The following is a 56,190-nucleotide window of genomic DNA, read 5'->3' on the forward strand; positions in this document are numbered from 1 at the left end:
GGGCATCCTCATCGCGATGATCGTCTTCCTGCCGGAGACGATCACCACGATCCGCGCCGCGTACACCGGCGAGATCCAGCGGGTGAGCAACCTGTGCCACGGCGCGCTGGTCTCCACCGTGGGCCTGACCATCCCGGCCGTCCTCACCATCGGCCTGTTCACCGGCCAGACCGTCCACCTCGCCGAGACACCCGCGAACCTCGTCCTGCTCGGCGTCACCCTGCTCCTGACGGTGACATCCTTCTTCGGCAAGAAGGTCACCGCGGTCCACGGCGGCGCCCACCTGATGGCGTTCCTGCTGTACGCGCTCGTCGTGTTCTCCTGAGCGGGGCGTCGGGCATCGCCATACACCGGCCCGTACACACGCCCCGCGCCAGAGGGCTACGCTGCGATCACTTTGCTGAACCACGGTGCAGTCTGGGGGACTTGAGACGTGGCGGATCGCATACTGGCCGACCGGTACCGGCTCGTCAGGCCGCTGGGGCAGGGCGGGATGGGGGAAGTGTGGGAGGCCCGGGACGAGGTCCTGGGGCGGCCGGTCGCCGTCAAGGTGATCTCGATGCTCGCGGGCGGCGGCAGCGGCGCCGACGACGCACGTGCCCGCTTTCTGCGCGAGGCGCGGATCACCGCCGCGCTGCAGCATCCGCACATCGTGACCGTGCACGATGTCGGCACGGCCGTCACCCCCGAGGGCAGCACACCCTTCCTGGTCATGGAGCTGCTGCGCGGCGAGGGCCTGGAGGCCGCCGTCCGGCGAGGCCCGGTCGGCGGGGCGCAGGCGGCCCGGTGGGGCGGGCAGATCTGCGAGGCGCTCGCGGAGGCGCACGCCGCAGGTGTGCTGCACCGTGACATCAAGCCCGCCAACCTGTTCGTGACGCCGTCGGACCGGATCAAGGTCCTGGACTTCGGGATCGCGCGGGCCGCCGACGCCTCGGCCACCGACGGGCGGCTGACCCGCACCGGCCTGGTCATCGGGACGGCCGCGTACATGGCACCCGAACAGGCCCGCGGCTACCCGGAGCAGAGCAGCGACCTGTACGCGATGGGCTGCGTCCTGTTCGAACTGCGCACCGGCAGACTGCCGTTCACCGCACCCGACACCCTCGGTTTCCTGACAGCACACCTCAACGATGTACCACCGGCGCCCAGCAGCATCGCACCGGACCTCTCGCCCGCCTGGGACGCGTTGATCCTGCGCCTGCTGGCGAAGGACCCTCAGGAGCGGTACGGCTCGGCCACCGAACTCGGTGACGCCCTGCGCGAGTTGGAGGGAGGGGCCGCCCCCGCGACACCGGTGCCGGTACCGCGCTCCGGACACCCTCCCACCGTGGTCGATCCTCAGCCCGCGCCCGCCGTCCCCGTACCCCTCGATGCCGCCGCCACCATCACGGCCGCGCAGCACGGCACCCCGGAGACCGGTGGCCGCCGCGAGTTGAGCCGCCGTGGACTGCTGCTGGGCGGCGCCGGGTTCGCCGCGGTGGCCACGGCCGGCATCTCGGCGGGCGTCTATCTCACCGCCGACCCCGGCCACGACGCGTTCGCCTGGTCGCACAACCTCGGCGAACGCCGCGAAGGCTGGGACCAGCCCCTCCTGTCCGGCACACGTTGCTTCGTCCCCGCCCACGACGGCGCCGCTATCCAGGCGTTCGAACTCACCGGCGGCAAGCATCTCTGGAAGCGCGACCTGGGCCTCGAGTGGCCCCTGTCCGGAGCCTCGCAGGCGGCCGCGGTCGACGACGGCGACACCGTGCTCGCGTTGGTGCAGCTGCCCCAGGACCGGATCGCGATGCTGTACGTACTCGACGGCGCCACCGGCAGGACCCGCTGGAAGCGGGAGCTGTACGACGAGGACGACTACGACCTGCACGTCCTCGACCGCAGCGGACTGGTGCTCTTCGGCGACGGCGACCCCTACCGACAGACGGTCACCGCCTTCGACGCACGTACGGGGAAAGAACGCTGGACCCAGCAATTGGATGATTCGGGCCCCGTCGAGGGGATCGGGGACATGGCCCTGGTGGGCTCGACGGCACTCGACGGAGCGACCGGCAAGCAGCTGTGGGACCGGCCCGGCATGAACCTGTACACCGAGCTGGGACAGCGCATCAGCGGGCCGCAGCGCACGGATGACGCCCTCCTCTTCCACGACAAGGTCACCAAGAAGCGCATCGACCTCGTCCTGCTCGGCGCCCGCACGGGCACGGAGAAGTGGCGCGTCCCCCTGTCCGAAGTCACGCCCGTGGCCCCCAACAGCCTCCGCGAGGAGGATCCCCCGGCGGCCCCGCTCTCCGGCACCACCCTCCTGCTCCCCCGCCTCAAGGGCGAGCGCACCAGACCCACGGCCATCGACGTCCGCACCGGCAAGGAGAAGTGGACCTTCAAGGGTGAGGCCCCCACCGGAGACCGTGCCCCCGATCCGGTGTCCACTCCCGGCGGCTTCGTCCTGCCCACAGCCGACGGTGTCGTCTGCCTCAACGCCGCCGACGGCAAGGAACGCTGGCGGGCCGAAGGCGGTACGGACCTCGACATCGCCTCCGCGGGCGCGTACACGATGGTCCGGCACACCCGCACCGCCCGGCTGCTCCAGAGCCGCCGAACGGTACGCGTCCTGCGTTCCGCCGACGGCCGCACGTTGTGGAAGGGCGAGTTCACGGCAAGCCTCGGCAACAGCGACCCACTGGCCACGGGCCGGACACTCGCCTTCCTGGACCCCCAGGACAACCTGCGCGGCATCCGCCTCACCGTCCCCCGTAAGGACTGAGGCTCGCTGGGCATCCGGCATCCGGCAGTCGGCTCAAGAGCCGGAGTTGCCGGCCACGTCCCCGTACACCTTTCGGTGAAATTGCGGGAACCGCGCCGCATCCGGGTCGAGGAGATCGATGAGCTCGACCAACTGCTGCTGCAGGGCCCGCAGGCGGGCGAGCGCCGGCACGGCGTCCTCCGCGATCTCATCCACGTCGGCCAGCAATTCCGCGAACCACGCGGCGAAGGCACTGTCGGTGTCGAGCCGGGCGCAGAACTCGGCGTAATCGAGACAGCGGCGACGGCCCGGCTCACTGTCCGGGTGGATCATTACGCCACCGATGGCGCGCTGCTGTATGCGGAAGAGCCGCAGTGCGTCGTGCTGGTTGAACGAGCCGTTGAAGGTCTCAGATATGCGATAGAGCTGCGTGACGACCTTACGGTTCTCCCCGCTGTTGCCCAGGTCGAGGAACTGCAGATCACGGCGGAGGATCTCCACCCATCCCAGGTACTCGGCGAGAACGAACACCGTGCTGCGCCGGGCCAATTCCGCTTCCCGCTCGGTGCCGTGCACGAGGAAGATGGTCAAATATCCCCTGGCCGGTCCTGGGGTGGTGTCCCGCTCGTGACCGGTCAGGATGTTGAACAGGCGGCTCTGCAAGTCGAACGTCGCCCAGGCGAGGGACGCACTGTAGCGGTCCATGTAGTCGAGCCGCTCCACCTTCCGGATCCGGCGCTGCTGCCAGTACCCCAGGACCGCCGCCGTCGCCGCGCTGCACACGGCGACGGCCGCTGCGAGCCAGCTGAGAGCGTCCATGGTCCAAAACTAGGGGTTCCGGGCCACCAACGCCCAGTGATTCAGGGGAAGTTCGCCGAGAAACGGACGGCAGCGACTCCAGGCCCGACGCACTTCGCGCGCACGCCCGACACGCCACCGGTTTGGCGCGCTCGCCCCCTCCTCCTCCCCCCTCCTACGTTTGCGGACCTGATGCCTCGTGATCGACTTCCCTTGCCCCGGCGACGCCACCCGCCTAAAGTGAATGCGCTTTCATAGGCTCAGGCCCCTGCCGGGCCGCAACGGACTCGGGGGATTCCACCCAGTGAGCACAGCCCCCACGGTGTACGACGTCGCCGAACGGTCCGGCGTGTCCATCGCCACCGTGTCGCGCGTCTTCCGCACGCCCGACACGGTCCGCGCGCCGACCCGCGAGCGGGTCCTCGCGGCCGCCCGTGAGCTCGGCTACGTACCCAGTGGCAATGCCCGCGGCCTCGCCAGCCGCTCCACGGGTGTGCTCGGCCTGTGCCTGCCCGACTACTCCGACCCGGACGTCGAGTCCGAGGCGGAGCACGGCCCGGGCGACGAGGCGGAGGACGACGCCGCGGTGCTCTACGCCGACCAGATCATCCGCGGCATGGAACGGGCCGCGCGCCGCCACGGGTACGCGCTGCTGATCGCGGCCTCGCCCAAGGGCGGCCCGGAGAGCCAGGTCGCGAAGGTGGCGGGCCGGTCCGACGGGTTCGCGGTGATGGCCCGAACCGTACCGACAGAGGACCTGGAGGTCATCGCACAGCGCCAGCCAGTGGTCATGCTGGCCGGGCCGCGCGAGCCCGACGTCCTCGACCACCTGGACCACGTCGAGGTCGCCAACGCCGACGGTCAGCGCGAACTCACCCGGCACCTCATCGAGGACCACGGTCTGCGTCGGCTCACCTACGTCGGCGCCGCCGAGGACTCACCGGACGTTCGGGCCCGTTTCCGCGGCTACGTGGAGGCCTGCCGCGCCGCCGGAATCCCCGCGCCCGAGGAACCCGATGTCAGCGTCGGCATGATGACGCAGGCCGAGGGCGCCCGCGCCGCCGACGCCCTGCTCGACCGGCCCGGCGAGCGGCCGCAGGCCGTGCTGTTCGCCAACGACCAGCTGGCGGTCGGCGCCCTGCACTCCTTCGAGCGCCGGGGTATGCGGGTGCCGGAGGACATCGCGGTCACCGGCTTCGACGGCATCGCGCTCGGCCGCCTGGTGCGGCCCGCGCTCACCACGGTGCACCAGCCGATGCGGCAGATGGGCGAGGAGGCGGTGGAACTGCTCGTACGCCGTCTGACCGGGCGCGGGGGCGGCACTCCGGTCTCGAAGGTGCTGCCCGTGTCGGTCGTGCGCCGGGCCAGTTGCGGGTGTGCGGGGCACGTGAAGTAGATCCCCCCCAAGCCGGGAGCGTACGTGGGGCGGTGGCCGCCCCACATCGTCCACCGCCCCTCGCCTCACCTCACCTCAGCACGCGGGCGAAGAAGTCCGCGGTGGCGGCGTCCAGTCCGGCCTGCTCCGCCTGCGTCCCCTCGTACTCGAAGTGCCCGGCCTCAAGCACCCGCAGCTCCCGCGGCCCGGCCAGCGCGTTGTGCACCGCGAACTGGCCGTGCGGCGGCACCGACGGGTCGAAGAGCGCCGCGGCCACCAGGACCGGCTTGCGCAGCCGGCCCGCCGCCGTCGCCGCGTCAAAGTAGCCCAGCACGTCGACGACCTCGGGGTGCTCCGCGTGGTACCGGCGCACGGCCGCGCCGCTGCCGACACAGTCCAGGGTCAGCCGCAGCGGATGGTTGCCGAACGTCGGCACCGTCAGCTGCCCCGCGGCGAACCGCTCGTCCCACGGCAGCGCCAGGGCGCCGAGCCCGCCGCCGAAGCTCACACCGAGGTACCCCAGGCGCGGGTCAGGACCGTTCAGCCCCGGTACGAGTTCCAGCAGCGCCGACGCGGCACACCACAGGTCGGCGACACACCCGCCGATGACGTAGGTGTCACGCGAGGCGATCCCGTGCAGGACGTGGTCCGCGGCGACGGACGGCACGTCGGGCAGCAGGCCGCGGTCCGGCATGCCGCGCACGCACGGCAGGATCGCCGCGGACCGGGGCAGCGGCAGCGGCACGTCGGGGCCGACCTCGTCCCGGCCTCCGTAACCGTGTCCGACGACGAAGCCGTGCTCCGGCTCCCCTTCGGCGGGCAGCACGAGCCAGCCACCGAGCCGGACGCCGCCCACGGAGGCGTACGACACCTCATGGATGCGCACGCCGTCCCGCTCCTCAACGAGCCGTCCGACCTCGGGCCTCGGGCCCACCGCGCGGGCCGCCTCGTAGCGCGAGCGCCAGAACGCGTCGAAGTCGGCGGGGGCCTGTGGCGCGGGGATGCGCAGCAGCTCGTTCAGCCCCCGGCCGTAGGCGGGGTCGAAGGGGAAGTCGTGCGCGAAGTCGCGGGCCGAGCGGTCGCCGCCGTCGACTGTGCCGTGGGTCATGGCCGAGACCTTAGATCAGGAGGTATGACCTACTGGGGGCGGCCCCGCTTGCCCCCTGATGTCACGTGATGTCTCCATCTCAATGTCATGTGATGTCTGCCTTTCGATGTCACATGATGTCTACCTCTTGATGTCACGTGACACCTCCCTCCCGATGTCACCTGGCGGCTTTCCGTTGATGACACTCCCGCGATGTCACTGCCGTTACGAGAGTGTGACCAAGCCTCTATTGCCACATCGGGAGCGTTCTTACAGAGTGATGTATGCGCTTACAAACAGCGCTTACATTCCACGGTCCGCTCAAGGAGGAGCCGTCCATGAACCGCCGAGCCACCACCGCCGCGATCGGGGTCACCCTGGCGTCCGCACTCACCCTGACCGCTTGCGGCGGCTCCGGCGGCGACCAGGTCAAGGCTGATGCGAAGCAAGCGCTCACGGTGTGGGCCATGGGCACCGAGGGTGAGAAGCTCGCCGACGTCGCCAAGGTCTACGAGAAGGCCAACCCGAACATCACGGTCGAGGTGACCCCGATCGGCTGGGACGTCGCCCACCAGAAGCTGGTCTCGGCCGCCGCGGCGAACAAGCTGCCCGACGTGATGCAGATGGGCGGCAGCTACCTCACCGAGTTCGCGGACATGGGCGCCCTGGAGAAGGTCGACACCAAGACCTTCAAGGAGAAGGACTACTTCCCGGCCGGCTGGAAGCAGGGCCAGTACGACGGTGACACCTACGGTGTGCCGTGGTACGTCGACACCCGCGCGCTCTTCTACCGCACCGACCTGGCGAAGAAGGCCGGCATCGACAAGGCGCCGGCCACCATGGCCGAGCTGCGGGAGGCCGCCGAGAAGTTCCAGGACAAGGCCGGCACCAAGTGGGGCCTGTCCATCCAGCCGGGCGGCCTCGACACCGTGCAGAGCTTCTACCAGTTCCTGTACTCGGCGGGCGGCCAGCTCGTCACGGAGGACGGCAAGGCCGTCGCCAAGAGCCCCCAGGCCATCAAGGCCCTTGAGAACTACGGCAGTTACTTCAAGAAGGGCCTGAGCGATAAGTCCGTGCGCCCGGGCTACGACGTGACGAAGGACTTCAACAACGGCTCCGTGCCGATGTTCTTCGGCGGCCCCTGGCACATGGGTCTGCTGGACGACAACTACCCGGACCTGAAGGGCAAGTGGGCCGTCGCCAACGTGCCCGCCGACGAGACCTCCGCCTCCATGGCAGGCGGCTCGGCGCTGACGATCTCCGCGGACAGCGAGCACAAGGCCGCCGCCAAGGAACTGGTGAAGTACCTCACCGACACCAAGGGCCAGGCCGACTGGTACCAGCGCACCAAGGACCTCCCGGCCAATGTGAACGCCTGGAAGTCCGGCGAGCTGGCCACCGACCCGGACATGAAGGTCTGGAAGACCCAGATGGAGTCGGCGAAGGCCTCCCCGGCCCAGCCCAAGTGGACCGAGATCACCTCGAAGGTCGACACCGCGATCGAGAAGGTCGCCCAGGGCAAGGCCTCGGCGAAGAGCGCGCTCGACGCGGCCAACACCGAGATCGAAGGCCTCGTGCAGAAGTAGCCGCACCGTCGGGGCGGCGGTGGCCGCCGCCCCATGAAGCAACTCCCCCACCCCGGCGTCCCGCGTGCTCCCCGCACCCGGACGTGCGCAGGACGCCGGAAGCCCGAAGGACGGACCATGTCCACCACGACACCCACCCCCGCACCGTCCGGAGCCGTCAAGGCCCCGGACGGCGGCCCCCAGGACGGCGGCGGCACGAAGCGGCGCAGGAAACGCTCGATGGGGAAGCAGAACCTGGCCGGCTGGCTGTTCTCCACCCCGTTCCTGGCGCTGTTCGCGGTCTTCATGCTCTTCCCGATCATCGCGACGCTCGTGATGAGCTTCACGGACTTCGCGCAGCGCAACGTCCGGCAGCCGCTCGACGCGAAGTTCGTCGGCTTCGACAACTACGTGAAGCTGTTCGGCGACGACCAGTTCCTGCGGGCGCTGTTCAACACCGCGTACTTCGTGGTCGTCGGGGTGCCGCTGACCATCGGTCTCGGGCTGTTCGTCGCGGTGCTGCTCAACAATGGGATCGACCGGGCCCGTACGTTCTTCCGCGTCGGCTTCTACGCTCCCGTGGTCACCACCATCGTCGCCGTGGCGATCGTGTGGCGGTTCGTGCTCGACCCGTCCGACGGCCTCATCGCCGGGCTCGGCGACGAACTCGGCTTCACCGCACCGGACTTCCTCGGCTCCGAGACCTGGGCCATGCCGTCGCTGATCCTGATGGCGGTGTGGCGCAACCTCGGCACCGTGATGGTCCTGATGATCGCCGGGTTGCAGGCCATCCCGACGGAGGTCCGCGAGGCCGCCCGGCTCGACGGGGCGGGCGCCTGGCAGGAACTGCGCCGGATCACGGTGCCGCTGCTGCGCCCGACCCTGCTGTACGCCACGGTCATCACCACGATCGGCTACCTCAACGTCTTCGAGGAGCCGTTCGTGATGACCCAGGGCGGCCCCTCCGACGCCACGCTGACCGTGTCCCTCGACATGTACAAGCAGGGCTTCAGCTTCTTCAACATGGGCTATGCGAGCGCGATGGCGTACGTCCTGTTCGTTGTGATCATGGGCATCACGGTGCTGCAGCTGCGACTGATGAAGGACAACACGAAATGAGCGCCGTCACCCCCACCGGCCGCCGCCCCGACGGGCGGGCCCGCAAGCCCCTGCTCTACGTCGTCGCCTCGCTCGGCCTGCTGGTCATGGCCACCCCCTTCCTCTGGATGGCGCTCAGCGCCTTCAAGACGAAGAAGGACCTCACCGCGAGCCCGCCGGTGTGGATCCCGAGCGAGTGGACGCTGCGGAACTTCAGCGACCTGCTCGACCAGCTCGACATGCCGCGGTACTTCCTGAACTCGGTGATCGTCGCGGTCCTCGTGACCGTGTGCAATCTGCTGTTCTGCTCGATGCTCGGCTACGCGCTGGCCAAGCTGAACTTCAGCGGCCGCTCGAAGGTCTTCGGTGTCGTGCTCGCCGCCCTGATGGTCCCGGCGAACCTGATGGTGCTTCCGCTGTTCGTCCTGATCAACCAGCTGAACCTGCTGGACACGTACGCGGGTCTGGTGCTGCCCTTCGCCGCCGGCGCCTTTGGTGTCTTCCTGATGCGGCAGTTCATGCAGTCCATCCCCGACGAGCTGCTCGAAGCGGCCCGGATGGACGGCGCGGGCGAGTGGTACATCTTCTGGCGCATCGTGCTTCCGCTGGTCAAGCCGGCCCTCGCGACGCTGACGATCTTCACGTTCCTCGGGTCCTGGAACAACTTCATCTGGCCGCTCATCGCGACCAACGACCCGGACAAGTACACCCTCCCGGTGGCCCTCGCGACGTTCGCCAACGACCCCAACCGCACGGTCGGCGGCGGCAACGGAATGCTCATGGCGGGCTCGCTGCTCGTCGTCCTGCCCGTGCTGCTCGTCTTCGCCGTCCTGCAGCGGCACTTCACCCAGGGCATCGCCACCGCCGGCATGAAGTGACCGGCGTTCCCCGGTCATGAAGTGACCGGCCCCCTCCCACACGTACGCAGCACGCAGCACGCAGAAAGACAGGCACCACCATGACGCCCACCCCTGCCCGCACGCCCTTCCCCGACGGCTTCCTGTGGGGTGCTTCCACCGCCGCCCACCAGATCGAGGGCAACAACATCAACAGCGACTGGTGGCGCAAGGAGCACGACCCGGCCGCCGGGATCCAGGAGCCGAGCCTGGACGCCTGCGACAGCTACCACCGCTGGGAGCAGGACATGGACCTGCTCGCCGAACTCGGCTTCACCGACTACCGGTTCAGCGTCGAGTGGGCCCGCATCGAACCGGCCCGCGGCCACTTCTCGCGCGCCGAGATCGCCCACTACCGCCGCATGGTCGAGGGCGCGCTCGCCCGCGGCCTGCGCCCGAACGTGACCCTGCACCACTTCACGATCCCGCAGTGGTTCGAGGACCTGGGCGGCTTCACCGCCGAGGGCGCCGTGGAGCTGTTCGCGCGGTACGTGGAGGAGTGCGCGCCGATCATCGCGGACGGCGTCCGCCACGTGTGCACCCTCAACGAGCCGAACATGATCGCCGTGATGGCCGGGCTCGCCAAGCGCGGTGACCAGGGCTTCCCGCCCGCCGGTCTGCCCTTCCCCGACGAGGAGACCACGCACGCGGTCATCGCGGCACACCACGCCGCCGTGAAGGCCGTGCGTGCCATCAACCCGGAGATCCAGGTGGGCTGGACCATCGCCAACCAGGTCTACCAGGCGCTGCCCGGCGCCGAGGAGGTCACGGCCGCGTACCGCCACCCCCGCGAGGACATCTTCATCGAGGCGGCGCGCGGCGACGACTGGATCGGCGTGCAGTCCTACACCCGCACGAAGATCGGCACGGACGGCCCCGTCCCGGCCCCGGCGGACGCCGAGCGCACGCTCACAACGTGGGAGTACTACCCCGAGGCCGTCGGCCACGCGCTGCGGCACACCGCCGAGATCATCGGCCCTGACACCCCGCTGATCGTCACCGAGAACGGCATCGCCACGGACGACGAGCAGCGCCGCGTCGACTACTACGCGGGCGCCCTCGACGCCGTCGCGGCCTGCCTCGACGACGGGCTCGACGTCCGCGGATACCTCGCCTGGAGCGCCCTCGACAACTACGAGTGGGGCACCTACAAGGCGACGTTCGGCCTCATCGGCTGGGACCGCGAGACCTTCGCCCGTACGCCCAAGCCCGCCGCCCACTGGCTGGGCGGCCTCGGCCGGGAGCAGGCCCTGCCGCGCCTGTGACCGCGGGCACGACCACCGACCCGGGGCGGGGACCAAGCCCCCGTTGTCCCGCCCCTGAGGCCCGCGATCCTGACTTCGCGGGCCGCCGGGCGGGGCCGGCGCACCCCTGATGTGCGTCGGCCCCGCCCACCCCCGTCCCCCACACGAGCACCACGAACTTCCCTTCCACGTCCGCCCTTTCGGAAGAAGGACCTTCATGGACCGCCGTACGTTCCTGACCGCGGCGAGCGCCGGTGGCGCCGCCCTGACGCTGGGTGCCGCGCCCTTCGCCTCGGCTGCGCCCGCCGCCCCGGCTCCGTCGCTGTTGCGCACCTGGTTCCGTTCGACGTATCGCTCGATCGAGGCGATGACCACCGACTTCGGCCTCGTCACGGACAAGGCCGACGTGAGCGGGTCCGGCGACCCGGTGCCGTCTGTGCAGACCTCGCCGACGAACATCGGCTGCGGGCTCTGGTCGACGGCCGCCGCCGGCGGACTCGGTGTCATCGACCGGGACACCATGGAGCGCCGGCTCGCGAGGACCGTCTCGGCGGTGGAGAAGCTGGAGCGGGCGCACGGCTTCTGGTTCAACTGGTACGACGCGCACGACGGTTCGCTCCTGACGTCCTGGCCGGAGACGGGTGACACCGTCCGCCCGTTTCTGTCGTCGGTGGACAACGCATGGCTCGTCGCGGGCCTGCGGATCGCCGCCCACGCCTCCCCGGCGCTGCGCCCGCGCGTCGCGAAGCTGCTGGCCGACGCCGACTGGTCGTACTACTACACGCCCTACGACGCGGCCGACCCGGTCGCGGGCCCCGGGCAGCTCCGGGGTGGCTTCTGGCCCGACAAGCCCGGCAAGGGCGAGCCGACGGGCCACCATTATGGCGCCCTCAACACCGAGCCCCGTATGGCGAGTTACCTCGGGATCGCCGACGGCAGCCTGCCCACCGAGCACTACTGGCACCTGTCGCGCACGATGCCGCCGGGAGCGGGCCAGGAGCAGGAGCCCGAGGGCTCGTACGGCACGTTCGACGGGGTCCGGGTCTGGCAGGGCCACTACACGTACCGGGGCCGCAAGCTGGTACCCACCTGGGGCGGGTCGATGTTCGAGGCGCTGATGGTGCCGCTGTTCGTGCCGGAGGCGCAGTGGTCCCCGCGCTCGTGGGGCACGACGCACACCCGGTACGTCCGCGGCCAGATCGAGCACGGCCTGGAGGAGGCGGCGTACGGCTACTGGGGTTTCTCCCCCGCCAACATCCCCGAGGGCGGCTACCGCGAGTACGGTGTCGACGCCCTCGGCATGCAGGAGGAGGGCTACAACTCCCTCGGCGTCGTCACCCCGCACGCCTCCTTCCTCGCCCTTCCGTACGCCCGCGCGGAGGCCGTCGCGAACCTCGAGGCGCTCGACGCGGACTTCGGTGCGTACGACCGCCGTTACGGCTTCCGGGACTCGGTGAACGTGACGACGGGCCGGGTCAGCGACTTCGTACTGGCCCTGGACCAGGGCATGATCGCGGCCGCCCTCGCCCAGGAGCTGAGCCCCGGCCTGCTGCAACAGCCCTTCCGCACGGGCGGCTTCGCCTCACGGGTACGCCCGCTGCTCGCGAAGGAGCGCTTCTCCGTCTGAGCCGACCGGCCCGGACGCCTTGGACCGGTGCCGCGACCGTGGCCGCTGTGGGGGCGCCCCGGTCGCGGCGCCACATTCCTCCCGCACCCGTACGTGTGCCACCCGGGGTCAGGCCTCCGGCGACACGGTCGCGGTGACCGGTGTGCCCGCCTCCACGGTGCGGCTGACCGTGCACAGACGGTCGTGCGAGCTCTTCACGGCCCGCGGCAGGATCGCGCGGGACCGGTCGCCCTCCGGCCCGTCGGGGAACGTGACATGGAAGGTGACCGCGAGATCCGTCATCCGGTTGCCGCCCTCGTCCTCGACCTTGTCACCGGACGCCGTGATGGTGAACGAGGTCGGCTCGGCGTGCCGGGTCGTGGCGGCCTCCACGTCGACCGCGGTGCAGCCGCCGAGCGCGGCGAGCAGGAGCTCGACCGGGGTGAAGTCCTCATCCGAACCGGTACCGAAGGTCACGGTGCCCCCACGGACGTTGGTCGCGGTGAACCGGCCCGGACCGGCACGTTCGATGGACACGGAGCGCAACGCGTTGTCAGTCATGGCACTGACAGTAGTGTCCGGGCGCGCGGGCTGCCGAGCAGCGCGCCCCGGACATGCCACGTCGCACGGCCGAGCCCGCCGCCCCCGGTCTACCGAGTGCCTTCGGTGCAGATCGTCTCACCGAAGGTCAAGTGCGCAGTTCAGGCGGCTGAAGGATCGAGACCAAAGTCGTACTCATCCAGTGGTCTCGGAGACTTTCGACCGATGTCTGGCCCGCCAAGGCCTGCGTAGCTTGAGAGAGAGCGAACGGGACGGCCCCATGGTGAACGGGACGGACCCATGGCGAGAGGACGGACCGAGGAGTGAGAACGGCGATGGTCAAGAGTGAGCCCCACATCACCGTGCGGTTGCCCGAGGCGTGGCTGTGGGCCGTCATCCTGATCGGGGCCGGGCTGGGCGTCGGTGCCGCGTTCGCCGTGGGCCCGCTCGCAAACTGGATGATCAGCTTCTTCGACGGCGCACCGGGCCCGCTGAAGCTTGCGGCCGCGCTGCCACGGGTGTGGGCCGTGCCGGTGCTGGCGCTCGTCGGCGGTGCGGCCGGGGCCTTGGTGGCGGGCATTTGGCGCGGGGAGAATCCCGTGGTCGAGGTGCACGCCGATGGCGTCGTCGTCCACGACGCCGCCGGTAGCCGCCACGTGGAACGGGCCCGGATCGCCGAGGTGTTCACCGACGGCCGCGAGCTGGTGCTGCGCGATGCCGACGGCCTGGAGAACGTCCGTACCCGGGTCGACAGCGGCCTCGCGGGTCGTCTGCGGTCCGCTTTCGAGCAGCAGGGCTACTCCTGGCGCGGCACCGTCGACCCGCACGAGGCCGACTACACCCCGTGGGTCGACAACGCGCCCGGCCTCGATGAGCGGACCCACACTCTGCTGCGGAAGCGACAGCGTGCCCTCGCCGACGACCGGACCGGTGCCGCCGACGAAGCACGCGAGGAGCTGCGTGCCATCGGAGTCAGCGTGCGGGACCGCGACGAGGTCCAGCAATACCGCAAGGTGTGAACTCGCCCTTCATCGAGAACCGCTCAAGGTTCGGTGCCACAGTTCAGTCTTCGGGGGTGTGTTGAGGGCCGGCCGGGACTGGGGCTGAGCGGCAGTTCCCGTGGTCCTCGGCGGCGCCTCCGGAGGGTGGCCGGTGCCGGAGCGCGTGCGGTGGTGTGGCTGCGGGGCCAGGGGGGGCTCGTGGCGGCGGTTGGTGTGGGTGTTCACTTCCGGATCATCACGGAGCCAGGGTGGGGGACGCGCGTCGGGCTGCGTCCCGGACGACGCTCGGCTCGCGCGTGGCGTACGCGTCGATGACCGAAGACGTCGCCGGGTCCAGCGCCGCGACGACGAACCGCCTCCCACCCAGAGGCCGATCGCCGTCAACTCGCCACTACCTGAAGCGAGTTGACGGACAGTTGCCACCGCACTGCGCGCCACCGCCGCATCCCGTCGTGGACGCACAACAGCCCAGCAGGTCAAGTCAGGTCAGGTCCTCATCAGTGGGAGCGGTCAGCGAATGACTCCCGCGGTGGAGGCGGCGAGCAACCAGTCCGGATACTCCCCCATGAGCTGGTCGTAGAGGAGTCCGTCGGGGATGAGCTTGGGGTCCGTGCCCGCCAGGAAGAAGCCGGCGTTGTCGACGATCCGCTTCTTCGGTACGGCCAGCTCGTCGAGCTTGTGCAGGAACTTGAACTCGTCGTCGCCATAGCCGATGAACTGCCAGAAGATCGGCAGCTGAGCTGCCTTGCACAGGGTCTGCTCCGCAGCTCGGCGCGAGTCCGGGGAGCCGTCGGTCTGGAAAATGACGAACGCGGGCGTCTTGGTGCCTCTGTCGAGGTAGTGGGTGATGACGGCGTCCATGGCTCCGGCGTAGTTCGTGGTGCCCATGTGGCCCAGTGCTTCGTGCACTTCGGCGATCCGGCCGACGTAGTTGTCGAGGCTGAGGTCGATGGCGTCGTGGGCCTCGGTGTCGAAGAAGACGAGGGGCACGACGCCGTCGTCGTCCAGGTTCACGGACAGGGCGAGAGCCTGTTCGGCGAGGTGCTGCATGCTGCCGTCCTTGTAGTAGCGGCGCATGCTTCCGGACCGGTCGAGGACGAGGTAGACGGCGGCTTGGCGCCCGGTGAGGCCCTGCTTCCGCAAGGAGACGGCGGCCGTCTTCGTGAGGCTGACGAGCCCGGTGGGAATCTTCTCGACGTCGATCGGCATACGGGGGTGCTCCTTGCGTGGTCGTGGGTGGTTGACGGCTGGACCGCCTGATCGCCCCGGAGGCATCAATTGCCCGGCCCTGCACCTCGGATGGCACACCTCTCGGAGCCGGCCTCGCGACGCAGTCACGCAGCCACGTCACGAGAGCGTCCTGTGCTCGTATCAATAAAGGTTGAATCCCCCCTACTCAGCCCCTCCCCCCTTCTAGGATTGTCTCAGCGGCTTCTCCAAGGGGGTATGGAGATGGACCCTACGGTCACGGCAGCGGCCACTGCTCTGGTGAGGGCGCCGGCCACAGACGCCTGGGGACAGCTCAGGGCCCGAGTGTTGCAGGCTCGCAGGTCCGGCGACGCCGCCGTGGAGGAAACTCTCATCCACCGGTGCCGACGCATTCTTGACCAGCGTGTCCGCCACGACCCCGCCCCATACTCGGAGTTGAGGAACCTTCCCGGCCGGCGCCCGGTGCCCGCGCTCGGCGCGCGCGAGCGGGCCGTCGTGCGGTCCACCGTGCAACATGCCACTGCCTTCAGGGGTGTTGACATCCAGGCGCGCCAAGATGTCAACGTCCCTGTCCCGCCTCCCCCATGACCGACGCAGAGCACTCCCCGCAGCCCCATGTCGAGCAACGCGCGAGCGCCTCGGGCACCGCGGAGGTCACCCAGGCGGGCCGGGACGTCCACCAGGCCACCCACGTGTACGAGGCACCGGCTCCGGCGCGGCCGTCCGTCACCCGTGGTCTACGCCGAGACTTTCCCCACTTCACAGGCCGTGAGACAGAGTTGACGAGCCTGCTGCACGCGGCGGGATCGGACCATGTGCGCATCCGGACCGTCGACGGCATGCCGGGCGTCGGCAAGACCGCCCTCGTCACCCGGGCGGCACACCTCCTCGGGAAGCAGTTCCCCGACGGACAGTTCTTCGTCGATCTGCGCGCCCATGCTCCGGGCCAGTCCGCCGCGGATCCACACGACGTGCTCGCGAATCTGCTGGCCGGACTCGGGATCGACCCTCGCAGCCTGCCCGCGACGCTCGAAGGCCGCAGCGGCCTGTGGCGCGACCGGCTCGCGACCCGACGCGTCCTGCTGGTTCTCGACGATGCCGCGAACAGCGACCAGATCGAGCCGCTGTTGCCCGGCGGCGCCGACTGCCTGACCCTGGTGACCAGCCGACGCCGTCTGGTCGACTTCGACGGTGGCGAGCCGCTGCCTCTGAACACTCTGCCGCATGCCGAGGCAGTGGCTCTGTTCAGCCTCTTGGCCCACCACGCCCCGCCCCATCCCGCCCCGGACCCGTCCGCCGTGGTGAACCAGCTGGTCCGGCTCTGCGGGCACCTGCCGTTGGCCATCGTGCTGCTCGCCGGGCGCTTGGCCCACCGGCCGACCTGGACCGTGGCCGACCTCGCGGCCGACTTCGCCGACGCCACGGGCCGGCTCGGCCACCTGGTGGCCGGCACACGCGCGGTGGACGCCGCGTTCCGGCTGTCGTACCAGAATCTGCCCCCGGGCAGCCGACAGCTCTTTCGCCGACTGAGCCTGCATCCCGGCCCGGACATCGACTCCCGCGCGGCCGCGGCCCTGAGCGGCGTCCCGCACGAGCAGGCGGCGGAGGAACTCGAAGCGCTGTACACGGATCATCTGCTGGAGGAAGTGGCCCCGCGCCGATATCGGCTCCACGACCTCCTGCGCGAATTCGCCTCCAAGCTCTGCACCGACCACGAACCTGCCGTCGAACGCGAACTCGCGCTGGAGCGGCTCCTGACGTACTACCGGCGCATGATCGCATCGGCCGAAGAAGTCATCGCCGCACACCGTCGGGGAACGCCGGTGCTGCCCAATGCGCACCGAGCCCTGACATGGCTGCGCACGGAGCGCGCCAATATCCTGGCGTGCCTCGATCACGCCGGCTCCCACGATCTGCCGGCCCATGTGGTCGAGCTGGACGCGGCGCTGGCCCCGCACCTGTTGCGCGAGGGGCCCTGGCCCCAGGCCACCGCACTTCATCAGCGTGCGGCCAGAACGGCGCATCAAAGCGGGGACCTGAGTGGTGAGGCACGCGCTCTCAACCGAATCGGCCTGGTCCGGTACATGACGGCCGACTACGCGGTGTCGAGCGACTTCCACGAGCGCGCCCTGTCACTCTTCGAGGGGCTCGCGGACCGGCACGGACAGGCCGACACCCTCAACCACTTGGGCAGGGTCCGTGCCACCACCGACGACTACGAGGCCGCGACCGACTTCCACGAGCGCGCACTGGCACTGTTCGAGAGACTCGCCGACCAGCACGGTCAGGCCACCGCACTGCACGGCCTCGCCCGCGTCCGGTACATGACGGCGCACTACACCGCATCGACGGACTTCAACCAGCGCGCCCTGACGCTGTTCAGCGCGCTGGGTGACCTCCGAGGCCAAAGCAATGTGCTCCTCGGCCTCGGCTTCGTCCACTATCTGACCGGGAACTGCACCGAGGCCGCGGACCTCCACGAACGCGCCCTGGCAACGTTCGAAGAGCTCGGCGACCGTCACGGACAGGCGAGCGCCCTCCAGGACCTCGGCCGCGTACGTTTCATCACCGGGGACTACCCGGCAGCCGCGGACCTCCACGAGCGAGCTCTGTCTCTCTTCGAGGAACTCGGCGACCGCCACGGACAAGCGAACGGCCTCAACAACGTGGGCCGCGTCCGGTACGTGACCGGGAACTACGCCGCAGCCGCGGACCTCCACGAACGCGCCCTGGCGCTCTTCGAAGAGCTCGGCGACCGCCACGGACAGGCGAACGGCCTGATCCACTTGGGACGCCAGCGGTACGCCACGGGCGACTTCGCAGGCGCCGCCGCCCTGCACGGGCAAGCCCTGGCCCTCTGCGAGGAGATAGGCAACCGCCACGGCAAGGCCAACGCTCTCCATGAACTCGGCCGCGCGTTGTACGCGACGGCCGAGCGCGCGGAAGCCAGGGCGCTCTACGAACAGGCCCTGCAGCTCTTCCAGGCCGTGGCAGATCCACAGGGCGAAGCCGAGGTCTGGAACAGCCTGGGCACCCTGCGGACCGACACCGCCACGCCCCAGGACGGGATTGCCGCACACCAAAAGGCCCTGGCCCTCGCGCGCCACGCACACAGCCCCATCGACGAAGCAACCGCACTGGAGGGCTCCGCACGGAGCCGGATGCTCGCCGGCGACTTCGAAGGCTGCATGGCGGATCTGAGGCTGGCCGTACGGATCTACGACCGGATCGGAGCCGCGGCAGTCAAATCCCCCGGAAACGTGTCCCGGTGAGAACCCGATTGCCTACTCGGTGAACAGCGGCTTTACGGTCAACCGCGGGCCGTCACTCGCCCACGACCGCCTCGAGGTGACCGAGCAGTTCCTCGGCGACCGCGTCGCGCTGTGCGCCCACCGGGATCCAGTAGTCGCTCATGTCACCGCTCTCGACGCCCTCTTCACTGTTGAAGCGCACCCGAAGCGCCGGCTTCAGCGCCTACCGTGCCCCCGCATGCCGTCGAGGACGTAGCCGGTGCGCCGGTCGTAGTCCTCGCGGGGCGGGCGGGTTCCGTGCTTGAGGACGAGGGCGCTGTCGTGGAGGAGCGCGTGGAGGTCGTCGGCCGTGAACTCCGGGCGCAGGACGCCGGCGGTCCGGCCCGCGGCGACGAGTTCTTCGTTGATCTCGCCTCCCGCCCGGCAGATCTCCATGAGGCTCGGCGCGTCCGGGTAGGCCTGCAGCATGGTGTCGACGGTGGCCGGCTGACGGTACTGCAGGTCGCGGATGGCGGTGACGTAGTACATCAGCCGTTCCCAGACGTCGCCGATGGCTCGGCTGCGGTCGATGATGGCGTAGATCTCCGCGGCGACGACCTCGGCGATGACGGCTTCGATGAGGCCGATCCGGCCGCCGAACCGGTTGAAGATCGTGCCCTTGCTCACCCCCGCCGCCTTGGCGACCTCCTCCAGCGGCACCGACAGGCCGCGGCCCTGGAAGGCGCCGATCGCGGCGGTGCGGATCTGCTCGGCGTTGCGCTTGGCGTCGGCGCGCAGTCGAGGCTGCCGTTCCTGGCCCGAGGACGTCGCTCCGGCTGCACCGGCCATCACTGAACTCCGTCTCTCTCCGCACTGCCGTCCACGTAATTTGACTCGGTGAGTCAGTTTACCTACGGTCGCACTCACAAGTGAAACTGACCAGTGGAGTCAACTTAACCGGAAGGTCCCATCATGATCGTCGTCACTGGCGCCACCGGCGGGCTCGGCGGTGCCACCGTCGAGCACCTGCTCCAGCGGATGCCCGCCGACCAGGTCGCCGTCAGCGTCCGCGATGCCGCGAAGGCGCAGCACCTCGCCGACCGCGGTGTCCGGGTACGGCAGGGCTCCTACGAGGAGCCGGCCGCGTTGCGCGAATCGTTCGCAGGCGCCGAGCAGGTACTGGTGGTGTCCGGCAACGACCCGTCGGCCGACATGATCGGCCTGCACCGCAATGCCGTCGAAGCCGCGGTCGAGGCCGGCGTCCGACGGATCGTCTACACCAGCCAGCAGGGCGCCGTTCCGGGCAACCCCTACCTGCCCTCGGAGTTCCACATCGCCACCGAAGCGATCCTCGCCGGGTCCGGGGTCGCTTGGACCGCGCTCCGCAACGGCGCCTACGGTCCCCTCGACCAAGTGCTCGGCCCCTGGCGCCAGACCGGCCGGATCGTCCAGCCTGCGGACGGCCCCGTCCCGTACACCGATCGCGACGACATCGCCGAGGCCACCGCGGCTCTCCTCGCCGGCGACCGCACCGTCGACGGCCCCGTCAACCTCACGGCACCGGCAGCCGTCACCTTCGACGACCTCGCCGAGATCGCCTCGCGTCTCACCGGCCGCACCGTCCAGCGCATCGTCGTGGACGACGAGCAGTGGGTTGCCGACCAGATCGCAAACGGCACCCCGGAACCGGTGGCCCGGCTCATCCTCACCTGGCACCAGGCCGGCCGGGCCGGCTACTTCACCGAGACCGGCCCCCTGCTGGGTGAGCTCCTGGGCCGCGAGCCGCGCAGTGCGGTGGAGCGGCTTGCGGCGCAGGGCTGAGGTTCGGCTCCGCCCAGCCCGTAGGGGCGTTGATGTGCGTAATGTGCGCGATATGCGTGATGTACGGGTGGTGCTGATCGGTGGGACGTCGAACGTCGGAAAGTCGACGGTGGCCCAAGTGGCGGCGGACAAGCTCGGGTTCGAGTACCTGAGCACCGACAAGCTGGCCCGGCACCCCGGGCGACCGTGGCGAACTCCGGAGCGGGAGGTGCCGACGCACGTCGCCGAGCACTACGGGTCGCTTGCGGTGGACGAACTGATCACGTCCGTGCTCGGCCACTACGACCGGCTGTGGCCCCGCATCGAAGAACTGGTCACGGACCGTGCGACCGCGGAGCGCGGCGGGACGGGCCTGGTACTGGAGGGGTCCGCACTCTGGCCCGTCCGCGTCGCGCAGCTGCGGGCCCCGCGCACCGCCGCCGTGTGGCTCCACGCCGACGACTCCGTAGTACGCGCACGGGTTCACGCAGCGGGCCGCTATGAAGCGGCCACCGGTGAGGAACAGGCCCTGATGGACAAGTTCCTCGCCCGCACGGAGCGCTACCAGTCGCTCATGCTCGATGCCATCGACCGATGGGGCCTCGACCGCATCGACGCGGGCCGTGGACAGTCTGCCGTGGAACTGGCCGACACCGTGATCGCGGCAGCCGACGCGCAGGTCACGGTGGGGCGGCGCTCGGCTACGGGTCCGTGACGACTGGCGGCGATGTACTGCGGCCGGATGGGCATCTCGCGCCACCGGAAATGGGGCCTGGACCCCATCGCCCGCACGGCCCCGAACGTGCAAGCTGGACGCTTGCCCGGTCCCCACCTGGGCCGCAGGTCCCACCGAGGGCGCGCGACGACCGGAAGCCACCACGAAAGGGGACGGTGCATGCGCCCGACACGGCCCGCCGCCCCCACGGCATCCACGGCGACCACTGCGACGGGTCACCGCCTGGCCCTGCTCCTCGTCGCACTGCTGTCGGTACTGCTGACCACAGCCCCACCCGCACCGGACGCCCCCGGCAGCGCGGCACCACCGGCATCGGCATCGGCATCGGCATCGGCCCACGCATCACACCCCGCCCTCGCCGCCGCCCTCGACCACCACGCCGACGACGGCTGTACGCCCTTCTGCGCCAACGAGCCGAGAGTCCGGCACGAGCAGCCGTCCGAGCGCACCGCCCCGCCGCCCGCCCACGCTCCCATCACCCCGTACGGCGCGGGCCTCGGCCCTGACGCGTCCGCCCACCGGACCGCCGCGACCCGCCCCGATGCACCACCCGTCTCCCCCGGCCGCCCCGGCCACGACGGCAACCGGGCCCCACCCGTCTCCTCCGGCACCTGAGACACCTGAGACACCTGAGACACGACGAACCATCCCCCGCACATCACACCTCTCTCGCCGCGGCCGCGCTCGGCCGCCGCCGCGGCATGCCTGCCGGAGGCCCGAGTTGACCAGCTCCCGTCCCCAAAGCCGTCCACGTCCACGTCCCCACCCCCGTACGCGCACGCGCAGGCGCTCACGCGCCCCGCTCGTCCGTGCGCTCGTCGCGCTCGCGGTGCTCACCGCGTCCGTGGCCATCGCCCTGACCACGCCGATCCGCCTCGGACTCGACCTGCGCGGCGGTACCCAGATCGTGCTCGAGACCCGGTCCACCGCCACCACCAAGGCCGACCGCGAGGCGACCGACCGCACCGTCGAGGTGCTGCGTGGCCGCATCGACGCGCTCGGTGTCGCCGAGCCCACCATCGTCCGTTCCGGGGACAACCGGGTCGTCGTCGAACTGCCCGGCGTACAGGACCCGAAGAAGGCCGCCGACGTACTGGGCCGCACGGCACAACTCACCGTCCACCCGGTGCTGGGCCAGGCCGACAAGGACAACGACGCCACCCGCAAAGGGGACGACGGCAAACGCGCCGACCGGGTGCTCGCCGACGAATCCGGACAGCGCCTGCACCTCAAGGCCCCCGCGCTGACCGGGCAGGACGTCAAGGGTGCCGACGGCCGGATCGACCAGCAGGGCGGCGCCGGTTGGCACGTCACGGTCGACTTCAAGGACGCCGGCAGCGACCGTTGGGCTCAGGTGACCGGCGAAGCGGCCTGCCACCCGGACGGCGATCCGCAGCGCCGGGTCGCCATCGTGCTCGACGGCAAGATCATCTCCTCGCCGCAGGTCGACCCCTCCGTGGCCTGCGGTACGGGCATCACCGGCGGCTCCACCCAGATCACCGGCTCCTTCGACGACACCCAGGCCCGCGAACTCGCCCTGCTCATCAAGGGCGGCGCCCTGCCCGTGCCCGTCGAGACCATCGAGCAGCGCACCGTCGGTGCCACCCTCGGCGACGAGGCCATCGAGGCCGGCGCCCGGGCCGCCGTCATCGGCACCGCGCTCACGGCTCTCTTCATCACCGTCGTCTACCGGCTGATGGGCTCCCTCGCGACCGTCGCGCTGCTCTGCTACGGCCTGATCTCCTACGCCGCGCTCGCCGCGATCGGCGCCACCCTCACGCTGCCCGGCCTCGCCGGCTTCGTCCTCGCGATCGGCATGGCGGTGGACGCCAACGTCCTTGTCTTCGAACGAGCCCGCGAGGAACAAGCCGCCCGCGCCCGGCCGAGCCCCCGCTCGGCGCTGACCGCCGGATTCCGCAACGCGTTCAGCGCGATCGCCGACTCCAACATCACCACCCTCATCGCCGCGGTGCTCCTGTTCTTCCTCGCGTCCGGTCCGGTGAAGGGCTTCGGCGTGACCCTCGGCATCGGCGTCCTCGCCTCCATGGTCAGCGCCCTGCTCATCACCCGCGTCCTGGCCGACTTCGCGGCGAGCCGCCCGGCGGTCCTCGCCCGCCCCCACATCACCGGCATCTCGACGACCGGCCCGGTCCGCGACGCCCTGGTGCGCCGCAACCCCTTCCTGATGCGCCGGCCGCGCCGCTGGCTGGCCGTCTCGCTCGTCGCCCTCGTGGTGGCGGGTTCGGGCATCCTCGTCCGCGACCTGGACTTCGGCATCGAGTTCACGGGCGGACGCCTCGTCGAATACTCCACCGCCACCCACGTCGATCCCGAACGGGCCCGGGACGCCCTCGCCGAGGCCGGGCTGCCGCACACCGTCGTGCAGTCCTCCGGCGACGGCAACCTCACCGTACGGACCCAGGAGTTGAGCGCCGCGGAGGCGGCGACCGTCACCGACACCGTCGCGGAACTGGGCGGCGGGGCCGACAAACAGCGCGACGAACTGATCGGTCCCAGCCTCGGCGACGAGCTGCGCCGAAGCGCCCTCATCGCCCTGGGCCTGGCGCTGGGCGCCCAACTCCTGTACCTGGCCGCCCGGTTCCGTCTCCTGTTCGGCACGGCGGCGGTCAGCGCACTGGCCCACGACGTGATCATCCTGGTCGGCGTCTTCGCCTGGCTCGGCAAGCCCATCGACGGTGTCTTCCTGGCCGCACTGCTGACCGTGATCGGCTACTCGGTCAACGATTCGGTGGTCCTCTTCGACCGCATCCGCGAGCTGTTGGGCAAGGGCCGCGGCACACCCTTCGCCCGGCTCACCAACGACGCGATCCTGCAGACCCTCCCCCGTACGGTCAACACCGGCATGGGCGCCGTCCTCATCCTCGCGTCCCTGGCGGTCCTCGCCGACAACGCCCTCACCGACTTCGCCCTGGCCCTCCTCATCGGCGTGACCGTCGGCACGTACTCCTCGGTATTCACGGCGTCACCCTTGGCCGTGGTCATGGCGGAGCGGCGGAGTGGGGGCGGGCGCGTACGAAGCCCCGAGGGCGCAAAGGCAGCGACGTAGAGACATGACCGCCGCCAACCCTCAACCGGCAAGCACCTTCCCCGGGTTGAGGATTCCGCGCGGGTCGAGAGTCGCTTTGATGCCCTGATGAACGCGCACTCCGGCCGGCCCGAGTTCCTTGGCGAGCCAGTCGCGCTTGAGCAGGCCCACGCCGTGTTCACCGGTGATCGTGCCGCCCAGGCGCAGGCCGAGGTCCATGATGGCGCCGAACGTCTCGTGGGCGCGGCGCACCTCGTCGGCGTCGTCGCGGTCGAAGATGACGTTGGGGTGGACGTTGCCGTCACCGGCGTGGGCGACACATGTCACCAACAGGCCGTGGCGTGCGGCGAGTTCGGCGATGCCGTCGATCATCTCGGCGAGCCGGCCGCGCGGGACACACACGTCGTCGGCCAGATAGGCGCCGAGGCGTTCGGTGGCGATGCCGACCAACCGCCGTCCGGCGAGGAGGAGTTCGGCCTCGGCGGCATCCTCGGCGATCACCGTGGTGCCGCCGTGCGCCTCGGCGATGTCGGCGAAGCGGCGCAGATCGGCCGGGGCCGCCCCGCCCCGGTCGGACTGGGTGATGAGGACGGCTCCGGCGTCGTCGGGGAAGCCGAGGTCGCGGTACGCGCTGACCGCGTCGATGCTGGGCCGGTCCATGAATTCAAGGAGGCTGGGCCGCGGGCCGCTGCTCATGTACGCGGGGACGACCGCGCACGCGGCGGACGTGGTCGGGAAGAACGCCACGGCGGTCAGCGGGCGTTCGGCGGCGGGCCGCAGCCCGACGGTGACCTCGGTGATGACACCGAGGGTGCCTTCGGAACCTACGAAGAGGTGGGTGAGGTCGTAGCCGGCGACACCCTTGGCGGTGGTGCGGCCGGTGCGCAGCACGCTGCCGTCGGCCAGGACCACGGTGAGCCCGCGCACGAAGTCGCCGGTCACGCCGTACTTCACACAGCACAGGCCGCCCGCGTTCGTGGCCGCGTTGCCGCCGAGCGTGGAGGACTCCCAGGAGGACGGGTCCGGCGGGTAGAACAGGCCGTGCTCGGCGACGGCCCGCGACAGGTCGGCGTTGACGACACCTGCTTCGACCCGCGCGACCTGGTCGACGACGTCGATGTCGAGTATCCGGGTCATGCGCTCCACGGACAGCAGGACGCACCCGTCGACGGCGTTCGCCCCGCCGGACAACCCCGTGCGGGCGGCCTGCGGCACCACGGGTACGCGGTGCTCGTGGGCGATCCGCAGCGTCGCCGCCACCTCGTCGGTGGTACGGGCCCGTACCAGGGCGGCAGGTGTGCCACTGGGGCAGAACGGAGCATGGTCACTGCTGTGCGCGACCAGCACATCCGGATCGACGGAGACCGCCTCGGCGGGCAGCGCGGCGAACAGCGCATCCAGAGCGACCCCCAGGGCGGCGGAGTCGGCGGTGGCGGTGGCGGGTGCGGTCAAGGCGGCCTCCAGCGGACGGGGCGGGTACGGCGCGGCGGGGACCGTCCGAGCATGCGCAAGGGAAGATCGTCTACGCAAGACCCCGCCGCGCGCCCACCGGGTCGAGTCAGCTCTGAGTGAGGGTCCAGGTCGTCGGCGTCTTCTGGTCCGGCGGGTACTGCACCAGGCCTCCCTCGGCGGTGGCGTCGAGGGTCATGCGGGTGATGGCGTTGGTGAGGACGTAGCCGCCGGACGCCCGCGTGATCTGCCAACGCTGGAGCGTGTTCTTCGGGTCGCACTTCTCCCAGGTGGCTGCGGAGCCGGGCTGGAGGGGCACGTTAAGGGTGAGTTTGCCGCTGCGGGTCTCCAGGCAGGCGCCGCCGGTCTCGTCGGCGAGGGTCGCGTAGCCGTCGGCGGTGCGGGTGATCCGGATGGTGCGGGCGTCGGTGCGGCCGCCACGGTCCGCGAACGTGTACGTGCCGTCGGCGACCGGGACGCGGGTCAGGTCGCGCACGCCGGGCGCGGTGCCGGTCGCGGCGGCGCGTGCGGTGAACGCGTCGTAGGTGGCGTCGGGGTGGGCGGTGCCCCAGGTGGTCTGGGCGATGTGGTCGAGGGCCGGGGTGGTGGCGCGGGCGACCTCGTTCTCGGTCTCGCCGCGTCCGTTGTCCGGCCACAGGCTGATCTTCGCGCCGGTGATCCCGCGGTCGGAGGTGAGCTTCTCGCCCTCGAAACTGCGCGGGTCCCACCGCTGGTCGTACAGCTTGCGGGTGTCGGTGTGGAAGCCTCCGCGCACCAGGTAGAGGGAGTAGGCGGCGTTCATCACGGGGTGGCCCTGCGCGATCAGGGTGCTCGGTTTCACGTCGACGTCCAGCCAGTGCTCGACGGTGGTGCCGGGCGCGACGGGCACGGTGTTGTCGCCGGTCAGGCCGTCGTTCCAGATACGCAGCCGCTGGCCCCTGCTCTCGGCGTAGGTCTGCACGCGGTTGACGAAGTCGATGAAGGCGTCCTGCGGCGTGGCGTCCGCCCCGTACTTGGCCCGGGCGTACTCCAGCACGTGCGGGTACTTCGCGAAGTCGGAGCCGAGCATGTACTCGTCCGCGCCCATGTGCCACCGGCCGGACGGGAACACCTCGGCGTACTCGTCGATGAGGCTCTTGTAGTACGTGAACGCCTCGGGCTTCGTCACGTCGAGGCGGGAGGGCTGGGCCTTGCCGTCCTTGTCGACGAGCTGGAGGTCGGGGCGGTTCTCGATCCACGGGTCCATGTGACCGGGCGAGTTGATCTCGGGGACGATCGTGACGTGGTACTTGGCGCCGAGCGCGACGATCCTGCGGATCTCGCCCTTGGTGTAGTAGCCCCAGGTGTTGGCCTCGGGGTGGCGGTCGCTCTTGACCTTGACCTCGAGGAGCAGCTGGTTCAGCCGGCGGTAGGACATCTCGCGCACCAGGTTTTCCAGCCAGTCGGTGGAGATGTGCACGTAGCAGGCGCAGACGCCGACGCCGCGCTCCTTGTACCGCGGTACGTCGACGGTTCGGCCCGCCGGTATCGCGTCGCCCTGGGCGAGCATCTGGAGGAGGGTGCGGGTGCCGTAGAAGGCGCCGGTCTCGGCGGCGCCGGTGATCTCCAGCCGGGCGCCGGCCCGCAGTTCGTACCCCTCGGCTCCGAGCTGCCGACGGCCTGGGACGACGTCGACAACGATGTCACCGGCCCGGGCGGGGCCGCCGGTGACGGGCACGGTGCCGTGGCCCGCGTCCCGCAGGTCACCGACGAGGGTGCGGGCGACGCGGCGCGATGCCGCGTCGTCGGCGACGAGCCGGGTGCGGTCGCCGTAGGTGTAACTCCCCTCCCCCGGCTCCCAGTTGTCGAGCGCGGGCAGGGTCCGCGGGGCTGTTTCCCGCGGCGCCGCTCCGGGCGCGGCGGAGACGGGCAGTGCCCCGGCGAGGAGAGCGAGAGCGGCACCGGCCAGACCGACGAGATACGGTCTGCGGCGCCGGGCGGGCGGTGTCGTGCGCGACTCGGTCCACATGGGACCCGAGGATTCCGGCTCCACAAGGCGCGGTCCATGGACATCACCGACGAGTACTTGGACATCCGGGTGCGCCGTTACGTCGACGGGGCCTCACTGGCCGGCCCGCAAGGGCTGGGAGTCCGGTTCCAGGGCCAGGGTGACCGCCTCGTCAAGGCCGAGGCTGCCGCCCCGCTCGAACGCCTCCTGGTATCCCGCCTCGCCCAGGCTCTCGCGCGCCAGGGCGACAGCCGCGTCGTGCGGGGCGTTGAAGTGGGCGGAGCCGAACAGGGGCAGGCCCACGCGGTCCCAGACGCGCCGCGCGGCGCCCTGAAGGACGGCGGCCTGTTCACAGGCGCCGCGGGAGGCCCACAGCAGGGCGATGACCTCGACGGGCAGGACGACTCCGACGAGGTCACGGAATTCGTAGTTGATGGTCAGGCACTCCCTGGCCAGCTTCGCCGCCTCCCCGCTGCGGCCGTCGGCCCAGGCGGCGAAGGAGAGGACGTAGAGGGCATAGGCCTTGGCCCAGCGTTCGCCGTGGGCCTCGCAGGTGGCGCGGGCCTCCTCGCACAGCGGGACGGCCGACGCGAGGTCGCCCTGGAAGGCGAGTGCCATGGCCAGTTCGATGCGGGCCATCATGACGTTGCTGTCGAGCTCGTCGAGGTCGGCGTAGCTGGTGAGGGCGGCCCTGAAGTACCGCTCCGCCGCCGCGTGTTCGTCCCGCATCAGGGCGGCGCAGCCCAGGCGGTGGGTCGAGTACGCGTACGCCGTGTCGTCGTCGCCGCGCAGCGCCCCGGCCCGGCACTCGGTGAGCAGCGCGGCCGCGGCCTTCGCGTCGCCCTGGAGGATGGCGACGTAGCCGTCCACCCAGAGCGCCTTGAGCCGGTCCCGGCCGAGTCCGGCGGTGGCGGCGAGGGCGCGGTCGAGCCAGTAGCGGCCGTCGCCGAGGAGTCCGCAGCCGACCCAGTAGAACCAGAGCGTGCCGGCGAGCCGGGCGCCTGCCCGTTCCCGCCCGGGTGTCGACAGGGCGAAGTCGAGCGCCGCGAGGAACTGGGCGTGTGCGCTCCGGGTGGCGCGGAAGACGGAGGCCTGCCCGGGTCCGAACCAGTCCGCTTCGCCGCGTGCCGCGAACTGCTGGCACCACGCGAGGTGGCGGGCGCGCGCGGGCTCCTCGTCGCCGAGGCGGCGCAGCCATTCGGCTCCGTAGGCGCGGACGGTGTCGAGCTGCCTGAACTGCGCGCCGTCCGGGCCCTCTTCCCGTACGAGGAGGGACTTGCCGGTGAGTGAGGTGAGCAGCCGGCCGACGTCGGCCCGGTCCAGGGCGGCGTCGGCGCACACCTCCTCGGCCGCCTCGCAGGTGAAGCTGCCGGCGAAGACGGAGAGGCGGGCCCAGAGCAACCGTTCGGCGGGCGGGCAGAGTTCGTGGCTCCAGCCGATGGTGGTCAGCAGGGTGCTGTGCCGGCTGACGTGCTTGCCCTCGTCCGCGGCGAGCTGGAAGCGGTCGTCGAGCAGAGCGAGGAGGGCGAGGAGTTCCTCGGGCCGCTCGCCGCACAGCCGCCCGGCGGCGAGTTCGATCGCGAGCGGGATGCCGTCGAGTCGCGCGCAGATCCGCTCCGCGGCCGGCCGGGTGCGGGCGTTGAGCTCGAAGTCCGGGCAGGCCGCGTGGGCACGCTGGGCGAAGAGCCGCACCGCGTCGCCGGTCGCCCGCATGGGCTCGACGGTGAAGGTCTTCTCGCCCGGGACGCCGAGGGGCTGCCGGCTGGTGGCGAGGATGTGCAGTTTGGGGGCCGCGCTCAGCAGGTGCGCGGCGAGCCTGGCGGTGGCGTCGACGAGATGTTCGCAGGTGTCGAGGATCAGTAGCAGGTGCTTGTCGGCGAGATGCCCGGTCAGCACCTCGTCCTGGGGGCGGGTCGTGTGGTCGGTGACGGAGGCGGCCGTGGCGACGGCGTGCACGAGCAGCTCGGCGTCCTGGAGCCCGTACAGCTCGACGAGCCGGACACCGTCGCCGAACCCGCTTGCGAGGTCGGAGGCGGCGCGCAGGGCGACACGGGTCTTGCCGATCCCTCCGAGTCCGGTCACGGTGACCAGGCGGGAGCTCTCGATCAGTCGGCGCAGTGCGGGTACTTCCCGGCTTCGCCCGACGAAGGGGGTGTTCTCTGGCGGGAGTTGGTGGGTCACGGTCGACTCGTCTCGGAGAGGTCGCATCGGGGCGGGTGTACGGGACGCCGGTGCGTGCCATTGGCGGCACGGTCACTCCGGTGTCGTCACTTCGGTAGTAGTTCTCACGAGTTGATCTCGATGTCCCGGATGAATTCGGGCGCCGGCAACCGGAGTTGTCCGTCGCGTGCTCGAATGTCTCCGTAGTCGAGCAGTAATAGCGCCGCATCGTCCTTGGTTCTGCCTTGCGTGTGGCGCGTCACGTCGGCGGCGATTCGGTCGAGGAAAACTCCGGGGTCCTCGTCGTACAGGGCGACGGTTCGTTCCGCGAGTGAATAGAAGACTCCGCTGCCGTCCCTCGCCTCGGTGACGCCGTCGGTGTAGAGCAACAGCCGGTCCCCTGCGGCCAGGGATATCGGGCCTGCCCGGCACCACTCGTCCTGCAGCCCGAAGAGGCCGAGGGGCGGGGACGGCGGCAGGGCGTCCACGAAGGTTGCGCGGCCGTTGCGGATCAGCAGGGGCGGCGGGTGGCCGCAGCAGATCAGCTCGGCCTGGCCGTCGTCGGGGCGCAGGCCGAGCAGCAGCGCGGTGACGAAGTCCTCGCTGTCCGGGCGGCCTGCCAGCGACGCGTCCATGCGCTGGGCCACCATGGTCAACCGGGCTTCGCAGCGCACCAGTTCACGGAACGCGCCCAGAGCGTCGACGGCGGTCGCGACGGCGGGCATACCGCTTCCCATGACGTCGCCGATCAGCACCCGTACGCCGTAGGGCGTGCTGATGACGTCGTAGATGTCCCCGCCGACCTGGGCCCCGGGCTCCGCCGCGAGGTAGCGCACTTCGGTACGGAGCCCGCCCACCCGGTCCGGCAGCGGCCGGAGGATTCCCTCCCGCAGCGTCCACGTCACCGCGCGCAGCGAGTCGAGCGCTTTCGCCAGGTAAAGGCATTTCAATACGGATACGCCGATCACCAGGGCCAGAAATGCGCCACACAGAACAACCGTGTCACCGCCCGTCAGACCCGTGTGGATTTCAGGAACAACCGAGAGGATCATCATCTTCGCGCCAGTTCTGCATCCGTGGACCGGGCGGGGCTTTCGGAGCCTAGGGCACGGTTTCACGCTCCCACAGGCGAATTTGGCGAAACCTCCGCTTCTGCCAACCACGAAATCCTCGGACGGAATTCCTTCACATGCCCATGCCGCCGTCGACCGGCAGTCCCGCCCCGGTGATGAAGCGGGCGGCGTCGGAGGCGAGGAAGACGACCGCGTCGGCCATGTCACCGACTTCACCGAGCCGTCCGAGCGGGGTGCGGCCGACGACGTCTCCGACGGCGGCCTCGGCGCTCGGCCACAGCCCGAGGGCCTCCATGTCCCGGGCGAGGCCCACCCCCATCTCCGTGGGGACAAGGCCCGGGTACAGGCAGTTGACCCGCACGCCGTATCCGAGCTTTCCGGACTCCAGCGCGGCCACCCGGGTCAGCCGGTCGACCGCGGACTTCGTCGCCGCGTAGCCGGCGATGCCGGGGAACGGGATCGTGGCGGCCACCGACGAGACATTGACGATCGCCCCGCCCCGCCCGGCGGCGCCGCCGGGTCGCATCGCGCGGAAGGCGTGCTTGATGCCGAGCGCGACGCCGAGCACGTTGACGTCCAGCATCCGGCGGGTGGCGGCCGGGTCGAGGTCGACGACCAGGCCGGAGATCTCGACACCGGCATTGTTGACGACGATGTCCAGGCCGCCGAGTTCGTCCACGACGCTCGCGACGGCGGACTCCCAGCCCGCGTCGTCGGTCACGTCCAGCGGCACGAACATCGCCGTACCGCCCGTTTTCTGCAGGTCCTGGGCGACCGTCCGGCCGGCCTCTGCCTGAATGTCACCGATGGCGACCGAGGCTCCCGCGCGAACGAGTGCCTCCGCCATCCCGGCGCCGAGCCCCTGGGCGCCTCCGCTCACCAGCGCCTTGCGCCCCGCCAGGTCGTACATGTTCATGGCCATCCCTCACTGCCGGGCTCCCTCTGTGCGGAGTCCCACGGCGAGGGCCAGACAGTAGAGGCTCCCGGCGCCGACGTCATCCCTTCCGGCGCCAACTCCCCCTACTTCGAGTTGAGTTGACGTTCATCCGGCGCTCCTGCCCGCGCGCTGTGCTACATCGCCTTCGTGGTGAAGTCCGCGACCGCCGAGACGGTGGTGCGGTCAGACCAGTCCCGTGATGGTGACGGTCACGTGTGCCCGCCCGCGCTGATCCGGGACGGCCTTGGCCAGTTGCTCCTCGGCCGTCCGGCAGGCGGCGCGGGCCACGTCCACCGTGCGGGAGCGGGCGAGCGCGACGAGCTGGATCTCGATGCGCCAGGTGCCGTCGGCGCCCCGCGGAGGGGTGAGGCGCACGCCCGACGGCCCGCCGAGCGCGGAGCGCAGGCGTCCGGCGAGATCGGGCTTGAGGAAGGCCACCCCGGGCACATCGGTCACGGCGCGGGCGATGTCGGCGGTGAGGTGTTCGGGGGCGCCGGTGGTGGTCATCGGGCTCGTCCCTCCTGGCCATCGGTGGTGCTGTCGGTGGCGTCGGTGCCATCAGTGACGTCGGTGCTGTCGGTGGCGTCGATGAGGTCGGTGACGCGGATGTGCACGGCCGTGACGGGCATACCGAGGTCGCGGTCTGCCGCTTGCCACACCCTCGTACGGACATCCTCCGCGAGGTCGGGGAGGGAAGCGTCGACCGGTGCGTGGATCTCGAGTGCGACCTCGACCCGGTCCGGTGCCTGTGGCCCGGGCAGCGGCCGCAGGCGGCAGGAGCCGGCCCGCACACCGGGCACGGTCTCCGCGGCCGCACGCAGGGACCGTGCCGCGACCGCCTCCATGACCCACAGGTCCTCGTCGGCCTCTCCCAGGGGCAGCGGGCGGCCAGGACGCAGTTCGAGTCGTACGACGTCCATGACACGGCGGGTCAGCGCGGCTGCGGCGTCGTGGCCGGGGGCGTCGTCCAGGGAGTGCTCGCGCAGGTCGCGCACCGCGGACTCCAGCTGGTCGAGGTCCTGGACGGCGGCCCGGCAGTGCGGGCAGGCGTGCAGGTGCGGGTCGTCCGCACCCTCCTCCCACACCGACCACACCTGGGACAGGAGGCGGCCGCACGGCAGCCGCTCGTCGTCGGCGTCCTCGGAGTGGGTGTTGGGCGGGTCGGTGTGAGCGGTCATCGCCAGGCCCCCAGTGCTTGAGTCAGGCTGCGTCGTGCGCGGAAGACACGGGCGCGGACAGCTTCCTGGCTGATCCCGACCGCGTCCGCGATGAAGTCGTAGGGCCGGCCGTCCAGTTCGCGCAGCACCCAGCACGCACGCTGTTCGGCCGACAGCTGGTCGAGGGCCGCGCCCAGTTCGCGTACGGCGTCGCGGGCCTCGGTGATCCGGGCCGGCGAGACCGTGTGCTCGGGCGCGGGCACCTCCGCGGCCGTCTCCAGCGGCACGACCGGCCTGCGGGAGCGCAGGATGTTCAGGCACCGGTTGGTGACGATGCGGTACGTCCAGGTGCCGAACGACGCCGAGCCGTGGAACTCGGGGAGCCGCCGCCACGCGCTGACGAAGGCGTCCTGTACGGCGTCCTCCGCCTCGGTAGGCGTGCCGAGCAGCCGTGTGGCCAGCCGCAGCAGCGCCGGAGCATGCCGCTGGACGAGAACGGCGAAGGCCTCCTCGTCCCCTTCCGCGGCCCGGACCGCCAGCAGCGCGTCATCGGTCGCGCTGCCGCCCTCCGGCGGTGCGGTATCTCTGCGGGCACCCGCCACTGAGTGGCTCCTCTCGTGTCTTCCTGACTGTTGGACACACCTGCGCCGCATCTGTGACGCGGCAATTCGAGGTCGGTCGGGTCGGCCGCGACGCAGCCGGTGACATCGATGAAACCCGTGGGACCGGCGCGACGGAGGAAGCCTCGGCCGGGGCCCGCCGAAAAGTTCTTCCAGTCGGCGCGTCACAGATGCGTCCGGGGCGGGTCTATCCACGTAAGGACATGTCACCGACCGCAGGAAGAAGGACACGCCATGAGCACGAACACGCAGAGCGCACCGGCCGCCAAGAACGTGCCGCTGGAGCGGTCCGGCAGGACGGAGCAGACGACGGCCGTGTTCGGCGGCGCGACGGGAGCCGACCAGCCCGCGGCCGACCGCGGCAGGACGTCCATCGCGGATGTCGTCGTGGTGAAGATCGCCGGCATCGCCGCGCGGGAGATTCCCGGCGTCCACGACATGGGCGGCGGCCTCTCGCGCACCATCGGCGCCGTACGGGACCGGGTGCCGGGTGGGCGGCCGAACATCGGCCGGGGTGTGAAGGTCGAGGTCGGCGAGCGGCAGACGGCCGTCGACATCGACCTGGTCGTCGAGTACGGCGTCCCGATCGCGGACCTGGCCCGCGATGTGCGCGAGAACGTGATCTCCGCCGTGGAGCGCATCACCGGCCTGGAGGTGGTGGAGGTGAACGTCACGATCAACGACGTCCACCTGCCCGAGGACGACGAGGCCCCCGCCGCGGAGAACCGCGTGGAGTGACCGGCTGCTCGTACGTACGCGGCCGGGGCCCGGGGCGCCGGCCGAGAAGGGGTGAGGTGACAGTGGTGGCAGTGACCAGAGCGATGACCGGGATGCTCGCCGGGATGGCGTTGGCCTTTGCGGGGTACTTCGGGGGCTTCGGGGCGTTCCTGCTCGTGGCTGCCCTCGGCGCGCTGGGCGGTGCGGTGGGGCACTGGTTCGATGCCGGCGGGCGGGTCGAGGAGTTGCTCGACCGTCGGCAACGGAGCCGGCGATGACCGAGGCCGCCGAGCGGGGCACGACGGTCGTATCGGACCGGGCCGTACGCAGGATCGCCGGACGTGCGGCCGGGGAGGTCGCACCCGCCGTCGGCGGCAGCGGGACGGGTTCCGCGACCGTGCGCGGACGCCGGGCGGACGTCGGGGTGAAGGTGGCGGTGCCGTTCCCGGCGCCGCTGTCCGAAGCGGCACGCAGGATTCAGGACCATGTCACCCGGCGCACAGGCGAGTTGACGGGCCTTCGCGTCGGTCCCGCACGGGTTCATGTCACCGGCCTCCTGCCCGCACCAGCCGCGAGGACCGCAGCGGTGTCCGCGCCGGGCTCCGACACACGTGCCACGGACCGGGACTCCGAGAACTCAGTGGGCTCAGTGGGCTCAGGTTCCCGCACACCATTGCGCTGGTGGTCGCCGCGCGGCCTGCCGACGGCGCTGCTCGCCCTGGTGGCGGCCACCGCCTGCTGCGCACTGGCGGTCGACATGATCAGGGTGCATTGGGCACACCTCCCGGCCGCCTCCTGGCGCACCGATACGCTCCACTGGCTGGAGGGGCACGGCCCGAACACCCTCTTGATCGGCGTCGCCGCCGGTGCGCTCGCGGTCCTCGGAGCCCTGATGATCGCCCTGGCGGTCGGCCCCGGGCGCCGCGGCCTGCTCACCGTGACCTCCAGCACCGCACGGGTGCGGGCGGCCATGGACCGCACGGCGATCGCGCTCGTGGTGCGCGATGCCGCGGGGGACGTCCCGGGGATCGACACCATACGCGTCCGGGTACGTCGGCGCCGCGTTGTCGTCCGTGCCCAACTGGCCTTCGGGGACAAGACGATCGCACGACGCGACATCCGGGCCGCGGCACATCAGGTACTCGACGGTTGCTGCCTGCGACGCCCGCCGGGGCTGCGCGTCAAGGTCCGTGCCGACGGCCCCCGACCGGTAGAAGCATCCCGCCAGCAGAAGGGCCGTGGCACTGATGCCCCGTAGCCGTACGCTCCTGAACCGGGTCGCGCTGGCCCTGGGCGGCCTGGTCGCCGTGGCGGCAGGCGGTTGGCTCTGCCTGGGGCGCACGTCATGGCGGTCCGCCGTCCCCGAGCGGTGGTCCGCCCTCGGCGCCCACACCCCGCTCGTCACCCCTGAGCGCCTGGCCTCACTGCGTGGCCAGGAATGGTGGACGCCCACCGTCATGGCCGCCTCGGCCGTCGCCGCCGTACTGCTCGCCTGGTGGGGTGCGCGGCAACTGCGCACCGGAAGGCGGCGGTTGGTGGCGCTGCCCACCTCACGAAGCCATCTGCACACCCGCGCTCTGGAGGAGACACTCGCCGCTCTCGTGGAGGACGTCGACGGCGTCGCCCATTGCCGACCCCGGGTCCGGGGCGGGGCGCGAACAGGTCGGCTCGACGCCGTGGTGCGCGTACGCCTTCACCATGACACCACACCCTCCACCGTCCTCCCCCCGCTCACCCGGATCGCGAACGACACGGGGGACACTCTCGCCCCGTACCGTTTCCGCATGCACATCCGCTTCTCCGCACGCTCGCACCGCAGGCCGCATGTCCGCTGACCCGCACGCCCTCGACGGAACGCCGCACGGGCGGGACCCGCGCCCCCTCCCCTCACGAGGTGACAGTCGCATGTCCGTCTGGCGGGCCGCGCTGCGCCGTACACCGGTGTCGATGTGGCGTGACGACCTGTCGGACTCCGCGGCCGCGCTCACGTACTACGCGATCCTGACCGTACTGCCCTCCCTGCTGGTCATCTCCCTGGCGTTCAGCCTCATCAGCCCGGCGACGGCCGAGGAGTTCATCGCCCACGTCAGCGCGTACGCTCCCGGCCAGTCCGGCACCCAGCTCCACGACGTCCTGTCGCGAGCGCTGAGCCACGGCACGGCTGCCTGGACCCTACTGGCAGGCGGCGCGGTCAGCGCGCTGTGGTCGGCCTCCAGTTACCTCGCGGTGTTCCGGCGCGCGGTCCACCGCATGCACCGGGTCGCGGACCGCCGCTCGACCTGGCACAAGGCCCACCGCATCCTGGGCACGGCGCTCGCCCTGCTCGGCATCCTCGTCCTCAGCGCCCTGGTGCTCCTGATGACAGGCCCGGTCGCCGAGACGCTGGGCCGCTACCTCGGTCTCGACACCGCCGCCGCGTGGGCGTGGAGCCTGCTGCGCTGGCCCATGCTGCTCTGCGTGGTCGCCCTGCTCGTCGTCATCGTCTTCCGCACCGGCCCCGCGCAGGCCCGCGCCCGCGCCCACAGCATCCCCGGCGGCGCCCTGGCCGCCTTCCTGTGGCTGTGCGCCTCCGCAGGATTCGCTCTCTACACCTCGGAGTTGAGCACCTACAGCAGGCTCTACGGCTCGCTGGCGGGCGCGGTGGTCTTCCTCATCTGGCTGTGGTTGTCCAACCTGGCGCTGCTCACCGGTGCGCAGTTCACCGCGGAGCTCAGCGAGCTGGAGCGCTAACCCCCCTCCCTGACCCGCACGTTCTCCGCCTTGATGGCCGGCAGCTTCGACTCCAGGGAGTACGTCGCGATCACCGCCGCCTGGAGTGCGGCCACCACGATGGGCAGGCCGATGAACAGCCAGGCGATGCCGTCGCTCACGGACGAAGTGACCGAGCCGGGGCTGTAGTCGATGGCCGCCAGGCCCCACGCCAGGCAGGCCGAACCCAGCGCGGCGCCGATCTTGGTGCTCATGCTGTAGCCGGCGAACAGCAGGCCCTCGTCGCGGCGGCCGCTGCGCCACTCGTGCCACTCCGCGCTGTCGGCGACCAGGGCCGGTCCGGCCACGAAGCCAAGTCCTCCGACCAGGTTCGCGACGAAGAAGACCGCGGTGCAGGCAACGAGGTCGTCCCGCAGGAAGAACAGCAGGGCGCTGAGCACGATGCACACCACCAGCCCGACGAGGATGCCGCGGCGCTGGCCCAGCAGGCGCAGGAGGCGCGCGGTCAGCAGCGAACCGAACACCGCCGAGAGCGAGAACGCCAGCAGGATGACCGGGACCGCCGTCGGCTTGTGCAGGACGTGCAGTGCGAAGTAGACGGCGCCGCCCGTGATGATGCCGAGCCGCGCGAAGGACAGGACCGAGAAGGCGAAGACGGACAGCCAGGGGCGGTTTTGTGCCAGGGCCTTGATCGAGGTCCAGATCCCGGCGCCGCCCTCCGTGGTGTGCGGGGCGGCGGGTACGCGCTCGTTGACGAGGCCGTGGACCGCCCAGAAGAGGGCCATGCCCACCACCGCGTACAGGCCGATGGTCCAGGCGAACCCGGCGCGCGACGTCGACGAACCGCCGAACAAGGTGATCAGTGGCTGGGTCGCCGTGGACACCACGACGAGGCCGATACCGACACCGAAGGAGCGCATGCCCGCGAGCTGCATCCGCGTCCCGGAGTCCCGCGTGGCCATCGCCATGAGCGCGCCGTACGGGACGTTGACCAGCGAGTACGCCAGGCCGACCAGGACGAACGTCACGTACGCGTAGATCACCGCGGCCGTTCCGCCGCCGCCGGGCGTGAGGAACGTCAGGAGGGTCAGCACGCCGAGCAGCGGGGCGCCGAAGAGGAGATAGGGGCGGGCGCGGCCCCACCGTGTGCTCGTGCGGTCGACCAGCAGGCCGACGGCGGGGTCGAAGAAGGCGTCGAGGAGACGGGCGATCAGCATCAGCACGCCGACCGTTCCCGCCGCGATGCCGGCGACGTCGGTGTAGAAGAAGAGCAGGTAGCTGGAGATGGTCGTCCATGTCAGGTTGGACGCCACGTCCCCCAGCGCGAAGGCGGCGCGTTCGCCGCGGCGCACCGCGCGCGGGTCGTCCGCCACATCGAGCGGTCTGTCGGCGACGCCGTCGCCCTCGGCGGGAGCCGGCCGTGCCGAATCCCTGCCGGGCGTTTCGGGCTTCCTGGTGCTGCTCATCATCGAGTCCTTCACCTCAGCGTCGTTGCCTGGGTCGTTGCCTGGATGGCGTGTTGCGCATCTTGTGTGCCTGACGGACCTAAGTCAACGCTTCGCGCGGAATCAATCGCGCGCGATCAACTGCCCTTCAGGGGCCTTACTGGGAGGCCGGGTCTACACACGGCCATCCTTGCCTTAAGTTCCTCACGCACTTAAGTTGTGCGCGTTCGCTCCGAAGCACGTGGCATCCGCGCTCCGTGCGGCGCCCGAGGAGGCCCCATGCCCCGTTCCCCCAGTGCCGGATTTCCCGCCGCAGTCGACGTCGCGATCGTCGGCAGCGGCCCCGCGGGCGCCGCGTACGCGCGGGTGCTGAGCGAGCGCGCTCCTCAGTTGCGGCTCGCCGTCTTCGAGGCCGGGCCGCTGATCAGTGACCCGCCGGGCACGCACGTGAAGAACATCGCCGACACCGAACGGCGGGCCCGAGCGCAGCGCGACTCCGAGGGGCCGCGACCGCTCGCCCGGGCCGCATCGACCGACACCATGGACGACTACGCCGCCGACCGGGCGAGGTTGCAGCGGCCGGGAACGTTCCTGCTCCCGAGCGGGCCCTGGAACGGGCCTCAGGGAGACGGCGACACCGGGATGCCCGCCGCGGCCATGTCCAGCAACGTCGGCGGCATGGGCGCGCACTGGACCGGCGCCTGCCCGCGTCCGGGTAACGGTGAAGTCATCGGATTCCTACCGGAGTTGGGGGCGTGGCTGGACGAGGCCGAGCGGTTGCTCGACGTGTCCGCCGAGGTGCTGGCCGACGCGCCGTTCGCCGACGAGGTCCGCAAGCGGCTCTCCGTCGCCCTCGACCACGATCGCGCCGGCGACCGGCAGGTGCAGGCGATGCCGATGGCCGTGCGGCGTACGGCGGACGGCCGGTCGTTGTGGTGCGGCGCCGACACCGTCTTCGGTGATGTCACGCGGGACAATCCGCGTTTCGAGCTGTTCGCCGAGGCGTTGGTGACTCGGGTCGTGCTCGACGAGGACGAGGACAGGGACGGGCGCCAGGGCGGGCCGTCCGTGCGTGGTGTGCGGGTGCGCGACCGGCGTACCGGCACCGAGCACGAGGTGGCGGCCCGGTACGTCGTGGTGGCAGGTGACAGCCTGCGCACCCCGCAGCTCCTCCACGCCTCCGGTGTCCGGCCCGCCGCCCTCGGCCGCCACCTCAACGATCAGCCCCAACTCGTGTACGCCGTACGGATGCGGGACCTGCCCGACCTGCCGCCCGCCGCGGGCGACGGGGTGGGTGTGTCGGCCGGCAGTGGCGTGGCCTGGGTGCCGTACACCGACGCGCATCCGTACCACGGACAGGTCATGCAGCTCGACGCCTCGCCGGTGCCGCTGGCGGACGACGATCTGGCGCCCGGTTCCGTGGTGGGCCTCGGATGGTTCTGCGCCAAGGAGTTGCGGGCCGAGGACCGGATCGCCTTCCGGGACGACGAGGTGGACGGCTACGGCATGCCCGCGATGGAACTCCATTACCGGCTCACGGAGGCGGACCTGGCGGCCATCGACGGTGCCCGCACCGAGATCCTGCGCGCGGCGGCGGCCCTCGGCGAGCCGCTCGACGACACACCACCGCTGCTCTTCCCCGCCGGAGCGTCGCTGCACTACCAGGGCACCGTACGGATGGGTGACACCGACGACGGGGCCTCGGTGTGCGATCCCACCAGCCAAGTGTGGGGCGTGCGCGGCCTGTTCGTCGCCGGGAACGGTGTCATCCCCACCGCCACCGCCTGCAATCCGACACTGACGTCGGTCGCCCTCGCCGTCGGCGGCGCGCGCAGTATCGCGGCCGCCGAAAGCTGACCCCCACCTACCCCGTTCCTACTCACCGGGTTCCTACCCACCGGAGGCTCCATGCTCGACCGGGACATCATCCAGAGCCGCAGCGTACGCAACGTGCGCGTCGACGGCGAGACCATCGGCTTCCAGTTCCAGCTGCGCATGCCGAACTACCGCGGCCTGTGGGGCAGCCTCATCGAAGGTGTCTCGGTGCGGGTCGGTGACCTGCACTGGGACCGCGAGACACCACGGTGGACGCTTCAGGGCCGCGAGTTCACCTGTGCCGAACTGCGCACCTCGACCGATGTCCGCTGGCAGCTCGACGAGCCGGCCGTCATCACCGTCCCGCACCCCGGCGGTCTGCCGGCGGGTGTGCACCTCGTCGAGGTCGACATCGCCCTCCAAGCCCCGTACATCCCCGCCGAGTTCCAGCCCTCGGTCTTCCACGACGAGCGAAAGGTCACGCTCCTGTGACGAGTGGCCACAACACCTTCCAGTACGGCGTCTCCCTCTACAGCTACACGGGAGACATGTACACCCTGCTCACCCTCGACGACGCCATGGCCCACATCGCCGACATCGGCGCGAGCGGCATCGAGATCCTCGGCGAGGGCAACATCAGCGGCTATCCCACGCCGAGCACCCGGTGGATCGACGACTGGCACGCCGGTCTCGAACAGCACGGCCTGACCGCCACCAACTACGGCTCCTGGATCGACTCCCGGATGTGGCAGCACCGCGACCTGACCGTCGACGAGGGTGTCACCATCCTGCGCAGGGACCTCGGCCTCGCCGCCACCCTCGGCTTCACCACCCTGCGCCCGAAGATCGGTGTGATCTCGCAGGAGCTCAAGCCGCACCCCATCTGGGAGGCGGTCATCGAGCGCGTCCTGGACCACGCCGCCGGGCTCGACATCGTCATCTGCCCCGAGATCCACGCACCCACCCCCATCAAGCACGAGGTCGTCGACGACTACCTCGCCTTCATCGAACGCACCGGCACCGACCACTTCCGGCTCCTCATCGACACCGGTGTCTTCCAGCGCGCGGCCACCGACGCACACCACGCGGGGCTCGACGAGGAGGCCCAGGAGGCCGGCTGGCGCCGTCCCCTCGCCGTGCCGATGGCGGATCTGGTGGCGGTCCTGCCGTATGTCGCCTTCATCCAGGCGAAGTTCTTCGACATCACGGACGAGCTGACGGACCCGCACATCCCGTGGCCCGAGATCGTCGGGACACTCGTCGAGCACGGCTACACCGGCTACCTCTCCAGCGAGTACGAGGGCGACCGGATCCCCGCCCGGTCCATCGAGCAGGTCCGCCGCCAGCACGCGCTGCTGCGGAAGCTGGAGCGGGAGGCCCGAGGGCGTTGAGTCCCGTACCCCCGCCCCGCACCAGGGCGGGGGCCCGCTGTCGTAACATCGCGTGACAAGGCAACCGTGGACACGACGAACGGGGAAGACATGGGGCGCCCGGTCCCGCTCGGCGGCGTTCCGGCACCGGAGCAGCCGACGCGGTTCTTCCCGGCCGCCACCCTGCCGACGCTGGAGGCCGCGCCGCTGGCGATAGTCGTCAACCTCGTCCGCACGGGCCGCGCCACCACCCGGCCCGAACTTGTCACCATGACAGGGCTCAGCCGCAAGGTCGTCGCCCAGCGCGTCGACCAGGCCATCGAGTCGGGGCTGCTCGAGGACGGCGAGCTGGCGGCGTCGTCCGGCGGCCGGCAGGCACGGACGCTGCGCTTCCGGACCGACGCCGGACACATCTACGCCGCGGCCATCGGGGCGTCCGAGTTCCACGCCGCGATCATGGACCTGTCCGGTACGACCATCGCCTCGCACCACGAGGACTGGGACGTCGACGCCGGGCCCGGGCCCACCATGGAGCGCGTGCAGTCGGCGTTCGCCGCGCTGGCCGCGAAGACCGGGCTCGGCAGGCCGTGGGCCATCGGCATCGGCGTGCCGGGGCCCGTCGAGTTCGCCACAGGACGTCTCGTCGAGCCGCCCATCATGCCCGGCTGGGACGGCTTCAGCGTGCGTTCCTGGCTGCGCGAGCACTACGACGCGCCGGTCTGGGTCGACAACGACGTGAACCTGATGGCTCTAGGCGAGTGGACGCGAGGCGCTCCGCGCGACGGCCGGGACATGCTGTTCATCAAGGTGGGCACCGGCATCGGGGCGGGTCTGGTGGCGGGCGGCCGGCTGCTGCGGGGCGACCGCGGGGCCGCGGGCGACATCGGCCACACCCACATCACCGACGACCCGTCGGCCGTCTGCCGCTGCGGTCAGACCGGCTGCCTGGAAGCGGTCGCGAGCGGCTGGTCGATGCTCGACGAGTCCCTGCGCCGGGTGGCCGAGAGCCCGTACCTGTCCAAGGTCCTCGCGCGCAGCGGCCGGCTGACGCTCGGTGAGATCGGCGCCGCCGCGGTCACCGGCGACGCCCTGGCCCTGGAAATGATCGAGACCCGGTCCCGCCTGGTCGCCGACGTCATCGCCAACCTGGTCAACTTCTGCAACCCCGGCGTCCTCGTCCTCGGCGGCGGCGTCCTGCGCACCGGGCCCCGCTTCCTGGACCACGTCACGTCGACGGTCCGCGCCCGGTGCATCCGCCTCGTGACCGCCGGCCTGACGATCCGTGCCGCGTCGCTCGACCACCGCGAGGGCGTCATCGGCGCGGGCCTCCTCGCCGCGTCCGGCATCTTCTCGACGGCCCCGCTGACGCACTGGGTGGAGACCGGCACACCGCTCGGCCACGCGACGACGCTGCAGCGCTTGTCGGCCGAACTCACTTGATACGACGGCCAGTTACCCGCGCACAGCGGTGAAGGCCCGCTCCGCGAGCTCGATCTCCTCCAACTGCTTCAGGATCTCCCCCGGTGTCCGCTCGCCGACGACCTTCTGCAACAGCGGCGTGTGGTCGAGGACGGCGTCGCGCAGCGGGCGCAGCGGAGCCGGCACGTGGTGGAACACCTTGCCGAGCGCCCAGGCGGTCTGCGACTGCCGGGCGGTGTGCGGCTTGCGCGGCGCCTCGAAGGCTTCGAGGGCCCGGCGTACGGCGACGCGATCGCCGAGGTCCACACCCGCCAGGCGCCGACCGAGGAAATAGCCGTCCTCGGTCGCCATCCCGGCTCCGTAGGCGGCGTACGGGGAGGTGGGGTGGGCGGCGTCGCCGATGAGGGTGACCCTGCCCTTCGCCCACTGCTTGAGCGGCCTGCGATCCCTCAGCGGCCAGCTCTGCACATGGCCGGGGTCGGTCGCGGCGATGAGCCGCGGCAGCGGATCGGGGAAGCCGCGGGCCAGGCGGGCTGCGGCGCCGTGCAGATCGTCCGGCACCGGTCGGTCGATGTCGTGGGCGCTGAGCACCCACCACTGGAATCCGTCACGGCCCTTGCTGCGGATGGCCGTCCAAGCGCCCTGAACGGTGGCGCTGTGGGTCAGCACGCACAGCCCCTTGGGCGCGGCGACGGTCCCGGCGAGGGTGTAGCCCCCGTAGAGCTGCAGATGGTGCGGGCGGATCGGGGTGTCGCCCCAAAGGGTGCGCCGGACCAGGGAGTTGATGCCGTCGGCGCCGATCAGGACGTCGGCCTCGTGGACGGATCCGTCGCCCAGCTGCAACCGGACGGCGCGGTCGTCCTGCTCCACCCTTTCCAGTGTGTGACCGGTGCGCAGCACACCCGGTGGGAGCGCGGCCAGCAGCCGCTCGTACAGGTCCGGGCGGAGCAGCCCGATGAACCCGCCGCCGTAGTCGCGCACGACGTGCTCGGGCAGCCGGACCCGGACCCGTCGCTTGCCGCGCACATTGCGGAACTCGCTCTGGCACGGGGCCCCGAGGTCCTCGGTGTCCACGCCGAGCAGGCCGAGGGCTTTGATGGGCGCGGGCCACAGATTGAGGATGTTGCCGGCCGGCCGGGCCTCGGCGTGCCTCTCGAAGAGCGTGACCTCGTGGCCCGCCTGGTGGGCGGAGAGCGCGGCGGCCATGCCGGCGGGTCCGGCACCGACGACGGCGACCCGGCCGGGCCGCCGGAGGGAAGGAGCGTCTGGCATGAGGCCTCTCCTGATGCGAATCCTGATGCGAAGGACGGGCCGGCGCGCGGAGGACCCTCCTCACCGTCGCCCGGGAAAGCGTAGTGCGCAGTACGGTTTCTGTTCGGAGGTCATTAGACCGGTCCGACCGGGCCACATGTCAATGGGCGCGAGCAGGATTTCCCCCGGAGAGCAGGAGCGAGAATGGCCCGCATGCCCACCACCGCACACCACACCGACGACCTGGAGATCCGCGAGCCGCGCCAGGAACGCACCCGCCGCGCGTGGGCCCGCGTCCTGGACGCCGGCGTCGCCCTCGTCGAGGAGGGCGGCTATGAGGCGTTCACCATCGCCGCCCTCTGCGAGCGGGCGCAGGTCGCCCCCAGGGCCCTGTACGACCGCACCACGAACAAGGACGCCCTGTTCCTCGCCGTCTACGAGCACGGCATCTCCCGCGTCACCGCCGACGAGGAGCCCTTCCGTGACCCGGACCGGTGGCAGGGCATGCCCGCGGACGAACTGATCACGGCCGCCGTCACTCAGCTGACGACCCTCTTCAGGCAGCACGCGGCCTTCCTCAAACCCGTGCTCCTGCTGTCCGGCGCCCACCCCGAAGTCCTGCGTCGCGGCCGGGCCCATGTGCACGCCCTCGCCGACACGTTCACCGCGCTCCTGCTCAACGTCCGCGACCGGATCACGCACCCGCACCCCGAGGAGGCCGCACGCCAGTGCTTCGCCACGGTCTTCTCCGCGTGCGTCGTACGCACCGCGCACGGGTCGGACTTCGCCACCGAGGCGGTGGACCACGACACCTTCACCGCCCACCTGGCACTCACGGCCTGCCGCGGCCTGCTGGCCACCGCGCCGGGCGCGTAGTGAACGGCTGGACGCCGGTCACCCTCCCCGGTGCCCGCTTCCTGGTGCGGTCAACGCGAGGTACGACAGCCGGAGGTGGGCCTCCATGATGGCGCGTGCCGCGGCGGCGTCGCGCTGGGCGATGGCGTTCACCAGTTCGCGGTGGTCCTGGAGGCTGCGCGTGAGCTGGTGGTCGCTGTAGAGCTGGAAGGAGCCCAGCATCATCGGCGCGCGGGCGAGGTTGACCGCGATGCCGTAGAGCCGCGGGGAGGCGGCGCATTGCAGGACGAGAAGGTGGAACTCGTGGTTGTCGTGGGCCAGTTCGTCGCGGAAACCGGCGGCCTGGCCCTTCGCGGAGCCTTCCATCCGGTCGCACAGCTGGTGGAGCTGTGCGAGCTGCTCGTCGGTGCGGCGTTCCGCGGCGAGCTGGGCGGCGTACGGCTCGAGCATGGAGCGGATCGCCATGACCTCGGTGGCGTCGCTGTCGGTCCATGACGCCACGAAGGCGCCGCGGTTGGCCTCGATGGTGACGAGGCCGTCCTCGCTGAGCCTGCGGAGCGCCGTACGCACCGGGGTGCGGCTGACACCGTATTCGGCGCGCAGGTTCTCTTCGACGAGATGCTCGCCGGGGGCGAGTCGGCCGGTCTGGATGGAGGACTTCAGGGCCAGATAGATCGCGTCCGCTGGTCGTCCCAACCCTGTTCGCCTCCTCATGCCCGGTGCCCCCGGCAACCCTAGCCGACTAGCGAACCGCCCCTGTGGCTTCGGGGTGCGGAAGTCCGAGCAGGTCAAGGGTGCTCTCGCCGGCGCGGATCCGGTCCCGGAAGGCGGCCTCCTTGGCGGCCCGGGCCTCGGGGGCGGGGGCCGCGGCGATGACCCGGACCGGCGACTACCTCGCCGACAGCATCGAACCGGCCGCCGAGGCGGGCCTGTTGGATCTGACACCCCCGGACGCCGAGCTCGGCCCGCATGTGCGGCTGTGCCCGGCCCCGGGGCACACACCCGGCAACACGGCCGTCCTCGTCACCGGCTCCCGGGCGCGGATGCTGCTCACCGGCGACATCCTCCACCACCCGCTCCAACTGATGGACCCGGACAACAGCACCCGCTACTGCGTCGACCCCGCCCTCTCAGCACACACCCGCAGGCGGACGCTGGACTGGCTGGCCGACACCGGAATCGCGATGCTGCCCGCACACTTCGCCGCCCCGTCCGCCGGTCGCGTCGACCGCCGCGGCTCCGGGTTCACCTTCACCCCTGCCGTCGACCTCCATCGACCGGGCCGGTACGTGGCGGCGGGCGGCGCCGGATAGCACGATTCCAGCTGTTCGGCCCGCATCACGGATGAATGCGCCGGGATTCGAGGGGCGTTCAAGGCGTTCAAGGATTTCCCTGTAACACCTTCGTGAATTCAATGGTCCGCGAGACGAGAACGGTCGGGTTTTCCTTGACGGTTCTCCACGGCTGCTGCAACCATCAACGGCATGAAGCAGCGACTGGACCTCACGCGGCGACGCCACGTCGACCTCGCACGCGTCTCCAGCGCCTCCTGTTGCGCCGCGGCCTGACCACTCCGCCGCAGATCACGCCCTTCACCGCCTGAACCGGGTATGCCCGCGCGCCCTTTGCGGCGCCGCCGCGCCCGTTCTCGGCTCATTCATGTGCCCGTGCACGACCGTCGATTTCGGCGTGCCCGAAAACATTCCGCACCAGGAGTTCCGCGATGTCCGCAGCGCCCGTGAAATTCGCGTACTGGGTCCCCAATGTCAGTGGTGGACTCGTCACCAGCACGATCGAACAACGCACCGACTGGGGGTACGAGTACAACCGCGAACTCGCCGTCCTCGCCGAGAACAACGGCTTCGAATACGCGCTCAGCCAGGTCCGCTACATGGCCAGCTACGGCGCCGAGTTCCAGCACGAGACGACCGGCTTCAGCCTCGCCCTGCTGCTCGCCACCCAGCGCCTGAAGGTCATCGCCGCCGTCCACCCCGGCCTGTGGCATCCCGGCGTCCTCGCCAAGTTCGGCGCCACCGCCGACCACCTGTCCAACGGCCGCTTCGCCGTGAACGTCGTGTCCGGCTGGTTCAAGGGCGAGTTCACCGCACTCGGCGAACCCTGGCTGGAGCACGACGAACGCTACCGCCGCTCCGAGGAGTTCATCCGCGCCCTGCGCCAGATCTGGACCGAGGACCGCACCGAACTCGCCGGCGACTTCTACCGGGTGCGCGACTTCTCCCTCAAGCCGAAGCCGCTCAACACCCCCGAACGCCCGCACCCGGAGATCTTCCAGGGCGGCAACTCCACCGCCGCCCGCGCCATGGCCGGCCGGGTCTCAGACTGGTACTTCTCCAACGGCAAGGACTACGACGGGGTGATCGAGCAGATCGACGACGTCCGCAAGTCCGCCGCCGAAGTCGGCCGTACGCCACCGAAGTTCGGCCTCAACGGCTTCCTGATCGCCCGCGACACCGAGGCCGAGGCCCGAGACACCCTCCGGGAGATCGTCGCCAAGGCCGACACCGAGGCCGTCGAGGGCTTCGGCGCCGCCGTAAAACAGGCCGGCCGGGCCACGTCCGACGGCAAGGGCATGTGGCAGGACTCCGGCTTCGAGGACCTCGTCCAGTACAACGACGGCTTCCGCACCGGGCTGATCGGCACCCCCGAGCAGATCGCCGAACGCATCGTCGCCTACAAGCGGCTCGGCGTCGACCTCCTCCTGCTCGGCTTCCTGCACTACCACGAGGAGGTCGAGTACTTCGGCAAGCGTGTGCTCCCCCTCGTACGCGAGCTGGAGGCCCAACTCCCCGACCCAGAGCCCGAGTCCGCCCTCGCGTGACACACCGCAGCGCACCGCCACGCACCGCCGCGCACCACACCGCACCGCACCGCACCGCACCGCGAAAGAGGTAACCCCATGAGCACCGCCACCCCTACCGACTGGCACACACGGCCCGCCCCCGCCACCGCCGAGGAGTGGGTCGCCCGCGCCGCCGAGGTGTCCGCCGTCCTCGCCACCGACGCCGCCGCCCGCGACCGGGCCGGCGCCACTCCCCACGCCGAAGTACGGCTCCTCAAGGACTCCGGCCTGGTCACCCTGCTCGGCCCCGTCGAGCACGGAGGCGCCGGGCAGGACTGGACCACCGCCTACCGGGTGGTGCGCGAGGTCGCCAAGGCCGACGGCTCCATCGGCCAGCTCCTCGGCTACCACTACCTGTGGAACTGGGCCGCCCGGCTGGTCGGCACCCGCGAACAGTGGGAGCACGTCGAGGCCGAAGCCGCCCGCAACCAGTGGTTCTTCGGCGGCGCGGTCAACCCGCGCGACCAGGACGTGGTCGTCACCGAGGACGGCGACGACCTCGTCTTCACCGGCCGCAAGTCCTTCTCCACCGGCAGCAAGGTCTCCGACGTCACCGTCCTTGAAGGTGTCTTCGAAGGCACCGACCAGCACGTCTTCGCGATCGTCCCGTCCGACAGCGCGGGCCTGACCTTCCACGACGACTGGGACAACATCGGCCAGCGCCTCACCGAGAGCGGCGGTGTCACCCTCGACGGCGTCCGCACCCCCTGGTCATCGGCGGCGGGCTACGTCGACAAGAAGTTCAAGGCGCGCGTCTACAACACCCTCAACGTTCCCACCATCCAGCTCGTGTTCGTCAGCTTCTACCTCGGCGTCGCGGCCGGCGCCCTGGAGACCGCCGCCACCTACACGCGCACCAAGTCCCGTTCCTGGCTGCACGGCGGGTACGACCGCGCGGTCGACGAGCCGTACGTCATCGACATCTACGGCGACCTGACCGCCAAGCTGTGGGCGGCGGAGGCCCTTGCGGACGCGGTCGCCGCCGAAGGACAGCGGCTGCACGACGACCCGGACGCCGTCACCCCCGAGATCCGCGGCGCCTTCGAGGTCCGCGTCGCCGCGGCCAAGGCGCGGGCGACCGACGTCGCCCTGGAGGTCGGCAACCGGATCTTCGAGGTCACCGGTGCCCGCTCCACCGCCGGCGCGGAGGGCCTGGACCGCTTCTGGCGCAACGTACGCACTCACACCCTGCACGACCCCGTCGCCTACAAGCGCCGCGAGGTCGGCCGCTGGGTCCTGGAGGGCGAGCTGCCCGAACCCACCTGGTACTCCTGACCGTTCCCTTCCGGGCGCCCATCCCGCACGGGCGCCCCGGCTCCCAGAAAGAGACACCCCCATGGCCACCGTCCTTTCCGTCTCCGGCAGCCCCTCCGCCACCTCCCGCACCGGCCGCCTCCTGCGCCACCTCGACCGGCAGCTGGCCGCTCAGGGGCACGACGTGATTCCCTTCGACGTCCGTACCGTCCCGGCGGAAGCACTGCTGGGCGCCGACCCGCGCCACCCCGCGATCGTCGAGGCCGGTGAACTGTTCGCCCGCGCCGACGGCGTCGTCGTCGGCACACCGGTCTACAAGGCGTCGTACTCCGGCGTCCTCAAGGCACTCCTCGACCTGCTCCCGCAGTACGCGCTCGCCGGCAAGACCGTGCTGCCGCTCGCCACCGGCGGCTCCGTCGCCCACGTCCTCGCCATCGACTACGCGCTCCGTCCGGTGCTGTCCTCGATGGGCGCGGCCCACATCGTGCAGGGCTGGTTCACCCTCGACAAGGACATCTCGGTGCGCGAGGACGGCACCCTCGCGCTCGCACCGGCCGTCACCGAGGCCCTGTATCCGATCGTCGACCAGTTCTCGGCCGCGCTCGGGCACCGGCCCGTCCTGGCCGCGGCGGGCTGACCCCGATGAGCGCACATGTCATCACCGACGACACCGAAGCCCTCGCCGTCGCCACGGCTCTCGCCGACGAGTTCCGCACCGGGGCCGCCGAACGGGATGCGGCACGCAGGCTCCCCACCGCCGAACTGGACCGGCTGTCGCGGTCCGGCCTGCTCGGCGTGACCGTCCCCGCGGAACACGGCGGCGCCGACGTCAGCACCCTGACACTCGCGGAGATCTTCCGACTGCTCGGCTCGGCCGACGGCAGCCTCGCACAGATCCCGCAGAGCCACTTCGTGTACGCGAATGTCATCCGCCGGCAGGGCGACGAGGAGCAGCGGAAGTTCTTCTTCGCCGAACTCCTCGCCGGGCGCCGCTTCGGCAACGCCCAGTCGGAGGCGGGCACCCGGCACGTCCAGGACATCCGCACCCGCCTCACACCCCGGCCCGACGGCTCCTACCTGCTCACCGGCGACAAGCACTACTCCACCGGCGCGCTGTTCGCCCACTGGATCCCCGTCCTCGCCCTGTCCGATGACGACCGCCCGCACGTCGCCTACGTCCCCCGGGAGGCCGACGGGCTCACGGTGATCGACGACTGGGACGGCATGGGCCAGCGGACGACCGCGAGCGGCACCGTCCGACTGGAGGGCGTGGTGGTGCCCGCCGACCGGGTCCTGCCGCACCACCTGACGTTCCGGGGCCCTCAACTGCACGGCGCGGTCGCCCAGTTGCTGCACGCGGCCATCGACGTCGGCATCACCCGGGGCGCACTGACCGAGGCGTCCGAGTTCGTGCGGACCAAGAGCCGCCCCTGGTTCGAGAGCGGGCTCGACACCGCCGCAGAGGACCCGCTACTCATCCAGCGATTCGGCGAGCTCGCCCTCGAAGAGCGCGCGGCCGTGGCGCTGTTGCGCGAAGCCGCCCGGACGGTCGACGAGGCGCGTGCCCACCTCACTGACGAGTCCGCCGCCGAGGCGTCCATCGCGGTGGCCGCCGCGAAGGTGCGGGCGGCCGAGGCGGCAGTGTCCGTGGCCAGCGCACTGTTCGAGGTCTCAGGAACGCGTTCGTCGCTCAACTCCCTGAACCTGCACCGGCATTGGCGGGACGCCCGCACCCACACCCTGCACGATCCGACCCGCTGGAAGATCCAGCACATCGGCCGGTACGTACTCAACGGCACCCTGCCGCCCCGTCACGGACTGCTCTGACGGCGCGGCGAGGATCGCCTTGCTAGCGGGCTTCCGAGTCCGTCGCGGGGTCGGAGTTCGTCAGGGCATCGAGTTGCGCGGCGAGGTCGGCGTGGCCGGGAGTGAGGTGGGGGCGGGTGGCGTTGAGGGGGTGGACGAGCGCGGCGGGGTCGTCGTCGGCGAGGGCCTCGTGGAGCCGGCCGAGCGGATTGCGGGCCGCCGTAGGCAAGTCGGTGAGGGCCGTGACCTGGCCTGCGATGCGGCGCAGGTCGGCCGCGTGGCGGCGGGCCCAGGTCGCGGTGGTGCGCTCGGCGGCGCGGCGCTCGCGGGTGGCCTGGACGCGTTGTTCCCCGGTGGTTCCGGCGGGGCCGGGCTGCCCCCGTAGGTAACGGCGCTCGGCGGCCTGGCGGCTGGCGACGCCGAGGGGGTGAGCGAGGTCGGCCCAGCTGGCACCCGCCTGGCGGGCCGTTTCGATCAGCCCGGTCTCCCATCCGGCGAGCTGCTCCCGGACCTGCCGCAACAGCAGCAGCGAAGCCAGGGCCTGAGCCGCGCCGACGTCGTGCGTCTCGGCGGCACCGCCCGGGGCCTGGCGCCCGGCGGTGTGCAGCGCGTCGTCAATCGCTTCGAGGGCCGCGGCGGCGGCGAGGAACGACGCCGGGCTCGGCGCGTCGGCACTGGACGACGCCGACCGATCGGCCGGTTTCATGGGCGCCTCCCTTGGTTGGTCACCTGGTCGGCCGGTTGGGCCGTCCGGCCAGCTCTCCAGCAGCTCGTCCCGCATGCCATTCGGCATGTCACCCGACAGCTCGATCCGGCGTGTCATCGATTCGACGACACCTTGTTTGTCATCCATTGGATGACATGCTACAACAGTGTCAGTGAAGCGCATTGGCAGCAACTGCCCGAACCGCTGGAGGTGTTCTCACCATGTTGATGCGCACTGACCCCTTCCGTGAACTGGACCGGCTGACGCAGCAGCTGATGGAACCGGGCACCTGGTCGAGGCCGTCCCCGATGCCGATGGACGCCTACCGCGAGGGTGACCAGTACGTGGTGGCCTTCGACATCCCCGGCGTCACCGCCGAGGCGATCGACATCGACGTCGAGCGGAACATGCTGACCGTCAAGGTCGAGCGCCGCCCCGTGACGAAGGCCGACGACGTGCAGATGGAGCTGTCGGAGCGGCCGCTGGGCGTCTTCTCCCGCCAGATCGTGCTCGCCGACACACTGGACACCGAGCACATCCAGGCCGACTACGACGCAGGCGTGCTCACCCTGCGCATCCCGATCGCCGAGCGCGCCAAGCCCCGCAAGATCTCCATCAGGGGCGGGTCCGCCCACAAGGAGATCTCGGGCTGATCCGGACCGGCGGGCACCGCCCCGGACCGGCGAGCGTCCCCAGCGACGGAGGACGGGCACCTGATCCCCCCTCGCCCGTCCTCCGCGCCCCGGATCGAGAAGGCCCTACGGGCCGAGGCAGCCGCTCGGCCCTGGGAAGGGGTGACGGCCACGGTGACGATGCGACGCGAAGCGTTCCTCGACCACGTCAAGGAACGCGGCGACTACGACACCCTTGAGGAAGCCGAGCGCGCGGCCCGCGTGGTGCTCGCCCTGCTGGGCGCACATCTGGTCGGCGAAGTACGGGCCCAACTGGCGGCGCGTTTGCCGGAAGGCTTCGCCCTGATCCTCCTCAACCCGCTGCAGAGCGCCGAGCCCCTCTCCCCGGAGCGGTTCGTGCGCGCGACCGCGGCCTGGATCGAGGGCGCGACGAAACGGACCGCGGCGTGGGACGTCAGCGCCGTACTGTCCACGGCCGCGGACGCCGCCGGAGACGACCTCCTCGACGAGATCCTGCTCCAACTCCCCGCGGGCTACGACCTTCTCTTCGGTCACCCGCGGCCCACCTGAACCCCGGTGGCCGCACACGGGCCACCACAACCTCGGCGACAGCGCCAGCGACAGCCCCAGAGACAGAAAGGCAACCCTCGCAGTGATCACCCACCAGAGCAGGCCGCTTCAGCAGCCCTACGGTCAGGCGTACGAACACATGCTGGAGAAGGTCCGCTACGACGGCGCCTACCCCACCCGCGAGAAGGCCGAGGAAGCCGTCCGCCTCGTGCTCGCCGGACTGGGGCGCCAACTGACCGGCGACGAACGTGTCGACCTGGCCGCCCGCCTCCCCCTGGAAGCCGCCCGCATCCTGACCACCCAGATGCCCTCACCCCGGCCGCTGGGCGGCTGGGCCTTCGTCAAGGACCTCGCCACCCGCACCGGCGCCTCTCTGGCCACCACCCGCTGGGACACCGGGTCCGTCTTCTCCGCCGTCGCGGCCTACGCCGGCCCCGATCTGGTCACCCGCATCCTGCGTCAACTCCCCTCCGGCTACGCGCTGTTGTTCGGCCGCGCCGAGCTCACCCGAGCCGCATAGCACTGCCGCCTTCCTTGGGGCGGTGTCCGCGTCGGCCGGACGGGACGCGGGCGAGGTGTCTCAGACGTCGGAAGCAGGAGAGACGGGAGCGGTGGGAGACGTGGTTGGCGGCGCCGGGAGCACGGAGCCCGGCCGGTCCGGGCGCGCCTCGTCGGCACCGGCGGAGTGCCGTGCGGACCGGCGCAGATACATCAGCAGCCCGAGGAACCCGGCGAGAAACCCGTTGATCAACCCGGACACGGCATGGTTGGCCGCGTTGGCCCCGGCGCTCGCGGGCACACCGACGATCAGGTAGTTGACGGCGGCGCTCACCACCGCCCCGATGACACCCCCGATCAGCCCGCTGACGACGGAGACACGCACCGCGGACGGCCGCGGGGCCGATGGCGGGGTGCCGGGGCGGGTTCGGGCCATGACGGTGTCCTCTCGGAGGGGCGGTGTGCCGGTGCCAGGAGTCCTCGGCCGATGGGGGGTGGTGCACCTCCTGGAGGGCACGCGGCGGTATGCGCAACTGTGCTCAAGCAGGGCCCGGTTGGGAATCCTCCGGGTCATCGCGAGTGCGGATGCCGGTGATCCATGGCATGGATGCCGGTGGGTGTCAGCGCCGCCCGGTGATCTGCGGCCGATTGATGAAAATGATTGTCATATGCTAGATTCCCTCACCCGCAGCTTTACCCCTCCATTGCCTCCTCATTGCCTGGATGTGCCGTGCTCCCGCCTGCCCCCGCCACCCGCCGCGCCCTCTCCCGGCGCGGCCTGCTGGCCGCCGTGTCCGCCACCGTGATCGCCGTCCCCGCGCTCTCCGGCTGCTTCGCGTCCTCCGCTCCGTCCGACGGCGCCGGCGAGGGCGGCAAGCGGTTGCGGGTCGCGATGATGCAGCCGCCGCGCTCCGGCCTGTCCCCGCTGAGCGACGACGCGTTCAAGCTCTCGCGCTGGTCGACCGCCGAGACCCTCGTACGGCTCGATGCCGAAGGCGACGCGCAGCCGATGCTGGCCACCAAGTGGCGACAGGACGGCCGCACTTGGACCTTCGAGCTGCGCGAAGGTGTCACCTTCCACGACGGCACGAAGCTCACCGCCACCGACGTCGTACGGTCCCTGCAACGCGCCGTGCGCGCCTCGCCCAAGCCGCGGATCCTCGACGGCGTGGACCTGGACGTGGCCGCCGACGGCGCGCGCGGCGTACGGATCACCACGGCCGACGTCGACCCGCTCGTCCCCCAGCGCCTGTCCTCGCCGCAGCTGTCGATCCTGGCCGCGAAGGCGTACGGGAAGAAGGCGGTGAATCCGGTGGGTGCCGGTACCGGGCCGTTCGAGCTGACCAGGTCCGGCGGCACGAGCTACGCCACGCTCGACCGGTACGACGACTACTGGGGCGGTGCGGCGAAGGCCGCCGGGATCGATGTGAAGTACATCCCCGACGGCACCGCGCGCGCCGCCGCGCTGCGCAGCGGGGAGGCCGACATCGTCGAGGCGATTCCCGTCGCCCAGGCGTCGCTGCTGGAGGAGAACCAGATCACCGAGGTGCCGATGCCGCGCACCAACACCCTTTACCTCAATACGGAGTCGGGGCCGTTCCGCGCCGCCGGGGTACGGGCCGCCGCCCGGGAGGCCATCGACGCACGCTCCCTCGTGAAGGGCGTGTACGAGGGGCGCGCCGACGTCGCCGACGGGCTGCTCGGACCCGCGCTGCCGTGGGCCGGGAAGCTGCGCTCCCAGACCACCGGGCGGGCGAAGGCCACCGACCCGGACGGCGCGGAGATCACCATCGGCACCTTCACCGACCGGGCCGAACTGCCGGAGGTGGCCGCCGTGTTGCAGCAGCCGTTGCGGAAGGCGGGCTTCAAGGTCAAGCTGGAGATCCGCGAGTACGCGAACATCGAAGCCGACGCCCTGGACGGCGAGTTCGACGCCTTCATCCTCTCGCGGGCCACGATCCTCGACTCCGGTGACCCGGCCGCGTACCTCTACAGCGACTTCGCCTCCGACGGTTCCTTCAACATCCCGCAGCTCGCCGACGCCGGAGTGGACACCGCCCTGGACACGGCCGGCGAGACCCCGTCCGGTGACAAGCGGCGCCACAGGATCATGGACGCCGAAGCCGCCGTCCTGAAGACCGACGCCGCGATCCCGATGCTGCACGAGCGGGTGATCCAGGGTGACGCGACGAACGTCGTCGGCTCGATCAAGGACCCGCGTGAGCGGGAACTCGTCGGCGTCGACACGTACGTGAAGTAGGGGCGTCGTGATGCGTGTACACGGGCGTTCGCCCCTGGGGGCGGCCCTGTTCGGTCGTGGTGTCGCGCTCGTGACGGTGGTCGCCTGTGTCGGGCTTTTGCCCTGGCTGTCGGGCAAGGATCCGGCGCTGAGCGTGCTGCGGGCGCGTTCCGCGGAGCAGGAGCCGACGCCCGAGGCGCTCGCCGCGGTGCGCGACGACCTCGGGCTCGGGAACGGTCCGCTGGCTCAGCTCGGCCACTGGCTGGGCGGGCTGACGCGCGGCGAGCTCGGTACGTCCTGGGTGTCGGGCACGGACGTCGCGCCGGGTGTGCTGTCGGCGCTCACCGTGTCGCTGGCCCTGATGGGTGTCTCGCTCGGGGTGGCGCTGCTGCTCGCGGCCGGACTGTGCGCGCGGACCGTGGTGCGCGGGGCCCGCGGGACGCTGACCGGGCGGACGAGTACGGGGGCGGGGGCGGCGATGTTCGCGTCCGTGCCCGAGTTCCTGCTCGCCACCGTGGGGTTGCTGCTGCTCGGGCTCTGGCTCGGGTGGCTGCCCACCTCCGGGTGGAGCGGGCCCCAGGACATGGTGCTGCCCGCCCTCGCCATGGGTGTTCCGGCGGGCGGGCTGCTCGGGCGGCTCGTCTCGGATGCGCTGCCCGGTGCGTACGGGGAACGGTGGGTCGAGCTGTG

At 71.0% G+C, this 56,190-nt stretch carries 54 protein-coding genes (2 of these 54 running past the window's edge); 35 read left to right on the forward strand and 19 right to left on the reverse strand.

What is annotated here, in order from left to right:
• On the forward strand, window positions 1–325 hold the end of the coding sequence (locus ACFV9W_RS24295) for a calcium:proton antiporter (RefSeq protein ID WP_385764297.1). 827 nt of this gene lie to the left of the window's left edge; 325 of the gene's 1,152 nt are visible here — the last part of the coding sequence; its start codon lies off the left edge, out of view; its stop codon occupies window positions 323–325.
• Between the two features lie 108 nt (window positions 326–433).
• Entirely contained in the window at window positions 434–2,761 is a 2,328-nt protein-coding gene (locus ACFV9W_RS24300; RefSeq protein ID WP_385764299.1) for a PQQ-binding-like beta-propeller repeat protein, read from the forward strand.
• A gap of 33 nt (window positions 2,762–2,794) precedes the next feature.
• Here the strand turns inward: ACFV9W_RS24300 and ACFV9W_RS24305 are convergent, their stop codons facing one another.
• Complete coding sequence (locus ACFV9W_RS24305; RefSeq protein WP_385764301.1) at window positions 2,795–3,559, reverse strand: hypothetical protein; 765 nt, start codon at window positions 3,557–3,559, stop codon at window positions 2,795–2,797.
• Window positions 3,560–3,842: 283 nt separating this feature from the next.
• On the opposite strand from ACFV9W_RS24305, the gene ACFV9W_RS24310 reads away from it, so the two are divergent.
• Window positions 3,843–4,934, forward strand: coding sequence for a LacI family DNA-binding transcriptional regulator (locus ACFV9W_RS24310; protein ID WP_385764303.1), 1,092 nt, complete (start codon window positions 3,843–3,845; stop codon window positions 4,932–4,934).
• 70 nt (window positions 4,935–5,004) lie between these two features.
• Here the strand turns inward: ACFV9W_RS24310 and ACFV9W_RS24315 are convergent, their stop codons facing one another.
• Entirely contained in the window at window positions 5,005–6,021 is a 1,017-nt protein-coding gene (locus ACFV9W_RS24315) for an acetylxylan esterase (RefSeq protein ID WP_385764305.1), read from the reverse strand.
• Window positions 6,022–6,338: 317 nt separating this feature from the next.
• Here ACFV9W_RS24315 and ACFV9W_RS24320 point away from each other — a divergent pair, with 317 nt between their 5' ends.
• From ACFV9W_RS24320 to ACFV9W_RS24340, 5 genes are all read left to right on the forward strand, one after another.
• Complete coding sequence (locus ACFV9W_RS24320; protein WP_385764307.1) at window positions 6,339–7,586, forward strand: sugar ABC transporter substrate-binding protein; 1,248 nt, start codon at window positions 6,339–6,341, stop codon at window positions 7,584–7,586.
• Window positions 7,587–7,703: 117 nt separating this feature from the next.
• Complete coding sequence (locus ACFV9W_RS24325; RefSeq protein ID WP_385764309.1) at window positions 7,704–8,684, forward strand: carbohydrate ABC transporter permease; 981 nt, start codon at window positions 7,704–7,706, stop codon at window positions 8,682–8,684.
• On the forward strand, window positions 8,681–9,541 hold the full coding sequence (locus ACFV9W_RS24330) for a carbohydrate ABC transporter permease (RefSeq protein WP_385764310.1): 861 nt from the start codon (window positions 8,681–8,683) through the stop codon (window positions 9,539–9,541). Before ACFV9W_RS24325 ends, ACFV9W_RS24330 begins: the two co-directional genes overlap by 4 nt.
• Before the next feature lie 80 nt (window positions 9,542–9,621).
• A complete protein-coding gene (locus ACFV9W_RS24335; RefSeq protein WP_385764312.1) occupies window positions 9,622–10,824 on the forward strand; it encodes a glycoside hydrolase family 1 protein in 1,203 nt (400 codons plus the stop codon).
• 196 nt (window positions 10,825–11,020) lie between these two features.
• Entirely contained in the window at window positions 11,021–12,430 is a 1,410-nt protein-coding gene (locus ACFV9W_RS24340) for a glucoamylase family protein (RefSeq protein WP_385764314.1), read from the forward strand.
• 108 nt (window positions 12,431–12,538) lie between these two features.
• Here ACFV9W_RS24340 and ACFV9W_RS24345 read toward each other — a convergent pair whose 3' ends face one another.
• Entirely contained in the window at window positions 12,539–12,970 is a 432-nt protein-coding gene (locus ACFV9W_RS24345) for an OsmC family protein (protein ID WP_385764316.1), read from the reverse strand.
• A 314-nt stretch (window positions 12,971–13,284) separates the two neighbouring features.
• Here ACFV9W_RS24345 and ACFV9W_RS24350 point away from each other — a divergent pair, with 314 nt between their 5' ends.
• Window positions 13,285–13,968: a hypothetical protein gene (locus ACFV9W_RS24350; protein WP_385764318.1), complete on the forward strand. Its 684-nt coding sequence runs from the start codon at window positions 13,285–13,287 to the stop codon at window positions 13,966–13,968.
• Between the two features lie 492 nt (window positions 13,969–14,460).
• On the opposite strand, the gene ACFV9W_RS24355 is transcribed toward ACFV9W_RS24350, so the two are convergent.
• Window positions 14,461–15,159 (reverse strand): VWA domain-containing protein, encoded by a 699-nt coding sequence (locus ACFV9W_RS24355; RefSeq protein WP_385764320.1) that lies wholly within the window; start codon window positions 15,157–15,159, stop codon window positions 14,461–14,463.
• A 584-nt stretch (window positions 15,160–15,743) separates the two neighbouring features.
• Between ACFV9W_RS24355 and ACFV9W_RS24360 the strand changes: the two genes are divergently transcribed.
• Entirely contained in the window at window positions 15,744–18,431 is a 2,688-nt protein-coding gene (locus tag ACFV9W_RS24360; RefSeq protein ID WP_385764322.1) for an ATP-binding protein, read from the forward strand.
• A gap of 52 nt (window positions 18,432–18,483) precedes the next feature.
• Here ACFV9W_RS24360 and ACFV9W_RS24365 read toward each other — a convergent pair whose 3' ends face one another.
• Together ACFV9W_RS24365 and ACFV9W_RS24370 are read right to left on the reverse strand one after the other, a co-directional pair.
• Window positions 18,484–18,612: a hypothetical protein gene (locus tag ACFV9W_RS24365; protein WP_385764324.1), complete on the reverse strand. Its 129-nt coding sequence runs from the start codon at window positions 18,610–18,612 to the stop codon at window positions 18,484–18,486.
• A gap of 14 nt (window positions 18,613–18,626) precedes the next feature.
• Window positions 18,627–19,238 (reverse strand): TetR/AcrR family transcriptional regulator, encoded by a 612-nt coding sequence (locus tag ACFV9W_RS24370; RefSeq protein WP_385764326.1) that lies wholly within the window; start codon window positions 19,236–19,238, stop codon window positions 18,627–18,629.
• Window positions 19,239–19,361: 123 nt separating this feature from the next.
• Between ACFV9W_RS24370 and ACFV9W_RS24375 the strand changes: the two genes are divergently transcribed.
• The 4 genes from ACFV9W_RS24375 (at window position 19,362) to secD (ending at window position 23,992) form a co-directional block, all read left to right on the forward strand.
• A complete protein-coding gene (locus ACFV9W_RS24375; RefSeq protein ID WP_385764328.1) occupies window positions 19,362–20,210 on the forward strand; it encodes an NAD(P)H-binding protein in 849 nt (282 codons plus the stop codon).
• 52 nt (window positions 20,211–20,262) lie between these two features.
• The gene (locus ACFV9W_RS24380) at window positions 20,263–20,904 is read left to right on the forward strand and encodes a hypothetical protein (protein ID WP_385764330.1); all 642 of its coding nucleotides are present in this window, start codon (window positions 20,263–20,265) and stop codon (window positions 20,902–20,904) included.
• Window positions 20,905–21,084: 180 nt separating this feature from the next.
• Entirely contained in the window at window positions 21,085–21,540 is a 456-nt protein-coding gene (locus ACFV9W_RS24385) for a hypothetical protein (RefSeq protein WP_385764332.1), read from the forward strand.
• 106 nt (window positions 21,541–21,646) lie between these two features.
• Complete coding sequence (gene secD, locus ACFV9W_RS24390) at window positions 21,647–23,992, forward strand: protein translocase subunit SecD (RefSeq protein WP_385764334.1); 2,346 nt, start codon at window positions 21,647–21,649, stop codon at window positions 23,990–23,992.
• A 21-nt stretch (window positions 23,993–24,013) separates the two neighbouring features.
• Here secD and ACFV9W_RS24395 read toward each other — a convergent pair whose 3' ends face one another.
• From ACFV9W_RS24395 to ACFV9W_RS24430, 8 genes are all read right to left on the reverse strand, one after another.
• A complete protein-coding gene (locus ACFV9W_RS24395) occupies window positions 24,014–25,423 on the reverse strand; it encodes an FAD-binding oxidoreductase (protein WP_385764336.1) in 1,410 nt (469 codons plus the stop codon).
• A 106-nt stretch (window positions 25,424–25,529) separates the two neighbouring features.
• Window positions 25,530–27,428 carry a family 20 glycosylhydrolase gene (locus tag ACFV9W_RS24400; RefSeq protein WP_385764338.1) on the reverse strand — a complete coding sequence of 633 codons (1,899 nt, stop codon included), beginning with the start codon at window positions 27,426–27,428 and terminating at the stop codon, window positions 25,530–25,532.
• A gap of 93 nt (window positions 27,429–27,521) precedes the next feature.
• Window positions 27,522–29,615: an ATP-binding protein gene (locus ACFV9W_RS24405; protein WP_385764340.1), complete on the reverse strand. Its 2,094-nt coding sequence runs from the start codon at window positions 29,613–29,615 to the stop codon at window positions 27,522–27,524.
• 77 nt (window positions 29,616–29,692) lie between these two features.
• A complete protein-coding gene (locus ACFV9W_RS24410; protein ID WP_385764343.1) occupies window positions 29,693–30,622 on the reverse strand; it encodes a PP2C family protein-serine/threonine phosphatase in 930 nt (309 codons plus the stop codon).
• A gap of 130 nt (window positions 30,623–30,752) precedes the next feature.
• Window positions 30,753–31,562 carry an SDR family NAD(P)-dependent oxidoreductase gene (locus tag ACFV9W_RS24415; RefSeq protein ID WP_385764345.1) on the reverse strand — a complete coding sequence of 270 codons (810 nt, stop codon included), beginning with the start codon at window positions 31,560–31,562 and terminating at the stop codon, window positions 30,753–30,755.
• A gap of 198 nt (window positions 31,563–31,760) precedes the next feature.
• Window positions 31,761–32,084 (reverse strand): hypothetical protein, encoded by a 324-nt coding sequence (locus ACFV9W_RS24420; RefSeq protein WP_385764347.1) that lies wholly within the window; start codon window positions 32,082–32,084, stop codon window positions 31,761–31,763.
• Window positions 32,081–32,755, reverse strand: a complete 675-nt coding sequence (locus ACFV9W_RS24425) for an Asp23/Gls24 family envelope stress response protein (protein ID WP_385764349.1) — start codon at window positions 32,753–32,755, stop codon at window positions 32,081–32,083. The genes ACFV9W_RS24420 and ACFV9W_RS24425 overlap by 4 nt, the downstream gene beginning before the upstream one ends.
• Window positions 32,752–33,336 (reverse strand): RNA polymerase sigma factor, encoded by a 585-nt coding sequence (locus ACFV9W_RS24430; protein WP_385764351.1) that lies wholly within the window; start codon window positions 33,334–33,336, stop codon window positions 32,752–32,754. The genes ACFV9W_RS24425 and ACFV9W_RS24430 overlap by 4 nt, the downstream gene beginning before the upstream one ends.
• A 252-nt stretch (window positions 33,337–33,588) precedes the next feature.
• Between ACFV9W_RS24430 and ACFV9W_RS24435 the strand changes: the two genes are divergently transcribed.
• The 5 genes from ACFV9W_RS24435 to ACFV9W_RS24455 all read left to right on the forward strand — a co-directional run bounded on the left by ACFV9W_RS24435 (window position 33,589) and on the right by ACFV9W_RS24455 (window position 36,801).
• Window positions 33,589–34,092: an Asp23/Gls24 family envelope stress response protein gene (locus tag ACFV9W_RS24435; RefSeq protein WP_385764353.1), complete on the forward strand. Its 504-nt coding sequence runs from the start codon at window positions 33,589–33,591 to the stop codon at window positions 34,090–34,092.
• A gap of 65 nt (window positions 34,093–34,157) precedes the next feature.
• Window positions 34,158–34,349 (forward strand): hypothetical protein, encoded by a 192-nt coding sequence (locus tag ACFV9W_RS24440; RefSeq protein WP_385764450.1) that lies wholly within the window; start codon window positions 34,158–34,160, stop codon window positions 34,347–34,349.
• Complete coding sequence (locus ACFV9W_RS24445) at window positions 34,346–35,329, forward strand: DUF6286 domain-containing protein (RefSeq protein WP_385764355.1); 984 nt, start codon at window positions 34,346–34,348, stop codon at window positions 35,327–35,329. The genes ACFV9W_RS24440 and ACFV9W_RS24445 overlap by 4 nt, the downstream gene beginning before the upstream one ends.
• On the forward strand, window positions 35,319–35,906 hold the full coding sequence (locus ACFV9W_RS24450; RefSeq protein WP_385764357.1) for a hypothetical protein: 588 nt from the start codon (window positions 35,319–35,321) through the stop codon (window positions 35,904–35,906). Before ACFV9W_RS24445 ends, ACFV9W_RS24450 begins: the two co-directional genes overlap by 11 nt.
• Window positions 35,907–35,976: 70 nt before the next feature.
• On the forward strand, window positions 35,977–36,801 hold the full coding sequence (locus tag ACFV9W_RS24455; protein WP_385764359.1) for a YihY/virulence factor BrkB family protein: 825 nt from the start codon (window positions 35,977–35,979) through the stop codon (window positions 36,799–36,801).
• Here ACFV9W_RS24455 and ACFV9W_RS24460 read toward each other — a convergent pair.
• Window positions 36,798–38,246, reverse strand: a complete 1,449-nt coding sequence (locus ACFV9W_RS24460) for an MFS transporter (RefSeq protein ID WP_385764361.1) — start codon at window positions 38,244–38,246, stop codon at window positions 36,798–36,800. The two genes, ACFV9W_RS24455 and ACFV9W_RS24460, sit on opposite strands and share 4 nt — an antisense overlap.
• Before the next feature lie 258 nt (window positions 38,247–38,504).
• Between ACFV9W_RS24460 and ACFV9W_RS24465 the strand changes: the two genes are divergently transcribed.
• The 4 genes from ACFV9W_RS24465 to ACFV9W_RS24480 all read left to right on the forward strand — a co-directional run bounded on the left by ACFV9W_RS24465 (window position 38,505) and on the right by ACFV9W_RS24480 (window position 42,850).
• Window positions 38,505–40,082 (forward strand): GMC oxidoreductase, encoded by a 1,578-nt coding sequence (locus ACFV9W_RS24465; RefSeq protein ID WP_385764363.1) that lies wholly within the window; start codon window positions 38,505–38,507, stop codon window positions 40,080–40,082.
• Window positions 40,083–40,133: 51 nt separating this feature from the next.
• Window positions 40,134–40,532 carry a DUF6379 domain-containing protein gene (locus ACFV9W_RS24470; protein WP_385764366.1) on the forward strand — a complete coding sequence of 133 codons (399 nt, stop codon included), beginning with the start codon at window positions 40,134–40,136 and terminating at the stop codon, window positions 40,530–40,532.
• On the forward strand, window positions 40,529–41,431 hold the full coding sequence (locus ACFV9W_RS24475) for a sugar phosphate isomerase/epimerase family protein (RefSeq protein ID WP_385764368.1): 903 nt from the start codon (window positions 40,529–40,531) through the stop codon (window positions 41,429–41,431). Before ACFV9W_RS24470 ends, ACFV9W_RS24475 begins: the two co-directional genes overlap by 4 nt.
• A gap of 90 nt (window positions 41,432–41,521) precedes the next feature.
• On the forward strand, window positions 41,522–42,850 hold the full coding sequence (locus tag ACFV9W_RS24480; RefSeq protein WP_385764370.1) for an ROK family protein: 1,329 nt from the start codon (window positions 41,522–41,524) through the stop codon (window positions 42,848–42,850).
• A 12-nt stretch (window positions 42,851–42,862) separates the two neighbouring features.
• Here the strand turns inward: ACFV9W_RS24480 and ACFV9W_RS24485 are convergent, their stop codons facing one another.
• Window positions 42,863–44,101: an FAD-dependent oxidoreductase gene (locus ACFV9W_RS24485; protein WP_385764372.1), complete on the reverse strand. Its 1,239-nt coding sequence runs from the start codon at window positions 44,099–44,101 to the stop codon at window positions 42,863–42,865.
• A 192-nt stretch (window positions 44,102–44,293) separates the two neighbouring features.
• On the opposite strand from ACFV9W_RS24485, the gene ACFV9W_RS24490 reads away from it, so the two are divergent.
• The gene (locus ACFV9W_RS24490; protein WP_385764373.1) at window positions 44,294–44,956 is read left to right on the forward strand and encodes a TetR/AcrR family transcriptional regulator; all 663 of its coding nucleotides are present in this window, start codon (window positions 44,294–44,296) and stop codon (window positions 44,954–44,956) included.
• Window positions 44,957–44,974: 18 nt separating this feature from the next.
• Here the strand turns inward: ACFV9W_RS24490 and ACFV9W_RS24495 are convergent, their stop codons facing one another.
• The gene (locus tag ACFV9W_RS24495; protein WP_385764375.1) at window positions 44,975–45,631 is read right to left on the reverse strand and encodes a GntR family transcriptional regulator; all 657 of its coding nucleotides are present in this window, start codon (window positions 45,629–45,631) and stop codon (window positions 44,975–44,977) included.
• Window positions 45,632–45,807: 176 nt separating this feature from the next.
• Between ACFV9W_RS24495 and ACFV9W_RS24500 the strand changes: the two genes are divergently transcribed.
• From ACFV9W_RS24500 to ACFV9W_RS24525, 6 genes are all read left to right on the forward strand, one after another.
• Entirely contained in the window at window positions 45,808–46,248 is a 441-nt protein-coding gene (locus tag ACFV9W_RS24500; RefSeq protein ID WP_385764377.1) for a hypothetical protein, read from the forward strand.
• A gap of 171 nt (window positions 46,249–46,419) precedes the next feature.
• A complete protein-coding gene (locus tag ACFV9W_RS24505) occupies window positions 46,420–46,503 on the forward strand; it encodes a putative leader peptide (protein WP_385764442.1) in 84 nt (27 codons plus the stop codon).
• Window positions 46,504–46,658: 155 nt separating this feature from the next.
• Window positions 46,659–47,774, forward strand: coding sequence for a dimethylsulfone monooxygenase SfnG (gene sfnG, locus ACFV9W_RS24510; RefSeq protein WP_385764379.1), 1,116 nt, complete (start codon window positions 46,659–46,661; stop codon window positions 47,772–47,774).
• 78 nt (window positions 47,775–47,852) lie between these two features.
• Entirely contained in the window at window positions 47,853–49,070 is a 1,218-nt protein-coding gene (locus ACFV9W_RS24515; RefSeq protein ID WP_385764381.1) for an acyl-CoA dehydrogenase family protein, read from the forward strand.
• A gap of 61 nt (window positions 49,071–49,131) precedes the next feature.
• Complete coding sequence (gene ssuE / locus ACFV9W_RS24520; protein WP_385764383.1) at window positions 49,132–49,686, forward strand: NADPH-dependent FMN reductase; 555 nt, start codon at window positions 49,132–49,134, stop codon at window positions 49,684–49,686.
• A 5-nt stretch (window positions 49,687–49,691) separates the two neighbouring features.
• Window positions 49,692–50,876, forward strand: coding sequence for an SfnB family sulfur acquisition oxidoreductase (locus ACFV9W_RS24525; protein ID WP_385764385.1), 1,185 nt, complete (start codon window positions 49,692–49,694; stop codon window positions 50,874–50,876).
• Window positions 50,877–50,898: 22 nt separating this feature from the next.
• Here ACFV9W_RS24525 and ACFV9W_RS24530 read toward each other — a convergent pair whose 3' ends face one another.
• Window positions 50,899–51,561 (reverse strand): type III effector protein, encoded by a 663-nt coding sequence (locus tag ACFV9W_RS24530; protein ID WP_385764387.1) that lies wholly within the window; start codon window positions 51,559–51,561, stop codon window positions 50,899–50,901.
• Between the two features lie 221 nt (window positions 51,562–51,782).
• Between ACFV9W_RS24530 and ACFV9W_RS24535 the strand changes: the two genes are divergently transcribed.
• The 3 genes from ACFV9W_RS24535 to ACFV9W_RS24545 all read left to right on the forward strand — a co-directional run bounded on the left by ACFV9W_RS24535 (window position 51,783) and on the right by ACFV9W_RS24545 (window position 53,283).
• A complete protein-coding gene (locus ACFV9W_RS24535) occupies window positions 51,783–52,214 on the forward strand; it encodes an Hsp20/alpha crystallin family protein (RefSeq protein ID WP_385764389.1) in 432 nt (143 codons plus the stop codon).
• Between the two features lie 153 nt (window positions 52,215–52,367).
• Window positions 52,368–52,763: a DUF2267 domain-containing protein gene (locus tag ACFV9W_RS24540; RefSeq protein ID WP_385764391.1), complete on the forward strand. Its 396-nt coding sequence runs from the start codon at window positions 52,368–52,370 to the stop codon at window positions 52,761–52,763.
• A 139-nt stretch (window positions 52,764–52,902) separates the two neighbouring features.
• A complete protein-coding gene (locus tag ACFV9W_RS24545; protein WP_385764444.1) occupies window positions 52,903–53,283 on the forward strand; it encodes a DUF2267 domain-containing protein in 381 nt (126 codons plus the stop codon).
• Between the two features lie 60 nt (window positions 53,284–53,343).
• On the opposite strand, the gene ACFV9W_RS24550 is transcribed toward ACFV9W_RS24545, so the two are convergent.
• Window positions 53,344–53,697, reverse strand: a complete 354-nt coding sequence (locus ACFV9W_RS24550; RefSeq protein WP_385764393.1) for a hypothetical protein — start codon at window positions 53,695–53,697, stop codon at window positions 53,344–53,346.
• A 294-nt stretch (window positions 53,698–53,991) separates the two neighbouring features.
• Between ACFV9W_RS24550 and ACFV9W_RS24555 the strand changes: the two genes are divergently transcribed.
• Together ACFV9W_RS24555 and ACFV9W_RS24560 are read left to right on the forward strand one after the other, a co-directional pair.
• Window positions 53,992–55,521, forward strand: coding sequence for an ABC transporter substrate-binding protein (locus ACFV9W_RS24555; RefSeq protein ID WP_385764395.1), 1,530 nt, complete (start codon window positions 53,992–53,994; stop codon window positions 55,519–55,521).
• A gap of 10 nt (window positions 55,522–55,531) precedes the next feature.
• Window positions 55,532–56,190 carry the start of an ABC transporter permease subunit gene (locus ACFV9W_RS24560; RefSeq protein WP_385764446.1) on the forward strand. 1,144 nt of this gene lie beyond the right edge of the window, so only the first 659 of its 1,803 coding nucleotides appear in the window; its start codon is at window positions 55,532–55,534; its stop codon lies beyond the right edge, outside the window.

Source organism: Streptomyces sp. NPDC059897, from assembly GCF_042730865.1.
GTDB lineage: Bacteria > Actinomycetota > Actinomycetes > Streptomycetales > Streptomycetaceae > Streptomyces.

Coding starts and splice junctions, on each gene's coding strand:
- ACFV9W_RS24305 (WP_385764301.1), bottom strand. CDS start 3,559: ATGGACGCTCTCAGCTGGCTCGCAGCGGCCGTCGCCGTGTGCAGCGCG.
- ACFV9W_RS24315 (WP_385764305.1), bottom strand. CDS start 6,021: ATGACCCACGGCACAGTCGACGGCGGCGACCGCTCGGCCCGCGACTTC.
- ACFV9W_RS24320 (WP_385764307.1), top strand. CDS start 6,339: ATGAACCGCCGAGCCACCACCGCCGCGATCGGGGTCACCCTGGCGTCC.
- ACFV9W_RS24325 (WP_385764309.1), top strand. CDS start 7,704: ATGTCCACCACGACACCCACCCCCGCACCGTCCGGAGCCGTCAAGGCC.
- ACFV9W_RS24330 (WP_385764310.1), top strand. CDS start 8,681: ATGAGCGCCGTCACCCCCACCGGCCGCCGCCCCGACGGGCGGGCCCGC.
- ACFV9W_RS24335 (WP_385764312.1), top strand. CDS start 9,622: ATGACGCCCACCCCTGCCCGCACGCCCTTCCCCGACGGCTTCCTGTGG.
- ACFV9W_RS24340 (WP_385764314.1), top strand. CDS start 11,021: ATGGACCGCCGTACGTTCCTGACCGCGGCGAGCGCCGGTGGCGCCGCC.
- ACFV9W_RS24345 (WP_385764316.1), bottom strand. CDS start 12,970: ATGACTGACAACGCGTTGCGCTCCGTGTCCATCGAACGTGCCGGTCCG.
- ACFV9W_RS24350 (WP_385764318.1), top strand. CDS start 13,285: ATGGTCAAGAGTGAGCCCCACATCACCGTGCGGTTGCCCGAGGCGTGG.
- ACFV9W_RS24355 (WP_385764320.1), bottom strand. CDS start 15,159: ATGCCGATCGACGTCGAGAAGATTCCCACCGGGCTCGTCAGCCTCACG.
- ACFV9W_RS24360 (WP_385764322.1), top strand. CDS start 15,744: ATGACCGACGCAGAGCACTCCCCGCAGCCCCATGTCGAGCAACGCGCG.
- ACFV9W_RS24370 (WP_385764326.1), bottom strand. CDS start 19,238: ATGGCCGGTGCAGCCGGAGCGACGTCCTCGGGCCAGGAACGGCAGCCT.
- ACFV9W_RS24375 (WP_385764328.1), top strand. CDS start 19,362: ATGATCGTCGTCACTGGCGCCACCGGCGGGCTCGGCGGTGCCACCGTC.
- ACFV9W_RS24380 (WP_385764330.1), top strand. CDS start 20,263: ATGCGTGATGTACGGGTGGTGCTGATCGGTGGGACGTCGAACGTCGGA.
- ACFV9W_RS24385 (WP_385764332.1), top strand. CDS start 21,085: ATGCGCCCGACACGGCCCGCCGCCCCCACGGCATCCACGGCGACCACT.
- ACFV9W_RS24400 (WP_385764338.1), bottom strand. CDS start 27,428: ATGTGGACCGAGTCGCGCACGACACCGCCCGCCCGGCGCCGCAGACCG.
- ACFV9W_RS24405 (WP_385764340.1), bottom strand. CDS start 29,615: ATGCGACCTCTCCGAGACGAGTCGACCGTGACCCACCAACTCCCGCCA.
- ACFV9W_RS24410 (WP_385764343.1), bottom strand. CDS start 30,622: ATGATGATCCTCTCGGTTGTTCCTGAAATCCACACGGGTCTGACGGGC.
- ACFV9W_RS24415 (WP_385764345.1), bottom strand. CDS start 31,562: ATGGCCATGAACATGTACGACCTGGCGGGGCGCAAGGCGCTGGTGAGC.
- ACFV9W_RS24420 (WP_385764347.1), bottom strand. CDS start 32,084: ATGACCACCACCGGCGCCCCCGAACACCTCACCGCCGACATCGCCCGC.
- ACFV9W_RS24425 (WP_385764349.1), bottom strand. CDS start 32,755: ATGACCGCTCACACCGACCCGCCCAACACCCACTCCGAGGACGCCGAC.
- ACFV9W_RS24435 (WP_385764353.1), top strand. CDS start 33,589: ATGAGCACGAACACGCAGAGCGCACCGGCCGCCAAGAACGTGCCGCTG.
- ACFV9W_RS24445 (WP_385764355.1), top strand. CDS start 34,346: ATGACCGAGGCCGCCGAGCGGGGCACGACGGTCGTATCGGACCGGGCC.
- ACFV9W_RS24450 (WP_385764357.1), top strand. CDS start 35,319: ATGCCCCGTAGCCGTACGCTCCTGAACCGGGTCGCGCTGGCCCTGGGC.
- ACFV9W_RS24455 (WP_385764359.1), top strand. CDS start 35,977: ATGTCCGTCTGGCGGGCCGCGCTGCGCCGTACACCGGTGTCGATGTGG.
- ACFV9W_RS24460 (WP_385764361.1), bottom strand. CDS start 38,246: ATGAGCAGCACCAGGAAGCCCGAAACGCCCGGCAGGGATTCGGCACGG.
- ACFV9W_RS24465 (WP_385764363.1), top strand. CDS start 38,505: ATGCCCCGTTCCCCCAGTGCCGGATTTCCCGCCGCAGTCGACGTCGCG.
- ACFV9W_RS24470 (WP_385764366.1), top strand. CDS start 40,134: ATGCTCGACCGGGACATCATCCAGAGCCGCAGCGTACGCAACGTGCGC.
- ACFV9W_RS24480 (WP_385764370.1), top strand. CDS start 41,522: ATGGGGCGCCCGGTCCCGCTCGGCGGCGTTCCGGCACCGGAGCAGCCG.
- ACFV9W_RS24485 (WP_385764372.1), bottom strand. CDS start 44,101: ATGCCAGACGCTCCTTCCCTCCGGCGGCCCGGCCGGGTCGCCGTCGTC.
- ACFV9W_RS24490 (WP_385764373.1), top strand. CDS start 44,294: ATGCCCACCACCGCACACCACACCGACGACCTGGAGATCCGCGAGCCG.
- ACFV9W_RS24500 (WP_385764377.1), top strand. CDS start 45,808: ATGACCCGGACCGGCGACTACCTCGCCGACAGCATCGAACCGGCCGCC.
- ACFV9W_RS24505 (WP_385764442.1), top strand. CDS start 46,420: ATGAAGCAGCGACTGGACCTCACGCGGCGACGCCACGTCGACCTCGCA.
- sfnG (WP_385764379.1), top strand. CDS start 46,659: ATGTCCGCAGCGCCCGTGAAATTCGCGTACTGGGTCCCCAATGTCAGT.
- ACFV9W_RS24515 (WP_385764381.1), top strand. CDS start 47,853: ATGAGCACCGCCACCCCTACCGACTGGCACACACGGCCCGCCCCCGCC.
- ssuE (WP_385764383.1), top strand. CDS start 49,132: ATGGCCACCGTCCTTTCCGTCTCCGGCAGCCCCTCCGCCACCTCCCGC.
- ACFV9W_RS24525 (WP_385764385.1), top strand. CDS start 49,692: ATGAGCGCACATGTCATCACCGACGACACCGAAGCCCTCGCCGTCGCC.
- ACFV9W_RS24530 (WP_385764387.1), bottom strand. CDS start 51,561: ATGAAACCGGCCGATCGGTCGGCGTCGTCCAGTGCCGACGCGCCGAGC.
- ACFV9W_RS24535 (WP_385764389.1), top strand. CDS start 51,783: ATGTTGATGCGCACTGACCCCTTCCGTGAACTGGACCGGCTGACGCAG.
- ACFV9W_RS24545 (WP_385764444.1), top strand. CDS start 52,903: ATGCTGGAGAAGGTCCGCTACGACGGCGCCTACCCCACCCGCGAGAAG.
- ACFV9W_RS24550 (WP_385764393.1), bottom strand. CDS start 53,697: ATGGCCCGAACCCGCCCCGGCACCCCGCCATCGGCCCCGCGGCCGTCC.